General features: G+C 39.4%; 53 protein-coding genes, 2 pseudogenes and 1 other annotated feature (1 of these 56 running past the window's edge). Of the genes and pseudogenes, 9 read left to right on the forward strand and 46 right to left on the reverse strand.

Going from position 1 to position 57,671, the window contains the following annotated elements:
• Positions 1–320: 320 nt before the first annotated feature.
• The 9 genes from mglC to EO115_RS08385 all read right to left on the reverse strand — a co-directional run bounded on the left by mglC (position 321) and on the right by EO115_RS08385 (position 8,989).
• Positions 321–1,328: a galactose/methyl galactoside ABC transporter permease MglC gene (gene mglC, locus EO115_RS04010; protein WP_009353422.1), complete on the reverse strand. Its 1,008-nt coding sequence runs from the start codon at positions 1,326–1,328 to the stop codon at positions 321–323.
• Between the two features lie 10 nt (positions 1,329–1,338).
• A complete protein-coding gene (locus EO115_RS04015; protein ID WP_126937704.1) occupies positions 1,339–2,850 on the reverse strand; it encodes a sugar ABC transporter ATP-binding protein in 1,512 nt (503 codons plus the stop codon).
• A 60-nt stretch (positions 2,851–2,910) separates the two neighbouring features.
• A complete protein-coding gene (locus EO115_RS04020) occupies positions 2,911–3,945 on the reverse strand; it encodes a galactose ABC transporter substrate-binding protein (RefSeq protein WP_126937705.1) in 1,035 nt (344 codons plus the stop codon).
• Positions 3,946–4,008: 63 nt separating this feature from the next.
• Positions 4,009–5,172, reverse strand: coding sequence for an ROK family transcriptional regulator (locus EO115_RS04025; protein ID WP_240628936.1), 1,164 nt, complete (start codon positions 5,170–5,172; stop codon positions 4,009–4,011).
• Positions 5,173–5,185: 13 nt separating this feature from the next.
• Entirely contained in the window at positions 5,186–6,340 is a 1,155-nt protein-coding gene (locus tag EO115_RS04030) for a galactokinase (protein WP_126937706.1), read from the reverse strand.
• The gene (gene galT / locus EO115_RS04035; RefSeq protein ID WP_126937707.1) at positions 6,333–7,319 is read right to left on the reverse strand and encodes a galactose-1-phosphate uridylyltransferase; all 987 of its coding nucleotides are present in this window, start codon (positions 7,317–7,319) and stop codon (positions 6,333–6,335) included. Before galT ends, EO115_RS04030 begins: the two co-directional genes overlap by 8 nt.
• 412 nt (positions 7,320–7,731) lie before the next feature.
• On the reverse strand, positions 7,732–8,352 hold the full coding sequence (locus EO115_RS04040) for a 3'-5' exonuclease (RefSeq protein WP_126937708.1): 621 nt from the start codon (positions 8,350–8,352) through the stop codon (positions 7,732–7,734).
• A gap of 116 nt (positions 8,353–8,468) precedes the next feature.
• Positions 8,469–8,747, reverse strand: a complete 279-nt coding sequence (locus EO115_RS04045) for a glutaredoxin (protein WP_126937709.1) — start codon at positions 8,745–8,747, stop codon at positions 8,469–8,471.
• Positions 8,748–8,833: 86 nt separating this feature from the next.
• Positions 8,834–8,989 carry a hypothetical protein gene (locus tag EO115_RS08385; RefSeq protein WP_164724048.1) on the reverse strand — a complete coding sequence of 52 codons (156 nt, stop codon included), beginning with the start codon at positions 8,987–8,989 and terminating at the stop codon, positions 8,834–8,836.
• Positions 8,990–9,270: 281 nt separating this feature from the next.
• On the opposite strand from EO115_RS08385, the gene EO115_RS04050 reads away from it, so the two are divergent.
• Positions 9,271–9,852: a TetR/AcrR family transcriptional regulator gene (locus EO115_RS04050; protein WP_126937710.1), complete on the forward strand. Its 582-nt coding sequence runs from the start codon at positions 9,271–9,273 to the stop codon at positions 9,850–9,852.
• Between the two features lie 192 nt (positions 9,853–10,044).
• On the opposite strand, the gene EO115_RS04055 is transcribed toward EO115_RS04050, so the two are convergent.
• The 29 genes from EO115_RS04055 to EO115_RS04195 all read right to left on the reverse strand — a co-directional run bounded on the left by EO115_RS04055 (position 10,045) and on the right by EO115_RS04195 (position 43,506).
• A complete protein-coding gene (locus EO115_RS04055; RefSeq protein WP_126937711.1) occupies positions 10,045–11,367 on the reverse strand; it encodes an MATE family efflux transporter in 1,323 nt (440 codons plus the stop codon).
• Between the two features lie 184 nt (positions 11,368–11,551).
• On the reverse strand, positions 11,552–12,325 hold the full coding sequence (locus EO115_RS04060; protein ID WP_126937712.1) for an ABC transporter ATP-binding protein: 774 nt from the start codon (positions 12,323–12,325) through the stop codon (positions 11,552–11,554).
• The gene (locus EO115_RS04065; RefSeq protein WP_126937713.1) at positions 12,318–13,109 is read right to left on the reverse strand and encodes an ABC transporter ATP-binding protein; all 792 of its coding nucleotides are present in this window, start codon (positions 13,107–13,109) and stop codon (positions 12,318–12,320) included. The genes EO115_RS04060 and EO115_RS04065 overlap by 8 nt, the downstream gene beginning before the upstream one ends.
• Before the next feature lie 109 nt (positions 13,110–13,218).
• The gene (locus EO115_RS04070) at positions 13,219–14,802 is read right to left on the reverse strand and encodes an ABC transporter substrate-binding protein (RefSeq protein ID WP_206168429.1); all 1,584 of its coding nucleotides are present in this window, start codon (positions 14,800–14,802) and stop codon (positions 13,219–13,221) included.
• Between the two features lie 38 nt (positions 14,803–14,840).
• Complete coding sequence (gene nikC, locus EO115_RS04075) at positions 14,841–15,668, reverse strand: nickel transporter permease (RefSeq protein ID WP_126937714.1); 828 nt, start codon at positions 15,666–15,668, stop codon at positions 14,841–14,843.
• Between the two features lies 1 nt (position 15,669).
• Positions 15,670–16,602, reverse strand: coding sequence for a nickel ABC transporter permease (gene nikB / locus EO115_RS04080; protein WP_126937715.1), 933 nt, complete (start codon positions 16,600–16,602; stop codon positions 15,670–15,672).
• Between the two features lie 541 nt (positions 16,603–17,143).
• Entirely contained in the window at positions 17,144–18,097 is a 954-nt protein-coding gene (locus EO115_RS04085) for a magnesium transporter CorA family protein (protein WP_126937716.1), read from the reverse strand.
• Between the two features lie 245 nt (positions 18,098–18,342).
• Positions 18,343–20,436, reverse strand: a complete 2,094-nt coding sequence (locus EO115_RS04090) for a heavy metal translocating P-type ATPase (RefSeq protein WP_126937717.1) — start codon at positions 20,434–20,436, stop codon at positions 18,343–18,345.
• A 389-nt stretch (positions 20,437–20,825) separates the two neighbouring features.
• On the reverse strand, positions 20,826–22,919 hold the full coding sequence (locus EO115_RS04095; protein WP_126937718.1) for a heavy metal translocating P-type ATPase: 2,094 nt from the start codon (positions 22,917–22,919) through the stop codon (positions 20,826–20,828).
• Positions 22,920–23,367: 448 nt separating this feature from the next.
• Positions 23,368–23,784: a PepSY domain-containing protein gene (locus tag EO115_RS04100; protein WP_126937719.1), complete on the reverse strand. Its 417-nt coding sequence runs from the start codon at positions 23,782–23,784 to the stop codon at positions 23,368–23,370.
• A gap of 70 nt (positions 23,785–23,854) precedes the next feature.
• Positions 23,855–24,742: a prephenate dehydratase gene (gene pheA, locus EO115_RS04105; RefSeq protein WP_126937720.1), complete on the reverse strand. Its 888-nt coding sequence runs from the start codon at positions 24,740–24,742 to the stop codon at positions 23,855–23,857.
• 526 nt (positions 24,743–25,268) lie between these two features.
• Complete coding sequence (leuB, locus tag EO115_RS04110; RefSeq protein WP_126937802.1) at positions 25,269–26,342, reverse strand: 3-isopropylmalate dehydrogenase; 1,074 nt, start codon at positions 26,340–26,342, stop codon at positions 25,269–25,271.
• A 4-nt stretch (positions 26,343–26,346) separates the two neighbouring features.
• A complete protein-coding gene (locus tag EO115_RS04115) occupies positions 26,347–26,841 on the reverse strand; it encodes a 3-isopropylmalate dehydratase small subunit (protein ID WP_126937721.1) in 495 nt (164 codons plus the stop codon).
• 1 nt (position 26,842) lies between these two features.
• Entirely contained in the window at positions 26,843–28,108 is a 1,266-nt protein-coding gene (gene leuC / locus EO115_RS04120) for a 3-isopropylmalate dehydratase large subunit (RefSeq protein WP_126937722.1), read from the reverse strand.
• A 4-nt stretch (positions 28,109–28,112) separates the two neighbouring features.
• A complete protein-coding gene (locus EO115_RS04125) occupies positions 28,113–29,651 on the reverse strand; it encodes a 2-isopropylmalate synthase (protein ID WP_126937723.1) in 1,539 nt (512 codons plus the stop codon).
• A 468-nt stretch (positions 29,652–30,119) separates the two neighbouring features.
• Positions 30,120–30,320: a binding site (T-box leader), on the reverse strand.
• Positions 30,321–30,425: 105 nt separating this feature from the next.
• Complete coding sequence (gene fic / locus EO115_RS04130; protein ID WP_126937724.1) at positions 30,426–31,031, reverse strand: protein adenylyltransferase Fic; 606 nt, start codon at positions 31,029–31,031, stop codon at positions 30,426–30,428.
• Positions 31,032–31,248: 217 nt separating this feature from the next.
• On the reverse strand, positions 31,249–32,859 hold the full coding sequence (locus EO115_RS04135; RefSeq protein WP_126937725.1) for a CTP synthase: 1,611 nt from the start codon (positions 32,857–32,859) through the stop codon (positions 31,249–31,251).
• Positions 32,860–32,889: 30 nt separating this feature from the next.
• Positions 32,890–34,554 (reverse strand): arginine--tRNA ligase, encoded by a 1,665-nt coding sequence (argS, locus tag EO115_RS04140; RefSeq protein WP_126937726.1) that lies wholly within the window; start codon positions 34,552–34,554, stop codon positions 32,890–32,892.
• On the reverse strand, positions 34,520–34,978 hold the full coding sequence (locus EO115_RS04145; protein ID WP_126937727.1) for a DUF1934 domain-containing protein: 459 nt from the start codon (positions 34,976–34,978) through the stop codon (positions 34,520–34,522). Before EO115_RS04145 ends, argS begins: the two co-directional genes overlap by 35 nt.
• A 34-nt stretch (positions 34,979–35,012) precedes the next feature.
• Entirely contained in the window at positions 35,013–35,285 is a 273-nt protein-coding gene (locus tag EO115_RS04150; RefSeq protein ID WP_126937728.1) for a GIY-YIG nuclease family protein, read from the reverse strand.
• 1 nt (position 35,286) lies between these two features.
• Positions 35,287–35,913, reverse strand: a complete 627-nt coding sequence (locus EO115_RS04155; RefSeq protein ID WP_126937729.1) for a peptidylprolyl isomerase — start codon at positions 35,911–35,913, stop codon at positions 35,287–35,289.
• A gap of 106 nt (positions 35,914–36,019) precedes the next feature.
• Positions 36,020–36,514, reverse strand: a complete 495-nt coding sequence (locus tag EO115_RS04160; RefSeq protein WP_126937730.1) for a pyridoxamine 5'-phosphate oxidase family protein — start codon at positions 36,512–36,514, stop codon at positions 36,020–36,022.
• Between the two features lie 467 nt (positions 36,515–36,981).
• Complete coding sequence (locus tag EO115_RS04165; protein WP_126937731.1) at positions 36,982–37,647, reverse strand: energy-coupling factor transporter transmembrane protein EcfT; 666 nt, start codon at positions 37,645–37,647, stop codon at positions 36,982–36,984.
• Between the two features lie 10 nt (positions 37,648–37,657).
• On the reverse strand, positions 37,658–38,464 hold the full coding sequence (locus EO115_RS04170; protein WP_126937732.1) for an energy-coupling factor ABC transporter ATP-binding protein: 807 nt from the start codon (positions 38,462–38,464) through the stop codon (positions 37,658–37,660).
• 1 nt (position 38,465) lies between these two features.
• Positions 38,466–39,932, reverse strand: a complete 1,467-nt coding sequence (locus EO115_RS04175) for an energy-coupling factor ABC transporter ATP-binding protein (protein ID WP_126937733.1) — start codon at positions 39,930–39,932, stop codon at positions 38,466–38,468.
• A 257-nt stretch (positions 39,933–40,189) separates the two neighbouring features.
• Positions 40,190–40,936, reverse strand: a complete 747-nt coding sequence (locus EO115_RS04180; protein ID WP_164724051.1) for an ABC transporter ATP-binding protein — start codon at positions 40,934–40,936, stop codon at positions 40,190–40,192.
• Complete coding sequence (locus tag EO115_RS04185; protein ID WP_126937735.1) at positions 40,936–41,706, reverse strand: ABC transporter ATP-binding protein; 771 nt, start codon at positions 41,704–41,706, stop codon at positions 40,936–40,938. Before EO115_RS04185 ends, EO115_RS04180 begins: the two co-directional genes overlap by 1 nt.
• Before the next feature lie 55 nt (positions 41,707–41,761).
• Positions 41,762–42,571, reverse strand: coding sequence for an ABC transporter permease (locus EO115_RS04190; protein ID WP_126937736.1), 810 nt, complete (start codon positions 42,569–42,571; stop codon positions 41,762–41,764).
• Positions 42,568–43,506, reverse strand: coding sequence for an ABC transporter permease (locus EO115_RS04195; protein WP_126937737.1), 939 nt, complete (start codon positions 43,504–43,506; stop codon positions 42,568–42,570). Before EO115_RS04195 ends, EO115_RS04190 begins: the two co-directional genes overlap by 4 nt.
• 232 nt (positions 43,507–43,738) lie before the next feature.
• Here EO115_RS04195 and EO115_RS04200 point away from each other — a divergent pair, with 232 nt between their 5' ends.
• Positions 43,739–45,256, forward strand: a complete 1,518-nt coding sequence (locus EO115_RS04200) for an ABC transporter substrate-binding protein (RefSeq protein WP_126937738.1) — start codon at positions 43,739–43,741, stop codon at positions 45,254–45,256.
• 203 nt (positions 45,257–45,459) lie between these two features.
• Here EO115_RS04200 and EO115_RS04205 read toward each other — a convergent pair whose 3' ends face one another.
• From EO115_RS04205 to EO115_RS04215, 3 genes are all read right to left on the reverse strand, one after another.
• A complete protein-coding gene (locus EO115_RS04205) occupies positions 45,460–46,416 on the reverse strand; it encodes a 2-hydroxyacid dehydrogenase (protein WP_126937739.1) in 957 nt (318 codons plus the stop codon).
• A 65-nt stretch (positions 46,417–46,481) separates the two neighbouring features.
• Positions 46,482–47,840 carry a PFL family protein gene (locus tag EO115_RS04210; protein WP_126937740.1) on the reverse strand — a complete coding sequence of 453 codons (1,359 nt, stop codon included), beginning with the start codon at positions 47,838–47,840 and terminating at the stop codon, positions 46,482–46,484.
• A 12-nt stretch (positions 47,841–47,852) separates the two neighbouring features.
• On the reverse strand, positions 47,853–48,122 hold the full coding sequence (locus EO115_RS04215; protein WP_126937741.1) for an ACT domain-containing protein: 270 nt from the start codon (positions 48,120–48,122) through the stop codon (positions 47,853–47,855).
• A gap of 144 nt (positions 48,123–48,266) precedes the next feature.
• Between EO115_RS04215 and pyrF the strand changes: the two genes are divergently transcribed.
• Positions 48,267–48,986 (forward strand): orotidine-5'-phosphate decarboxylase, encoded by a 720-nt coding sequence (gene pyrF / locus EO115_RS04220; RefSeq protein WP_126937742.1) that lies wholly within the window; start codon positions 48,267–48,269, stop codon positions 48,984–48,986.
• On the forward strand, positions 48,983–49,570 hold the full coding sequence (gene pyrE / locus EO115_RS04225; RefSeq protein ID WP_126937743.1) for an orotate phosphoribosyltransferase: 588 nt from the start codon (positions 48,983–48,985) through the stop codon (positions 49,568–49,570). Before pyrF ends, pyrE begins: the two co-directional genes overlap by 4 nt.
• Before the next feature lie 27 nt (positions 49,571–49,597).
• On the opposite strand, the gene EO115_RS04230 is transcribed toward pyrE, so the two are convergent.
• Complete coding sequence (locus EO115_RS04230; RefSeq protein WP_126937744.1) at positions 49,598–50,830, reverse strand: ISL3 family transposase; 1,233 nt, start codon at positions 50,828–50,830, stop codon at positions 49,598–49,600.
• Between the two features lie 244 nt (positions 50,831–51,074).
• On the opposite strand from EO115_RS04230, the gene EO115_RS04235 reads away from it, so the two are divergent.
• From EO115_RS04235 to pyrR, 5 genes and pseudogenes are all read left to right on the forward strand, one after another.
• Complete coding sequence (locus tag EO115_RS04235) at positions 51,075–51,338, forward strand: SemiSWEET family transporter (protein ID WP_004696474.1); 264 nt, start codon at positions 51,075–51,077, stop codon at positions 51,336–51,338.
• Between the two features lie 490 nt (positions 51,339–51,828).
• Entirely contained in the window at positions 51,829–51,993 is a 165-nt protein-coding gene (locus tag EO115_RS04240) for a DUF362 domain-containing protein (RefSeq protein ID WP_005386021.1), read from the forward strand.
• A gap of 107 nt (positions 51,994–52,100) precedes the next feature.
• The gene (gene lspA / locus EO115_RS04245; protein WP_039969072.1) at positions 52,101–52,541 is read left to right on the forward strand and encodes a signal peptidase II; all 441 of its coding nucleotides are present in this window, start codon (positions 52,101–52,103) and stop codon (positions 52,539–52,541) included.
• A gap of 61 nt (positions 52,542–52,602) precedes the next feature.
• Positions 52,603–53,525: pseudogene (locus tag EO115_RS04250) on the forward strand (RluA family pseudouridine synthase).
• Positions 53,526–53,692: 167 nt separating this feature from the next.
• On the forward strand, positions 53,693–54,214 hold the full coding sequence (gene pyrR, locus EO115_RS04255; protein ID WP_126937745.1) for a bifunctional pyr operon transcriptional regulator/uracil phosphoribosyltransferase PyrR: 522 nt from the start codon (positions 53,693–53,695) through the stop codon (positions 54,212–54,214).
• Between the two features lie 57 nt (positions 54,215–54,271).
• On the opposite strand, the gene EO115_RS04260 is transcribed toward pyrR, so the two are convergent.
• The 4 genes and pseudogenes from EO115_RS04260 to EO115_RS04275 form a co-directional block, all read right to left on the reverse strand.
• Positions 54,272–55,504 (reverse strand): ISL3 family transposase, encoded by a 1,233-nt coding sequence (locus EO115_RS04260; protein ID WP_005380819.1) that lies wholly within the window; start codon positions 55,502–55,504, stop codon positions 54,272–54,274.
• Positions 55,505–55,667: 163 nt separating this feature from the next.
• Positions 55,668–56,024 carry a cupin domain-containing protein gene (locus EO115_RS04265; RefSeq protein WP_126937746.1) on the reverse strand — a complete coding sequence of 119 codons (357 nt, stop codon included), beginning with the start codon at positions 56,022–56,024 and terminating at the stop codon, positions 55,668–55,670.
• Positions 56,025–56,052: 28 nt separating this feature from the next.
• A pseudogene (locus EO115_RS04270) lies at positions 56,053–56,364 on the reverse strand (DUF4261 domain-containing protein); the annotation flags it as partial.
• Between the two features lie 173 nt (positions 56,365–56,537).
• A protein-coding gene (locus tag EO115_RS04275) for a Glu/Leu/Phe/Val dehydrogenase (protein ID WP_009353161.1) crosses the window boundary here: on the reverse strand, positions 56,538–57,671 show its 3' portion. The gene runs 123 nt beyond the window's last position; only the last 1,134 of its 1,257 coding nucleotides appear in the window; the start codon falls outside the window, past its right edge; the stop codon is at positions 56,538–56,540.

Genomic DNA, 57,671 nt, shown 5'->3' on the forward strand with positions numbered 1-57,671 from the left:
AAAAAATTATATTCTATTTTTCTATTCATAACATAAACAATTACACCAAACAAAGATATATTCATAATTTATAAAATTCACGAAATATATAATATACAATTCGAATAATTTTTCCAATTGGATAATAATCTACATTTATTTGATTATATACATTTTGTGGAATCTATTTAAAATATCTCCTACAATATTAAATATTACAAAAACTCATTACAAGATACTGTAATGAGTTTCAATCTAAGCTTCCAACATTTGAAGGTAACACAAAACCCCCGACTTTCACAATCCTGTGAAAGCCGAGGGCTAATGAATTCAGTATTCGATTATTTGCGTGCCATAGATTTACGTACGTCGAAGGCAACCGCTACGACAATGATTAAACCTTTTATAATCAATTGCCAGTATGGTCCCATACCAACGAATGTTAAACCGTAGTTAATAACTGTAAAGATTAACACACCTGCGATGATACCAGGTACAGTACCGATACCACCAGTGATAGATACACCACCTACAACAGATGCTGCGATAGCATCTAACTCGTACATATTACCATAGTTGTTAGTAGCACCACCAGTACGAGCTGCTTCCAAAATACCACCTACGCCATACAAAGCGCCAGCAATAACGTAGATAATCACTAGTGTTACTGCTACGTTGATACCGGATACGACAGCTGCTTGTGGGTTACCCCCAATGGCAAACATGTTTTTACCAAGAATTGTTTTGTTATATACCACATACATAATTAAAGAAATCACTGCAGCGATAATAACAATGTATGGAATTGTCATAAATCCTAGGTCTAAAGAACCTGTACCAATTTGCGTAAACTCTGGACGTAAACCACCGATTGGTTGGGAGTTATTTGGTTCCATATCAAAATACAAGGAACAAATACCGTAGGTAATAACCATAGTACCTAATGTGGAAATAAATGGTACGATTTTTAAATACGCTACGATCACACCAGAAACTAAACCGATGATAGCACCCACCACGATAGCAATCACGATTGGTAGAATTAAAGGCAATTCTGGTAAATGTTCAAAAAACGGGCGTGGATAATCTGGCAATTGTGTTAAAGATGCAGACACCACAGCAGTCAAACCAACCACACGACCTGCAGATAAGTCACATCCTGCGGTGATCAAAATCATAGCAGAACCTAATGCAATGATAATACGTGGGGAAGACTGAATTAAAATGTCACGAAAACTTGTGACGGATAAAAAGTTCGGGCTATACATAGAAATAGCCGCTACTAGTACTACTAGTACCAAATAGATAATATTCTGGGAAAGAAACTTTCCTAATTTACCTTGGCTCATACGATACCTCCTAGACTAAACCAGCTGTTGCTAGTTCCATTATTTTTTCTTCTGTCGCTTCATGGGCATCCAAGATGCCACTCATATATCCATTACTCATCACCATAATGCGATCACTCATACCCAATAACTCAGGCATTTCTGAGGAAATCATGATGATACTTTTACCAGCACTCGCTAGTTCATTAATAATGGAATAAATTTCATATTTCGCTCCTACATCGATGCCCCGTGTCGGTTCATCCAAGAGTAGGATTTCTGGATTCGTATTTAACCAACGGGCAATCAATACCTTTTGTTGGTTACCCCCAGAAAGACTTTGAATTTTCGTTTCTGTAGATGGTGTTTTCACTCGCAAGGAGGCAACACCCTCTTTTGTATCGTCTAGTCGTTTATTGTCGTTTAACAATTTAAACTTATTCTCGTATTTTGGCAACGCCGCCATTGTCGTATTATCTACAATGGTGAGCATCGGGAAGATGCCTGTTGTACGGCGCTCTTCTGTAAGCAATGCCATACCCAATTTTTTCGCATCTCGTGGATGGCGGATGTGCACTTCCTTATCGTGCAAGTAAATCTTACCCTCTTGAAGGCCTCTGAGTCCAAATAATGCTTCGATAACTTCTGTACGCTGCGCCCCTACAAGACCACCTATACCAAGCACTTCACCTTTACGAAGAGAAAAGCTTACATCTTTAAAAGAGTGTGGGTGTATAGATGTCAAATTCTCCACGCGAAGTACTTCTTCTGATGGAGTATTTGTTTTTTCAGGGAATAACTGCGTCATTTCACGACCTACCATTCGTTGAATAATCAGGTCTGTAGTCAGTTCATCAGCATGCCAAGTTCCTATATATTGACCATCACGCATAATCGTTACTTCATCAGATATGCGTAGGATTTCTTCCATTTTATGAGAAATATATATAATTGCAACCCCTTTTTTGCGCAAGGAGTTAATGATTTTGAAGAGATGTTCTACTTCATCACTCGTTAAGGAAGAGGTAGGTTCATCCATAACAATAATTCTAGATTGGTGAGAAACTGCTTTTGCAATCTCAATATTTTGTAGCTTAGAAACAGATAAATCACCAGCTAATTGTTCTGGATCGATATCTACATCGATTTCATTAAACAAGGCTAGTGTGTCTTCTTTCATTTTTTTATGGTCCACAAATGTAAAAGGACCAATTTTTTTGGTTGGGAATCGACCTAACCATAGATTTTCCATAACATTACGCTGTAATACAGGGTATAACTCTTGATGGATCATGGAAATTCCCATTCCAAGAGCTTTTCGGGAATCTGTCATTTCTACTACTTCGCCATCAATGACAACGTCCCCTTGATCAGGCTTATAAATACCGAACAGGCATTTCATAAGAGTAGACTTCCCTGCGCCATTCTCTCCCATTAGAGCATGTACGGTGCCTGGTCGGACTTTGAAAGTGACATTATCCAAGGCCTTTACGCCAGGAAATTCCTTCGTAATTTGGCGCATTTCTAATATGTACTCGCCCATACATTTTCCTCCTACTAATCAGATAATTAAGGGGGCAAAATGCCCCCTTACTGCATTTTCTTATTTGTCACCTAAAATCTTATCCGCATTTTCTTTCGTTACGATTTCGTAAGGTACCCAAATATATTTACCATCAACAATTTCAAAACCTACATTATCTTTATTAGGTGTTTCGCCTTTAGCTAACACATAGGAAAGATTGAATACAGCTTGACCTTGTTTTTTAGCATTGTTTAATACTGTACCCAATAATGTGCCGTCTTTCAACGCTTGTACTGCTGGAGTTGTAGCATCAACGCCTACTACTGGAATGTATTTGCCATTTGTGAAGTAACCTGCTGCTTTCAACGCTTCGATAGCGCCTAATGCCATGTCGTCATTGTTACAGATAACAGCATCGATTTTGTCGCCGTAACGGCTTAAGAACGCTGCCATTTTTTCTTGACCTTTAACGCGGTCCCACATACCTGTATCACTAGCTAACTCTTCAACTTTCATACCTTCTTTTTTAAGGGATTCTACAGAGTATTGTGTACGAAGCACCGCATCTTGGTGACCTGGTTCACCAGTGATCATTACATAGTGGATAACACCATCATTGCTATGGTATGCTTCTGGATGTTTTTTGAAGTAATCTGCTAAGATTTTACCTTGCATTTCACCACTTTGTTCAGCTTTTGCGCCTACATAGTATACTTTGTCCCATTTAGCCATATCTTCTTTTAATGGTTCACGGTTTAAGAATACCAATGGAATATTAGCTGCTTTAGCTTTATCAATAATAACGCCTGCTGCTGTACGGTCTACAACGTTAACGCCGATTGCTTTGTACTTCTTATTGATGAATAAGTCAATCTTTTCGTTTTGTGTTGGTTGAGAGTTTTGGCTATCTACGATATCCACTTTCGCTTTATCTTTAGCGGCTTTGTCAATTTCTGCACGAACGCCACTCATGAAAGTGTCATCAAATTTGTAAATAGCAACCCCAATTTGAGGTTTGTCACCGCTCGCTCCTTGATCGCTTCCGCAACCACCTAACACAAGTGCACCTACTGCTGCTGATGCTAGCAACGCTGCTTTCCAAGATCGTTTCATAATAATATCCTCCTTAATTAGATATCCTCTATACCTATAAGACTAGTTGTCTAGTCGTGGTACCTACCCTAACCAAGCTTCTTCAGCTCGTTTTGCACTCACGATATCAATCATTCCTAGCAATGTATAATAAGAACCATTGCCGGAATACTCAAGATTAATCGCGTGTGTCTTATACGAATTGCGTTCTAATACTCCTCTAAGTATAGGGTCCATCACACCTACTGCATTGCCCATAGCACTGCTTAAAATAATCCGTTCTGGATTAAATAAATTCGCAATATTCGCCAGTGCAATACCTAAGTAATGGCCTACCCGAGATAAAGCTTCCAAACACACTTCGTCCCCTTCTACTGCCGCTTCATAAATAGGCTCAACGCGAAAGGCTTTACTGGTCACTAATGGATTATCTTGTACCGATGTGTATCGGCCCTTTTCCATCTGTTCTAATACATAGGTATGAATGGAAGTTTCTGATGCAATGTCTTCTAAACGAACCTCATTGCCTTTTTCATCCAACCGTATCACACCATATCCTATTTCGCCAGCACTATCGTTCACTCCACGATACAGCTCACCGTGGTAAATCAAGGATACACCTAATCCATAACTAAATTTAAGGACAATTAAGTTATCCATCTCTTTACCACTGCCAAAATAATATTCACCCGTTGATAAACAACGAACATCGTTTTCTACATATACAGGCACGTGGAATCGTTCTTCTAAGATATACTTAAATGGAATATTATTCCACTTTCCATTTGGTGAGTAAATGGAAATTCCTTTACTAGAATCTACAGGTCCTCTCAAAACCAAGCCAATACTTTTGATTGCATAGTCTCCATTGAAAAGTTCCTGCATATCTTTATACATATGTTGCATAATTTCATCTGCCGTACATCCAATGATAGATGTCTCAGCCTGATATAAAATACGCTGACCCACCGTCGTCACATAATACACAATCGCATGGGTTCTAACATGTACAATCAAGATAGTTTCAATATCGGTATTAAAGCCCAACAACATCGATGGCCTTCCTAACGCAGACCGTTCTTGACGATCTTCATAGACCAATCCTTGACGAATCAAGTTCGCACAAATATTAGTCACTGTAGGAGGAGTGATCTTAGTCTGTCTAGCAATCAATGCCTTTGATACAGGGCCATGACGCCTGATGTAATTCAAAATTATTTCATCATTGCTAATCTGTGGCTTTACCATGATTCTATCTCCTTTACATCGAATACACCCCATCACCGATATCTGCAATGTATAGATTAGGGGTAACACCAATTTGTTTCTCGTACTCTTCTGGAAGAGCTCTCATAAACGCCTCTACGTGTTCATCTTTTACAAGAGCAATTGCACATCCACCAAATCCTGCACCTGTCATGCGAGACGCAATACAGCCCTCTTGTGCGCGTGCAATAGTAACAATCGTGTCTAATTCTTTTCCTGTTACTTCAAAATCTACTTGCAAGGATCTATGAGACTCATTCAAGCAATGAGCAATGCTGGTTAAATCAGCTGCTTCCAATGCTTTCATAAAGTCTAACACTCGTATATTTTCAGTGACTACGTGACGTGCTCTACGTTTCAAGACATCATCTGTAATAGACTCTAAATCTTCTAATGTAGCTAAGGATAATCCAGATACATCTTTATGCTTTTGAACGATTTCTAAAGCTGCATCACATTGGCCTTTGCGTTCGTTGAACTTAGAATCTACAAGTCCACGTTGTTTATTTGTATTCATGATAATCAATGTATAGCCATGCCAGTTTAAAGGAACTAATTTGCGTTCCATTTTTGTGCAATCTAATAATACACCATGGCCTTCCTTACCATGAGCAATAGCATACATATCCATGATGCCTACTTTTACACCTACGAAATGGTATTCAACATGCATGGCCATTTTTGCTAATTCTGTTCGATCAATCGGTGTCAATCCCAACTCTGAAAGCAACATATATCCAGTCAAATCTAGCATACATGCGGAGGAAGACAAACCTGCTCCTGCTGGTAAGTTACCATTAAAGTAAATATCCATGCCTGGTACAGTATGTCCTTTATCTTTTAAAAATTGGATAATTCCCAATGGATAGTTAGCCCAATCGTGTTCAATATTGTATTGGAACTGTTCGTTTACATCGACAATCACAGTTTTTTCCATGTTATCAGAGTGTAAACGTACTTTATTATCTTCGCGTAAACGAATAGCTCCGTGGATACCCACTTTTAATGCTGCTGGGAATACATGTCCACCGTTATAATCTTGATGTTCCCCAATTACATTCACTCGACCTGGAGCGAAATAACAGTGTACATCACCAGGACCCTCTCCAAAAAAGGAAAGAAATCGCTGTTGTAATTCTTCTTTAACCATTAGATTGTTCAACCTCACTATATAATTTGCGCAATTCTGGTGCTGTTTCTTCTACAGCACTTGTATTGGCTGCTGCCCATGCTCCCATTTCTGAAGATGCATAGTATTTGATTTTATTTGCTTCTCTGAATGGTGGGTAGAATTGAATATTAAAGTGATAATATTCTTCATGACCTTCATATTCAGAACTATTCACTGGATTTTGGTGATATACCATCATATATGGGAATGGCATATCGAACAAACGATCAAAGGCTTCCGTTAATGTTTTTAACATGTGTGCCAAGTCTTTCGTTTCTTTTTCATTACAGTCTGTAATGTAATTTATATGTCGTTTAGGAACTACGAACACACCATAGGGATAATCTGTAAAGAACGGAATATACGCCAAGAAGGAGTCATTTTCACCCACAATACGAGCATCCTTTTCCTTCTCTACTTGATTCATCTTACAGAATAAGCATTCTCCATGCTCATGATGATGATCTTTGGCACTCTCTAACTCTACTTGTAATTTTTGTGGTACAAAGGAGTAACCATATAATTGACCATGCGGATGAGGCATCGTTACGCCTACCGCTTCGCCTTTATTCTCAAAAGGATAAATATATTTAATCTTTTCATCTTTTACTAATTCGCTATGACGCTCTTTAATGAGGTTTAGCAATTTAACAATGTGTTCTTCCGATAGTTCGTAAAACTTAGCAGTGTGTTCTGGAGAATATAAGATAACTTCACATTTCCCATAGTTCTCTTGGCTTTTATAAAAGTCATTGCCATCTTCATAAGGTGCCTCTGGCGTTTGCGTCAAGGCAGGAAAATCATTATCATATTTCAACACATCATAATCTGCAGGGACTTTTTTGTTAATACCCGGACAGAATGGGCACCAATCCTTTGGCATCGTTGGGCGTGCTTTACGGTTTGAAGCGACCATTGTCCAAGTCCGCAATAAAGGATTCCAGCGTAATTCCGACATGGAATACCTCCTATCTATGGATTTATAATTTAATTACTATAAGGATAATTTTTTATATAGTTCTATTCTTTCATATTTTAACATTTTTTTCAATACTTAATTAAATAATAAGTTATGTAATTTACTCATAATCTGATGAGCAGCATGATTTTTATCACAATTTTTCCCTTATTAGACACAAAACCGGCGCCACATCCCCCTTCTCTCACTGCATTCTGAATGTTCGTTCAGGGGAATATGACACCGGTTTCTTGTTACTTCAGTATCAATTTATATAAAACTCTAAATACCCCATAGATTATGAGTAAATCATATGGGGCTTATTGGAAGAGGGCTAATATAGTATGACTAAATGTAATAGATATACAAGCTTTCCTTACCTATGAATAGTCTTAATAGGCACTATCCCACACTAAAAGAATGCGTCTTGTGTACCGCTTTGTTTGACTTCCATTTGAGCCCGTCGTTCATCTGTGATGAACGAATCGGTCTTCATGTTGAGCACATGTAGTAATCCTTTTAAGGAGTCCACATGTTTTTCTTTCGCTGCTGCGATAGCAACTTTGGCGCACACCTCAGAGTCATCGAGGGCATTATGATGATTAAAAGTAATACCTAAAAAGCCACCCAATGTATTGAGTCGATGGTTCACAAGATCTGGCCATACTTTGCGCGTAATACGTACGGTACAAGTATATTCTAAGTCCGGCCACTCTATATTGTAATGATCTAAGGTAGCTCGCAATACATCAATATCAAATTTGGCATTGTGAGCCACTAATAGTTTTCCTTTTAAATGATTGTTGTAAATAGCCGGCCATAATTGGTCAAATGTCGGTTTATTGAGCACCTCTTCTGGTTGAATACCATGGATGCCGATAAACTCTTGGTTAAACTGCATCACCGGCGGTTTTATCAAACTGTATCCGCGTTTTGTAATACGACCATCTTCTACGGTGACAACCGCCAAAGAGATAGCACTATTTTTACTTTCATTAGCCGTTTCAAAGTCTAAGGCTACAAAATTTAACATATATCCTCCTTCCACAGCCTGCTGGAGACTGCGGTCTATATCAGAAAAAAGCAGATGCACGTAACGGCATCTGCTCTTATTATATAGTATTTTTCAGCAAAGTGAAATCAACAGTTCTATTGAATTGCTTTCTCGAACACAGCTTTAATCAACGCTTTTGTTTGTTCGTAACTTTCACCTGGTTGTGCTTCATATTGTTTGTCCAAATCAAACCATAAATTTGGATAGTATTCATATGGATGTGTTTTGAACAATTCCACTGCGTCTTGGTCTTCTACCCAGTTAATTTTGATATCTTTGAAAGCAGGGTTTTCTGCTTGAAGTTCTTCAATAGCGCGGAATGCGTTAGCACAATATGGGCAATGATGTAAATGGAAACCTAAAATTTCTTTCATGTTATACTCCTTTCATCGAATCGATCTATTATATCGAATTTATTCAATTATAAGGTTAGTATACCACAAGAAAATGCATGTTACAACTATAGACCTGCTTGGTATGTCATCACCGTTATCCATGATGTGTGAATCCAACTAGGCACATCAAATGTGGTGTGCAAAACAATGGCTAAAAACATAGCTCCTGTAATCACTGTCGTTGCTCTGCTACTCAACATCTCATCAATTCGTTCTAACATAAGAACACATCCTCTCTCCTTAACAATCTATACCACTAATGAGTTCCATAACCGTCTATGATATAGTCATAGATTCTTTCAACTCATCATCTTATGATATATTCATATATACAAAGATATGAAACACTTTGTTACTTATGATATACTACTAGTATAAGGGAATTGAGAAAATTTACAAGAATCACTTTTTCTATTTTGTTATTTACAGAACATATATAAAAAAGTATCCAATATTGAACAAGTATCTCATTTTGTTTGATTCATATGTGTAAGGAGAAACGATGGATAAGCGACAAGTAAAAACTAGAAAAGCCATTTTTGATGCCTTTGTAAGACTCTTAGAACATAAAAGTTACAACTCTATCATTGTGCAAGACATTATTGATGAAGCCCTGATTGGGCGCAGCACATTTTATGCCCATTTTGAAACGAAAGAGGATTTATTAGAAGCTCTATGTCAAGAACTATTCTCGCATATTATCGATACTGCTTCAGACTTCTCTCATGCTCATGGTTTATACAAAAACAGCCATATCAAGGAGGCCATCTTCCTCCACATCTTGCAGCATTTAGAGGATAATGACAATAATATTTTAGGGCTTCTTTCCTGTGAAAGTAATGAACTCTTCCTTCGCCACTTCAAGAATAGTTTAAAAGAACTCATCCAAAGTCATTTTTTAAACAACCAAACATGTCCACATAATAATATCCCTCATGATTTCATTTCTAACCATATTGCAGGATCCTTCGTGGAAATGGTCCTATGGTGGTTAGAAACAAATCGCCAGTACTCTATCGAAGATATGTCACGGTACTTTTACCATATTACAGAGCCATTGATCTTAGAACATCAACACGAATAATTCCGTACATACAACAAGGCGCTACCTTGAGCAACCTCGCTCATCGGTAGCGCCTTGTTATTATAACATCAACTGTATACCTTTTTACTTATCATTATGATATTCTTCATAGTATGTGCCAACTAGAATATAAAGCATCCATCTACTATCGATTACGATACTTTGTAAAATAGCAACTTCATCAGAAATATACTACACCGACAAGGAAAACCGTTTTTTTGCTAACGGCAAGAACAACACTAAAATGATAGATTCTAATAGGTACGTGAGCACATAAGTCATCCATATGCCGTCATTACCAAATAGAGGGATAAGCAATTCTTGCATACCCACGAAGAAGATAACCGCAATAAACATCATATTCCGGACAGATGCAGTCTGACCGATACCATTGTACATACCATATAATAATAATCCTACTGCTGCACAGATAGGATAGAGCAATAGATAATGGGAATATTCCAAGGCCATCGTGTAAATCTCTGGTACTGAGGTCATAAGCATAATAGCATCGTTACGGAATAATCCTAACACCACTTCTACGATCACCACGTACACGGCTAAACAGACTAAGGAAATTTTCAAGGTATCTTTCCAAAGCACCAAGTCTCGTTTTCCAAAAGCTTTGCCTGTAAATACGCTAACCCCATTAGCCTGTCCATCTGTGAAGTATGCCATGATGAAGATAATCTCCAAGATGACTGCATTCGTGGCTAACACATCACTGCCCATAGCACTGCCTGCTTTAGCAAACAAATTGTTTATGGTCAATAAACAGAATGTACGAAGCATAAGGTCTGTGTTGACTTTCATGATAGATAGGAATGGTTTCACCTGTTTTAGAGTATTCCATATTTGGGACGTTAGGTCTAATCGGTCACGTACTAAGTACATAGCACCTAGCCCTACTAAGGATGCATAGACTTGGGAAATAAAGGACGCCCAAGCAACCCCTTTCACACCGAAACCAAAGCCAAATACAAAGAGAAATGATAGACCCATATTTAGCAAGTTCATAGAGATTTGCATAATCATTGTGGCACGAATCATCATCTGCCCCATGAGCCATCCTAATGTTACATAGTTGACCAGTACGAAAGGAGCTCCCCAGATTAAAATATCTGTATAGTCTGCCATCAGAGCAATCACCTCTGGGTCGGGATGCATAAAGCTTGCATAGTAATCAAATATCCAAGGATACCCAATAATAAAGGCCACGCTAATCAGCAAGGCAATGATGAGAGGGCGAAAAAAGCTTAAGGATGTACTTTCCTTCGATTGTTCTCCCAAAGCCTGTGCAGAAAATACAGTGGTTGCTACTCGCAAGAATCCAAAGAGCCAATACATATTGTTAAATAAGATAACTCCTAGGGCTACAGCTGCAATGTACATTGCATTGTCCATATGCCCCATAATCGCAGTATTCACGGCCCCTAATAAAGGTTGAGTCACCGTAGAAATCATAAATGGAATCGTCACTTTTAAATAGTCTTTATAGGTCAATCGTTCTTCCATAGTACCCTCATAAAAAAGAGGAGCCCCTTACGGCGCTCCCCTTGAAACATTCTATTTGCACACCTTTTGATACAATCATTATATCAAAAAGTATTCATGTTTAACAAATATCCATTATTCATAGATTTTGTACTACTTTGCAAAACAATCTATTCAGTTGTTGAATATTACTATCGCCAACTGATTACCGATCTAAGTTATAAACGGCACTCAATAATTGTTTTGTATATGGATGCTGCGCTTCTGCTAAAGCATCTCCACTGAGACGTTCCACTACTTCCCCTTTATACATAACCACAACATTATGGCAGAATAAATGGACTAATGCCAAATCATGACAGATAAATAAGTAGGTAATACCTTTTTCTTTTTGTAAGCGCACCAATAGTTCGATGATGGTATCTTGTACAGATACGTCAAGAGCACTTGTAGCTTCATCGCAGACAATAATTTCTGGCTCCAATGCCAAGGCTCTGGCAATGGCCACACGTTGCCGTTGTCCACCACTCATATTGTTCGGATAGCGACCAGCAAAGTCTTCTGGCAGGTCTACCATTTTTAACAATTCTTTAGCTTTTGCATCCACATCAGCTTTATTAATTAATCCAAAATTACGCAACGGTTCACAGATGATATCACGTACTTTCATCTTCGGATTAAAGGCAGCTGTTGGATCTTGGAATACCATTTGAATATGACGATAGTTTTGGCGCTTTTCTTCACCTTTTAATTTCGTAATATCCTTACCGCGAAACATAACCGATCCAGAAGTAGGTGCATGCATGTTCATGATTGTTTTTACCAACGTAGATTTACCACAACCAGATTCGCCTACGATAGCTAGGGTTTTCCCCTTTTCCACATCGATAGAAATACCATTACAAGCACGCAAAGTAGAACCGTCAGCTAAAGGGAATTCTTTCACAATATCTTGAATTTGCATTATAATCTCAGACATAGCGTTTCCCTCCAATTTCTGGCACTGCATTGAGTAATTGTTTCGTATACTCCGCTTGTGGGTTACGAATGATTTCCTCAGCTGTTCCATATTCTACGACAGCCCCTTGCTTCATAACCACAATTTTATCAGACATATGAGCCGCCACACCGATATTATGAGTCACAATAATCATAGATGTTTTATTTTCACGATTGATACGTAATAATTCTTCTACAATTTGCGCTTGTGTCGTCACATCTAATGCCGACGTAGGTTCATCTCCCAATAATAATTTAGGTGAGAACGTAATAGCCATCGCAATCCCTACACGTTGACGCATACCACCGCTGAGTTCAAACGGATAGGATTTCATAATCGCTTCAGGGTGTGGCAAGTTTGTACGGGCCAACATCTCAATCGCTTTTGTCTCAGCTTCTTGTTTCGACATTGTACTATGTAGTTGAATGAACTCTACAAATTGCTTTCCGATTGTTTGAATAGGATTCATCATATTGCCACTATCTTGGAAAATCATAGCAATATGATTGCCTCGTAGATCTAACCAATCTTTGGTTGAAAATGCCAATAGATCTTGTCCATCAAAGGTGATACTTCCTTCTGATACCCGACCTGTATTTGGCAATACGCCAAGCAGTGCACGGATAACTGTAGTTTTACCACTACCAGATTCCCCAACAATGGAAACAATCTCTCCCTCTTCCAAGGTCAAGTTCACCCCAGAAATTGTTGGCTTCGGATTATTTCCATAGGTAACTGCTAAATTTTTAATATCAAGTAACATATATATCCTTTCTACTTAGTTCTCAGAGATGCTAGTGAAAGTTACTATTTCATACATACAACAAGGGGAGGCAAAGTGCCTCCCGATTGTTGCGGACATCTGCAAAGGATTATTTTGCTGGTTTTACGTCTTTAGTCAACCAGTAGTAGTCTGTTGGGTACATCACTACATTTGTTAACCAAGTATTGTTGACGATGTTTGTTTTAGGGTAACCTAAGAACAATGCCGCACCATCATTCAATAAGATTTGTTGTGCTTCGATAATTAAGCTTTGACGTTTAGTTTTGTCGAATTCAACTGCTAATTGATCCATGATTTCATCAAATTTAGGGTTGCTGTAACCGGAACCATTTTGAGGATTTTCACCGTTCATGTTAGTTTTCCAGTACCATTTCAAGAAGATTTCAGGGTCACCAGTATTCGCTGTTACGATGTTGGAGATCAACAAGTCATAGTCCCCATCGATACCCATTTTATCGATTAAGTTATAGTCCACGGATTCGATGTTTACTTTGATACCGATTTTTTTCATGTCCGATTGAACAGCTTCTGCATAGATAGGAAGCTCTTGACGGCTGTTATATACTACGAAGCGCACTTCTAAGTTTTTGCCATCTTTATCTACGTAACCATCTCCATCAGTATCTTTCCAACCTGCTTCTGCCAATAATTGTTTAGAACGCTCAGGGTTGTACGCATTAGGGTCTTTCAAGCTATCAAATCCATAATCCAAGCTTGGTGGAATTGGAGCTTTACCAGGAATAAATGTATCTTTTAACAATACTTTGTTGTAGGATTCACGATCTGTACCACTGATGAAAGCAGCGCGAACTTTTTCGTCACCTAGTACACCTTTTTGGTTGATACGAGCTAATACAGTACGTAAGGAAGCAATTTCATCTACTTTAAATTTGCTGTCATTACGCATGGATTCAAGGTCGCCAGCACCGATATTAACTGCGAAGTCTACGTCACCATTTTGTAATGCCAACGCACGAGTTGTAGGGTCATCGATAGATGGGATTTCTACTGTTTTGAAAGGAACTTCACCATCCCAGTAGTTTTCGTTAGCTTCTACAACAGCTTTTTCTTTCGTGAAAGATTTCACTTTGTATGGGCCAGTACCGATAGGGCCTTCTTTTGCGAAGTCACGACCCGCTTTTTCAGCAGACACATCTACGATGATGAATAATGGGTCAGCTAAGAAACCAGGTACATTTGGATATGCTTTATCAGTAGTGATGATCAAGTTTTGACCTTCTGCTTTGATATCTGTGTATTTGAAGAATGTAGCAGCACGTTTATTTTTCTCGAAAGCACGCTCAATAGATTCTTTTACGGCTTCTGCTGTTACTTTGTTACCATTGGAGAATTTTGCTTTATCACTAATTTTGAAAGTCCAAGTCAATTTATCGTCAGATACAGACCAACTTTCAGCCAACCAAGGTTGCGTGTTCATTTTATCGTCAAATTTAGCCAAAGTTTCGCCAATACCATAGCGCATAACTACCCAACCGAAGTAGTTTTGTGTAGGTTCTAATGTGTCAGCGAAGTTTGTAACACCGAATTTTACTACACTTTTGTCTGCAGGTCCATTGTTATCGCTACCACAACCTGCAATCACACCTAATGCTGCTACGGCCATAACGCCAAATGTAGCATTACGAAGCCACTTTTTCCAACTTTGTTTCATCTTAAGTTCCTTTCTACAAAACTTGTTACTAACACATTTTAATGAGAGTCTGTACTACGAGGATCTAAAATATCTCGCAGTGAATCGCCCCACAAGTTAAAAATCGTTACGACAATAAAAATTGCCATACCTGGATATAACATTAACTCTGGTGACGATAAAATATATTGACGGTTCTCATTGAGCATTAAGCCCCATTCTGGTGTTGGTGGCTGTGCCCCAAATCCCAAAAAGGAAAGACCCGCAATTTCCATCATCATCGTACCGATGTCCATCGCCCCCGTAATCACGATTAAAGGCAATACATTCGGCAATACATGGCGCCATAAAATAGTAAATTGCTTCGTACCATTCACTCTAGCTGCCGCAATAAAGTCATTATGGCGAAGTTTGATGACTGCAGACCGTATAAGTCGTGCATATTTCGCCCAGCTCACCACTACGAGAGCCAAGATCGCATTGATGGCACTACCACCCATAATTCCGGCAATGGCGATAGCCAGTACCACTCCTGGGAAAGACAACATAATGTCTGTAAAGCGCATCAATACTAATTCTACTTTACCTCCAAAGAAACCCGACAAGATTCCTACTACTGTACCAACAACGGCTGTTAAGATAACAAGGATGATAGTCATGAACAAGGAAGTTTGTGTACCGTAAATAATACGGGAGAACGTGTCACGTCCCAATTTATCCGTCCCCATCAAATGCTGTGCAGAAGGTTTTAAAAATGCTTTCGACATATCTGCATTGAACGCATCATGCGGTGTAATATAAGGAGCAAATATAGCAATTCCCACTACAATAGCCACTAAGAGGGAATAGAAAGAGAATCGTTTATGCTGCAATATAAAGTCTTTCATCTTATCCCCTCGCTTTCAATCGTGGATCTAATATAGAGTACGAAATATCGACTAAGAAATTAATCACTGTGTACGCAAGAGCAATCCACAATACAAAGCCCTCAATGAGTGGATAGTCACGCATAGCGATGGCATAGACTGCCATTTTACCCATTCCTGGCCAAGAAAATACGATTTCAATCACCGCAGAACCAGCTAGTAACCAACCAATCCCCATACCCATAATTGTAATTAAAGGTAATAAAGCATTTGGCAACACGTGCTTCCACAGAATTTGAGACTCACTCATACCACGAGCTCTAGCACCCATCACATAATCTTGATGTAGCTCTTCAATGATCACAGTCCGTACTTGACGCGTAAACTTAGCAGCCATCACACCGGCAAGTGTAATTGCTGGTAAAATCAATGCTTTGAAACTAATCGTAGACGTCGCAATCGGCACCCAGTGCAATTTCAAACCAAAGATGTACAGTAAAATCATACCTAACCAGAAACTTGGCATCGATACATTCACAAAGGCAAAGAAGCGAATAATAAAGTCGGGCAGTTTATTCGCTTTCACCGCCGAATAAATCCCCATTGGTATGGAAATGAGCACATTCAATATAAAGGCTGATACTGCTAATAGTGCCGTCGCACCCAAACCTTCCGATAATTTTTCTGTAACTGCTTTTTTACCAGAATAGGAGGTTCCTAAATCACCTTGTACGGCACCTGCTACCCAGCGCACATACTGTTCCATGAATGGACGATCTAAGCCCATTTCTTTTCGTGTAGCATCAATCATTTCCTGTGACACAATGGTGTCCCCTGCTTCCAATACCATCAAAGCTGGATCCCCAGGAGCAATGTAGGTCAAGCAAAATGTCAAAAATGTAACCCCAATTAATGTGACTAGCAATTGTGACACCTTACTTAATATGGTTTTCAATCATCCACATCCTTTCCTTAATGTTAGTGAGCATACATTGATGTAATTAATACATACCAAAAAAAGAAAAACCACCCTTTGGGTGGATCTACATTAAGTTAGCAAGGGCTATAGTTTAGACAATCTTGCTCCATCTTGCCCATAACCCTATACAACTTTTAGCAATATCTTCCCCAAAATATTCTTCCCTTATTTAAGGCATTCATAGTCAATATCTACGCCCAACTATATTATAGATATTACATAAATATGTTAATTTCTTTTATCAAAATTGTCAAATGACTAATGTGAATATTGCAAGACATGGAATGCATGCTTGTTTGAAAGTGTACATTTATAGGCATTTATCTGTGATTTATATCATTTTCAATCATTGTTTTTACACAAATTGAAAAATATCTATATAGTAATTTTATTCACTTTGTATAATATTCATGATTTTCAAAGGTAGATATAAAAAACTTTCATAGTTAACCTGAATAACGACACAAAAAACACCTAAGAGGTTAGCCCCTTAGGTGTGTTATATTGTATTATGCAATTAAAAGAAATCATTTTTCCAAAGCCAATAGCCTGCCAGTGCCGCAAAACTAATACCAATGCCTATGACATACTCAAAACCATATGGAGTATCTGCAAATGGAACAGGCACATTGATGCCCCATAAACTAAATATCGCTGTCGGCACCGCTAACATAATCGTCATGGCTGCCAATAATTTCATAACTAGGTTTAAATTGTTAGAAATGATAGATGTAAAGGCATTCATCATGTTCATTAAAATATTGGAATACATTTCAACCATTTCCACGGCCTGCTTGTTTTCGATAATCACATCTTCTAATAGGTCTTCATCTTCTTCGTACATTTTTAGTAAGTATCGTACATCATCATGACGACGAATCCGCAAAATGCGTTCCATCACTGTTCCATTACCACGCAAAGCAGAGGTAAAGTACGTCATAGACTTTTGCAACTCTAAGAGTTGGAACAAATCTTTATTACGTGTTGTATGGCGCAGTTTCTTTTCAATATCATCGGTACGGCGATCAATTTGTTGCAAGTAACGTAAATATAATACGGCTGTGCGATACATGATTTGGAATAAAAACCGTGTCTTTTTATAAGTATAGAACGTCGGCATCTGATTGCTCAAGAATGGATAGAGCACTTCTGCTTCTTCTAAACATACAGTAATGAAAAAATCTTCTGTTACGAAAATACCTAATGGTACGGCATCATATACGTCAGATCCGCGCAGCACTGGAATATTAATAACGACAAAGATATATTCATCTTCAATTTCCACGTGAGACCGTTCTTCCGTATCTAAAGCGGCTTTCAATACATCCGTTGGAATCTGTGTCATCATATTGACGATAGCCAACTCATCGGGGTCTGGGTTCACCAAATTTATCCATGAACCTTTTGTAGCATCTTGTACAGTGGAATCTGTAAACAATTCCCCCTCTACGTGTTTGTGTACCGTTAACATGTGACACCTCCTTAACGTCTTAATAACCCTACCCTTTATCTTAATCAATCGAGGCCAATTCGTCAATTTTTTTATGATTTCTTGTGAAAGTTTCTAACAAAAAGGACCTAGCCTCATGACTAAGTCCTCTTTGCTGTATAGTTATTATGTAGTGATATGTACCTTGTATGACTACAAGGAGGGGGAAAATATCACAATGCCTCCTGCTTCATAGTAGGGCGTACATGCTAGCAGGAGGACTTATATTATTTACTGTAGAAAATACGAATAGAGTTCAAGATACAAAGAATGGATACCCCTGTATCTGCAAAGATAGCTACCCACATGTTGGCAAAACCAAATACGCCTGCTACCATAACGATGATTTTTACAGCAATAGCAAAGAATATATTTTGCCAAGCAATAGACAAAGTACGATCCGCAATACTTAAAGAACGCCATACAGACTCTAGGTTAGAATTCATGTATACTACGTCTGCTGCTTCGATGGCAGAATCTGCACCACTACCCATAGCACCACCTACATCAGCCCCTGTCAATACAGGCGCATCGTTGATGCCATCGCCTACGAACATGACAGAACCATGATCGTTGCGAAGAGATTGCACCACTTCTAATTTATCTTGTGGTAATAACTCAGCACGTACTCCTTGGATACCTACTTGTTGAGCAATATACTTCGCACTAGCTGCCACATCACCTGTGAGCATCACTGTTTGATATCCTTTTCCATTCATGCGACGAATGGCTTCCTTGGAATCAGCTTTTAAAGCGTCAGCGATGATGATACGGCCTACGTATTGACCATCAACAGCTACGAATACTTCGCTACCATACACATAATCAATCAATGGCGTTGCAATATTTTCTTTCGCCAACAAACGACCATTGCCGACTAATACAGTATGACCCTCTACGGTGCCTACCATGCCGTGACCGGAAATTTCTTTTACATCCTTGGCCGTAGTAAACTCTACCCCTCTACGTTGTACTTCTTCTACGATAGACATCGCAATTGGGTGTGTAGAAACAGCTTCTAAGGCTGCTGCATATTGCAATACTTCGTTTTCTGTATGCTTACCAGCTACTTCTACAGTTTGTACGTTGAAAGTACCTGTTGTGATGGTACCAGTTTTATCAAATGCAATCGCTTTCACACGGCTCATAGCCTCGATTGCTTTACCACCTTTGAACAAGATACCTTGTCGAGAACCAGCTCCAATGCCAGAGAAGAATGCCAATGGCACAGATAACACTAAAGCACATGGGCAAGATACTACTAAGAATGTTAAAGCTGTATAAATCCAATATTGCCATTCTCCTGTGAATAAAGGTGGTACCACGGCAACGATAATTGCCAATGCCACTACGATTGGCGTATATACACGAGAAAAACGAGTAATAAAACGATCAATCTTTGGTTTCGATGCTGCTGCATTTTCCACAGCATCTAGAATACGCATAACCATGGAATCTTTTAATTCATGCGTTACTTCTAAGACAATGCGACCATCTACATTGATGCAACCAGACATCACTTCAGTGCCTACCGTAGCACTCACAGGAACTGGTTCACCAGTTACCGCTGCTGTGTCGATACGTGTAGTCCCTTCTACAACACGACCATCCAATGGAATACGATCACCAGGACGAATTTCGATATGAGATCCGACTTGTACATCTTCTGGGTTCACCACCTGCACGCTGCCATCACAAGCGATTAAACGCACTTCTTCTGGGCGAAGATCCACTGCATCCATAACCGCATTACGACTGCGTTCTGTAGCACGTTCCTCAAAATAAATGCCCACTTGGAAGAACAACATAACCCCAACTGCCTCTGCATATTCACCAATGATTAACGCACCAATAGTAGCAATGGACATCAAGAAATTTTCATCGAACAGTTTACCTTTCATACCATTCTTAATTGCTGCCCATACAATGCGCCATCCTAGTATAACAAAAGTCACCACCATCAATGGAATCATATATTGCTCAGACACCCAATTGGTAAACTCTGCTACCACCATCACGATAGCGCCTATAATAATCCCCACTAAACTAGAATTATGCTCATGGTCATCCTCTGCTTGTTGTGCTTTTTTAGATGCACGCACAAATGGTACCACTACTACACCATCTTCCGTAGCATCACATACCGCTTGGATTTGTTCTTGCAAAGCATCCATATCTTCTACAGTAGATGTAATACGTAATTGCTGCGTACCAAGTGTAAATGTTGCTGCTGACACAGATTCTAGTTGATTTAATTTTGCTTCAATCACGCTAGCACAATTGGCACAATTCAAATTTTGTAGTTTAAAAATGCGTTCCATCGTATCTCCTTATAAATTATAATATGTAACCTTACTACTTGTTTTAAAGTTTGTTTTAACACTGCTTTAAAACTTGAGTGTTTGTTCATATGTTTATTATATCTATAATTTTCTATTTTGTCAACATATGATTGTATATTCATTTATATTTTTTATATTTTTTATCTTTTTTCATCTTGTATCGATAATAAAAAAGCAGGGTTATAGGACAAAATGAGTTCGTAGACTATGCCCCTACACGACAAAGAGGACTTAGCCTAATGACCAAGTCCTCTTCACTGTATAGTTATTATGTAGTGATATATGTCTTGCATAACTGCAAGGAGGGGAAGATATCACAATGCCTCCTGCTACATAGTTGGGCGTACATGCTAGCAGGAGGACTTATATTATTTACTGTAGAAAATACGGACAGAGTTAAAGATGCAAAGAATGGATACCCCTGTATCTGCAAAAACTGCCACCCACATATTTGCAAAGCCAAATACACCAGCCACCATAACGATAATTTTTACAGCAATAGCGAAGAAAATATTTTGCCATGCAATGGACAAGGTACGTTCTGCAATATTTAAGGAACGCCATACGGAATCTAGGTTGGAGTTTATGTATACTACGTCTGCTGCTTCGATGGCAGAATCTGCACCACTCCCCATAGCACCACCTACATCAGCACCAGTTAACACAGGCGCGTCATTGATACCATCACCTACGAACATGACAGAACCATGTTCGCTGCGAAGAGATTGCACCACTTCTAATTTATCTTGTGGTAATAACTCGGCACGCACACCTTGGATACCTACTTCTTGGGCAATATGGTTCGCACTGGATGCCACATCACCTGTGAGCATCACTGTATGATATCCTTTTCCATTCATACGACGGATGGCCTCTTTAGAATCCTCTTTCACAGCATCGGCAATGACGATACGACCTACATATTGACCATCAATAGCTACGAATACTTCACTACCATATACATGTTCAATGGTTGGTACCGTTACATGTTCTGTTTCTAATAAACGACCATTACCAACCAATACGGTATGGCCTTCTACAATGCCTACCATACCATGACCAGAGATTTCTTTTACATCTTTAGCCGTAGTAAACTCTACTCCTCTACGTTGTATTTCTTCTACAACGGACATAGCAATCGGGTGTGTAGAACCAGCTTCTAGAGCTGCTGCATATTGCAACACTTCGTTTTCTGTATAGTTACCAGTTACTTCTACTGTTTGTACGTTGAAAGTGCCTGTTGTGATAGTGCCTGTTTTATCGAAGGCAATGGCTTTCACACGGCTCATAGCCTCGATCGCCTTGCCACCTTTGAATAAGATACCTTGTTTAGAACCAGCACCAATACCAGAGAAGAATGCCAAAGGCACAGACAATACAAGAGCACATGGGCAAGATACTACTAAGAATGTTAACGCTGTATAAATCCAATATTGCCATTCTCCTGTGAATAGAGGAGGTACTACGGCAACGATAATCGCCAATGCCACTACGATTGGCGTATATACGCGAGAGAAACGAGTAATGAAACGATCAATCTTTGGTTTCGATGCCGCTGCATGTTCCACAGCATCAAGAATGCGCATAACCATGGAATCTTTTAATTCATGCGTTACTTCTAAGACAATGCGCCCATCCACATTGATACAACCAGACATGACTTCCGTACCTACGGTAGCGCTCACCGGAACTGGTTCACCAGTTACCGCTGCTGTATCGATACGCGTAGTACCTTCTACTATACGTCCATCCAATGGAATACGATCACCAGGACGAATTTCGATATGAGACCCTACTTGTACATCTTCTGGATTCACCACCTGCACGCTACCATCACAAACGATTAAACGCACTTCTTCTGGACGAAGATCCACTGCATCCATAACCGCATTACGACTGCGTTCTGTAGCACGTTCCTCAAAATAAATACCCATTTGGAAGAACAACATAACCCAAACAGCCTCTACATATTCACCGATGATTAACGCACCAATAGTAGCAACAGACATCAAGAAGTTTTCATCGAATAATTTACCTTTCATGAAATTTTTAATTGCTGCCCATACAATGCGCCATCCTAGTACAACAAAGGTTACAATTAATAATGGAGTCAGGTATTGCTCTGGCACCCAATTTGTAAACTCTGCTACCACTATCACGATAGCGCCTATAATAATCCCCACTAAACTAGAATTATGCTCATGGTCATCATCTACTTGTTGTGCTTTTTTAGGTGCACGCACAAATGGTACCACTACTACGCCATCTTCCGTAGCATCGCACACCGCTTGGATTTGATCTCGTAACATGTCTGTATCTTCTATACTAGAGGTAATGCGCAATTGCTGAGTGCCAAGCGTGAAAGTTGCTGCTGACACAGATTCTAGTTGATTTAATTTTGCTTCAATCACGCTAGCGCAATTGGCACAATTCAAATTTTGTAGTTTAAAAATGCGTTCCATCGTATCTCCTTATACTTTTACTTCGCCTTTATATGAATGTTTATTTATATATCTTGTGACGTTATTATATCGAATATTTTCTAATAGCCAATATATGATTACTTATTTATTATTGCATTTTTGCAAATGTTTTACAAGGATTTGAATTTAATTCTATCACCAACAGCCTATCATGTCACCACATACTACATATCTATTTTCATATAAATATGTAATATCTATAATTACAAACTATCTATATATGCTAAAAAATACCTAATGAAACATCCTTCAGGTATTTTTATATCAATACGCTCTTATTCTATTCCAAACGATGTGAGCATATTGATCATATCTTGTTGTGCAAGTACATTCAAAGCACTTGTCGGTTCATCGGCAATGAGCGCAAATATTTCATTCTTTTCTATGGAAAAGGACACAGAATCCATAACTTGTATGTATGACTAGATTAATGATCTTCTTTTACCGCGAAAATTTCACCTGTTACTGCATCAATTTTGATTTCTACGTCACGAGTCATTGTTTCGCCATCAATTTCATAATGAGCACGACCATGATCGGTATCAAATTTTACTTTTTCAATGCGATAGTCTGGATAGGCCGCTTTGAAAATTTCAATAGCCTTCTCCTGTGTGATTTGCACTTGTTGAGGCGCTTGTTGTGGCGCTACTTGTCCTGCTTGTTGTGGCACAGTTCCATTCGTTGTAGTACCTTGTGTACCATTAGCAACTTGTACTAGTTGAGGTGGTACACTTACAGCTGGAATTGTTCGCGTATACTGTTCTCTATCATGGTACCAAAAACCACCCATGATACCCGCAGTAACAACTACCCCTAAAACAAAAGAAAGTATTGCTTTTTTCATTAATTTGCTCCTTGCTCATTCTTTATTAACTATCTCGTCTATAACAATAGATAGCCCACAACGTACACACTTATAAAACGTCATAAATTTTATAATGCCCTAACACTTGTAAATAATCCGTCAAATTACGTACTTTCTCAAGCGCTTGCATCAATTCAACCTGTCGACCTTCTCCTTCAATATCCATGTAGAAAAAATATTCCCATGGTGTATGCATAGAAGGACGGGATTTAATATTCACCATATTTAGCTGATGGTCTTCAAAGACACGAAGGACTTTCACCAAAGCGCCTGGCGTATTCGGAGTTTGCACAATCATACTCAGTTTATGTGCATTATGAATCACCACATCCTTATGGGTAATGATGAAAAATCTTGTATAGTTTTCTTTAAAGTTTGCAATATCGGGAGCCAATAGTGTGAGGCCGTATAATTCTTGAGCGGATGCATTGGCTATGCATGCTTTTGTTACATCTCTAGTGTCACTGACAAACTTAGCACTCACTGCTGTATTACTCATAGGTCCCAACTGCCACGAACTATGGGTCGCCAAAAATTGAGAGCATTGCATGAGAGCTTGCTCGTGAGAATACACTTCCTCAATCGTATCTAATGTCGCCCCTGGTACACCTAGTAAGCTATGACTAATACGATGGCGCACTTCCCCTACAATGTGGATGTTCTTATCTTTAATTAGGTCCGTACTATCCCGTACCTCCCCAACAATAGAATTTTCAATAGGCAATATGGCATAATCGATACGCCCTTCATGAACAGCCTGTACCAACTCACGGTGACTTTGACATCGCTCAATTCGTTGCCCCTCTATAGACCCACCTTTTTCTTTATACTTTGAAAGTAAATTCTGTAACACTTCATAGGCATAGGCACCTGGCACACCCGTATAGCCTAGTACAGCATGATCCAGCTGTAAATCCGTTACTCGTTCATCTGCCATAGTAACTCCTTCCGTTCCCTATTTTTCAACATTGATATATGTAATCTATTATACATAAAAGTACACAATAAATTAAATGCAAAGTATAGCTTCTATATAGATACACCTATGCTAGAATATGGTTAATCGATTAGTAAATAGGTCTTCATCATAATTGACATGCCTATATTTCTGTGATAGGATGAACTTGTAAATGTATATCTAAAAGTGCGGAACTTTATCGTTGGTGCTCCCCACCATAGAATGCTCTATCATTCTAAAAACGAGGAACTTTACCGTTGGCGCGCCCCGCCATAAAATGAAGTATCATTTTTAAAGAGAGAACCTATAAGTATGGTGCCCCCCACCGTGGATATACTTTATTTGCAATGTAAGCCGGGATGTACCTCGGCTTTTCTTTTTTTGATAAAAGAGCATACATAATATTGTTGCAAAAAAACGCGGCATACTCCGGAGCAAACCTAACGATAGTAACAGTTTGTGAAGGAGTGTGTCGCGATTTTTACACCTTATATACTGCGAAAGCTTACCCTAAGTGCGCTATAACAGCATCAGTCATGCCTTGGGTATTCACTTTTGTGAATCCTTCGCGGTACATATCACCTGTGCGATAGCCCGCATCAAGGACGGCTGTTACTGCTTGTTCGATGGAGTCTGCTACCTCTGGTAAGTCCAAAGAGTAACGACACATCATGGCAGCAGACAAAATCGTTCCTAGTGGATTGGCAATGCCTTGTCCAGCAATGTCTGGTGCCGATCCATGGATTGGTTCATACAAGGAAGTACCTGTACCAATGGAGGCGGATGGCAATAAGCCAAGAGAGCCAGAGATAACAGCTCCTTCATCGCTCAAAATATCTCCAAATAAATTTGTTGTCACTAGTACATCAAATTGACCCGGATTCGTCACGAGTTGCATGGCTGTATTATCTACATAATAGTGATCCATGTTGATATCTGGGTTCGCTTCTGCTTTTTCTTTCGCAATTTTACGCCATAAACGAGAAGACGCCAATACATTAGCTTTATCTACGCTCACCACTTTGCCAGAACGTTTACGTGCTGTTTCCACAGCTACGTCCATGATGCGTTCCACTTCATAACGAACGTATGTCTCTTTGTCCCAAGCAAACTCTTCAGGACCTTCTCCTTGCGCTTCTTCCCGTTCCCCAAAGTAGATACCGCCCGTTAATTCACGAACGATGACGAAGTCAACGTTTTCTACCAATTCTGGTTTCAACGGAGAGAACTCCCGCAATGCTGGATAGATTTTCACTGGGCGCAAATTACAGAACAAGCCCAATGCTTTACGCAAACCAAGGATGGCTTTTTCAGGACGGATGGACGGATCTACATCATCCCATTTAGGGCCGCCTACAGCACCTAATAATACAGCATCTGCTGCTTGGCATGCATCGATAGTATCTTGTGGCAATGGTTCACCGAAGGAATCGATGGCTGCGCCACCAGCTTTTTTCTCAATCCAGTTGGCTGTTACACCTGCTTTGGCAAAGGCTGCGTCCACCACAGTACGCGCCGAATTTGTTATTTCTTCCCCAATGCCATCACCAGCAATTAGGACAATTTGTTTCTCACTCATCATATTACTCCTGTCTTGTTTTCGCAAAGTTTACAAGTCCACCTGCTTTGGCAATATTTTGCACAAATTGTGGTAAGGCGGTACCTTGATATGTTTCACCAGTCGTCATATTATGGACAACACCTGTGGCCATTTCCACAGCGATTTCGTGACCTTCTTGAATACGGTCCACCGCCTCACCAATTTCGATCACAGGCAAACCGATATTGATAGCATTACGGAAAAAAATGCGAGCAAAGCTATCTGCTACGATGCAAGAAATGCCTTTTTCTTTAATCACTGCTGGCGCATGTTCACGAGAGGAACCACAACCAAAGTTTTTGCCAGCCACCATAATTTCACCAGCTTTCACATTCGGTGCAAATGTAGTATCAATGTCTTCCATAGCATGTCCTGCTAGTTCCGCCATATCCGCTATGGCCAAGTAGCGTGCTGGGATGATTACATCTGTATCTACATTGTCGCCGTAACGCCAAATCGTTCCTTGAAAGTCTGCCATATTATACCTCCTCAGGGCTTGCTAAATACCCTGCTACTGCACTTGCTGCTGCCACATATGGGCTTGCTAAATATACTTCGCTGTCCACGTGTCCCATACGACCACGGAAATTACGGTTTGTGGTGGAAACCGTGCGTTCTCCTTCTGCCATAATTCCCATGTAACCACCTAAGCAAGGACCACATGTTGGCGTACTTACAGCACAGCCTGCTTCGATGAAGATATCCATTAAGCCTGCTTTCACAGCTTGGTTATATACATCTTGGGACCCTGGGATCACGATACAACGCACGAAGTCCGCTACCTTGCGACCTTTAAAAATTTCTGCACACATTTCTAAATCTTCAAAGCGTCCATTCGTACAAGAACCGATGATAACTTGGTCGATTTGAATGCGGTCTTCTTTCACAATATCTTTCATGTAATGCGTATTGGAAGGAAGATGTGGATACGCCACTACTGGTGTTAATTCGTCTAATTGGATGGTCACTACTTGGCAATATTCTGCATCTTCGTCTGCTGCAATCGGTTCAATAGGACGTGTAATGCGACCTTGGATATACTCCTCTGTCACTGCATCGTATGGGAATACACCACATTTACCGCCCGCTTCGATAGCCATGTTACAGATGGTCAAACGGTCTGCCATTGTCATATATTGCACACCAGAACCATGGAACTCAAGAGCTTTGTAACGAGCGCCATCCACACCAATTTTACCGATTAAGTCCAACACAATATCTTTACCAGAAATCCATTTCGCTGGTTTTCCTTCTAACACAACTTTGATCGTTTCTGGCACTTTGAACCAAGTTTTACCTTCTGCCATAGCAACCCCAGCATCTGTAGAACCAACTCCTGTAGCAAAGGCATTCAACGCACCATAGGTACAAGTGTGAGAGTCCGCGCCAATGATCATTTCCCCTGGTCCAATCAAACCTTGTTCTGGCAACAATACGTGCTCAATGCCCATACGGCCTACTTCAAAATAGTGCGTAATCTTATGTTGTCGTACGAAATCGCGCATCACTTTGGCTTGCGTAGCAGATTTAATATCCTTATTCGGTGTGAAATGATCCGGTACTAAGTAGATGCGGTCTGCATCGAATACAGGTTTACCGATTTTTTCAAACTCTTTTTTCGCTGGCGGAAATGTAATATCGTTCATCAAAATGAAATCTAATTGACACTCGATCATTTGACCTGCTTTTACTTCTGCTAGCCCTGCGTGACGAGCCATATTTTTTTCTGTTATGGTCATACCCATGACATTAACCCTCCTGGTTTCCAAACTCTTGTTCTAACTCTTTTGCTAAATAAATAGCGTTTACTGCATTAATATAAGCATTTACACTAGATTTTACAATATCTGTGCTCACCCCACGGCCTTGGAATCTGCGGCCATTATAATTGACTTTTACAACCGCCTCACCAAGGGCATCCTTACCCACTGTTACGGACCGAATTTGGAAATCTTCCAACACAAATGGTGTATTCACTAATCGTTCGATGGCTCTGAAAGAAGCATCTACTGGGCCATCACCGACAGCGGCGTCCATGCGTTCCCCACTCGGTGTTAATACACGAATGCTAGCAAGAACGTATCCATTTTGATCGGAATGGTAATCGTGTTGTACTACGTGGAATGCCTGCTCGTGATGCATAGTATCCATCACCAAGGCATAAATATCTTCATCGTAAACTTGTTTTTTCTTATCTGCTAAGGCTTTAAATTGCACGAACAACTCATTCACTCGTTCTTCTTCTAACTGAAAGCCTAGATTCACTAGATGATCTTCAAAGGCATGACGTCCAGAATGTTTACCCAGTACGATGGACGTTTTTTCTGCCCCTACACTAGCCGGTGTCATAATTTCATAGGTAGTTGGATTGTTCAACATACCATGTTGATGAATGCCAGACTCATGCGCGAAGGCATTAGCACCTACGATGGCTTTATTAGGAGATACGGCAACACCACAAAGTTTGCTCACCAATTTGCTAGTACGTGTAAACAAAGGTGTATCGATATGAACATCGAATGGATAGTGGTCATGACGAGTTTTGATGGTCATCACGACTTCTTCAATCGCCACATTACCAGCTCGTTCGCCTAAACCATTCATAGTACATTCCACTTGACGAGCCCCAGCTTCAATAGCTGCCAACGTGTTCGCATTCGCAAGACCTAAGTCATTGTGACAATGTACACTGATGATTGCCTTTTCAATGCCTTTCGTATGCTCTTTGATGTAGCGAATACGATTGCCAAATTCTTCTGGCGTCATGTACCCTACTGTATCTGGTACATTCAAGATAGAAGCTCCACCTTCGATAGCCACTTCAAAGACACGGCATAGATAATCTAGATCTGTACGAGATGCATCTTCTGCGGAGAACTCGATTTCATCGAATTTACCTTTCGCAAACTCAAGGATATGTTTCACAATCTCTAACACTTCTTCACGAGTTTTTTTCAATTTATATTCTAGATGAATATCGCTAGTAGCGATAAACACATGTAGACGACTGCGCTCTGCTCCTGCAAGTGCTTCTGCCGCTTTTGTCACATCATTCTCATTGGATCGAGCAAGGGCTGCGATAGTACATCCACGCACTTCTCTAGCAATCGTAGCTACTGCTTCAAAGTCACCTTCCGATGCAGCTGGGAACCCAGCTTCGATGACATCTAATCCAAGGCGCACAAGAGCTTGTGCAATTTCTACTTTTTCTGGTGTTTGAAGGGAAACACCTGGAGTTTGCTCCCCATCGCGAAGTGTAGTATCAAAAAAATAAATTCTGTTGTCCATGATTGTTCCTCTTTCTGATTAATCTATATCTGTTCATGTTTCTATTCTAACGAATGATTCTAAGAAAACTGAATATGTGGCCTCCATATCTCACCTTTGATAAAATCATTCCTATGGTGGTTTTGAGTACGTGACGCTGAAATTGCTTTCAGAGAATAGAAAAACGCCCCCAGAGATGACAATGCATCCCTAGGGGCGTTATATGTAACGTATTGGTTTCATAGAGGTTTTTACATTTTACATACTATAGTTCTAGTAGTACTACATCACAGATTTTTCTCTATCTTTTGTAGCGGTTCGTTCACAACCAACTGCATATTCTCCTGCTAGTAAACTATGCTTACAACTATCAGAACATTCTAATAGAGTCTACTTGTACTGTATACCTAATACAGATCTCATCGTAAAATGTAAGAACTTCACTGATTAACCTATGATACAAAAAAGCCCCTCAATGTGCCATGCACATCAAGGGGCATTATCATTTCAATAACACGGTCCCACCCTAGTTGGTTCTCACAGTTATAACGGAACTACCGTCGATGACTACTTGGTTTCACCATCGCTGCTCACAGGGGAGTTTCAATATAACCGTTCTACTACTTCGCACCAACCAGTAGCTCTCTGAAAGCAACTAACTATATCTTTATACCTGTTCATCGCATTTACTTTATATAACTGAAGACTATTCTATAGTATTTCGAGTCGCTTGTCAATAGACTCATGTGTTTTTTATTTTTATATATACACAATACAAATAGATTCTACTATATCTTACAATTCTTCCGCTTTATACTCAGTATATCCTTCATAGTAATAACTATGGTCAATGCCCTTCATATATACCGTTCTATCATCTATCCGATCCGTTAAGGCACTTTTTAAGAGATACTTGATTTCAATATCTTTAATAGGGCTTCGTTCCATAGCTAGTAAATAATCGTCTTTATCTACTAAACTCCAATCTACAACGAGATGTAGTTCTTGTTTCAGTATTAGGTCTAGCCAGATTCTCGCACTTCTTCCATTGCCTTCTCTGAAAGGATGTGCTACGTTCATCTCCACATATTTTTCAATAATTTCATCAAATGTAGACTGTGGCATGTTCTCTATACTTTCAAGAGCAGCCTGTAAATACATAACAGGCGCAAATCTGAAATTACCTTTTGCTATATTTACAGACCTAACTTTTCCTGCAAAGTCATAGATACCTTCAAATAAATATCTGTGTATCGCAGCTAATTGCGCAAAAGAACCTATAGGATACTTCTCTAATACAGTAGTATCAAACAGATCTAAAGCTTTCTTCTTACTAATCCGCTCTTCCTCTCTAGCAAGTTCTACAGAGTTAGTGATTCCCAACTTATTTTGCAATACCATACCATCACCACCTTCTAGCACAAAATATACAGACGCCTCTAATATTCATCATTTTTATAAAAATCTTCTAAGATATATATTGTCACTAGTTCTATAATCAAGTTATATACATCGTATATTTCAACAAGATCATCGTCATCTATTCATACAAAAGGACTGCACCCAGAATCTATTATATTCTGTTGCAGTCCTTTCTATGTTACATACCCACTATATCTTATTTTTTATTTTCAATGGCCGCTTTCACGAATCCTTTGAACAATGGATGTGCATTGTTTGGACGGGATTTCAATTCTGGATGGAATTGTACCCCCACGAACCAAGGGTGATCAGCTACTTCAACGCATTCTACTAGACGATTATCAGGGGATGTGCCAGAGATAATCAAACCTGCATCTGTCAATTGTTGACGATAGGCATTGTTGAACTCCCAACGATGACGATGGCGTTCGTAAATCAAGTCTTCGCCATATGCTTCATGTACTTTTGTACCAGGTACTGTTTTACATGGGTATACGCCAAGACGCATTGTACCGCCTTTTTCGTCCACATCTACTTGATCATCCATTAAGTCGATCACAGGGAACTGGCAGCTTTCATCAAATTCTGTAGAAGTAGCGCCATTCATATCCAATACGGAACGAGCAAATTCCATCACAGATGTTTGCATGCCCAAGCAAATGCCAAGGAACGGCACTTTGTGCTCACGAGCATATTGGATCGTAGAAATTTTACCTTCTACACCACGGCAACCGAAACCACCTGGTACCAAGATACCGTCCACATCTTTATATACTTCCGCTAGGTCTGTACCTTCTGCTTCTACTGCTTCAGAGTCAACCCATTTAATGTTCACTTTTGTATCTTCTACGATACCTGCATGGCCCAATGCTTCTGCTACAGAAATATACGCATCATGTAATGCTACGTATTTACCAACGAGAGCGATAGTAATTTCTTGTTTAGGATGTAAGATTTTATGGACCATTTCTTTCCATTCTGTCATGTCTACAGGACGGTCTTCTAGGTTCAATTTACGCACCACAATGCTATCCAATCCTTCATCTTGCATCATCAAAGGCACTTCATAGATAGTACTGCAAGTACGGTTTTCCACGATAGCATCTGGATCCACGTCACAGAATAATGCCAACTTATCTTTCATGTCACGAGAAATTTCTTTTTCCGTACGGCATACGATAATATCTGGTTGAATGCCAATACCACGAAGTTCTTTTACACTGTGTTGTGTTGGTTTTGTTTTCAACTCACCAGCTGCACTGATATATGGTACTAAAGTAACGTGGATATATAGCACATCATCACGGTTCACTTCTTTTTTCACTTGGCGGATAGCTTCCAAAAATGGCAAGCTTTCAATATCCCCAACAGTACCACCGATTTCTGTGATCACCACGTCTGCATTATCTTCTTTACCTACGCGGAATACAGCATTTTTGATTTCATTCGTAATGTGAGGGATAACTTGCACAGTAGATCCAAGATATTCACCTTTACGTTCTTTATTGATGACAGACCAATACACTTTACCAGCAGTAATATTGGATGTTTTACCTAAGTTAATGTCGATGAAACGTTCATAGTGGCCTAAATCTAAGTCAGTTTCTGCACCGTCGTCAGTAACGAACACTTCACCATGTTGATAGGGACTCATTGTACCTGGGTCAATATTGATATATGGGTCAAATTTTTGAATTGTCACCTTATATCCACGGTTTTTCAACAAACGTCCCAAGGATGCTGCAGTAATGCCTTTACCTAATGATGATACGACGCCACCTGTTACGAAAATATACTTTGTTGACATGATGCCTCCCTAATAATTATATGCTTCTGATTACATTTTTTCAGGAGCGGAAATACCTAAGATACCAAGACCATGTTGTAATACATGTGCCGTTGCTGTAATCAAGCCTAAGCGCGCTTGTTGCAATTCTGAATCAACGCCCATGATACGACCTTGTTTATAGAAAGAATGGAATAGACTTGCTAGATCGTACAAGTACTTCGCTATACGATGTGGAGCTTTATTATTAGCAGATAACTGAATTTCTTCTGGATAGGCTGCTAATTTTTTAATCAATTCCACTTCTTGTTCGCTTTGTAATGCTGTGAAAGATGTATTTGCCCAGTCACCATAGGCAATACCCGCTTCTTTTACTTGCCCAAAAATACTATGAATACGAGCATGTGCATACTGGATGTAGTACACTGGATTGTCGTTAGATTTAGAAGATGCCAAGTTGATATCGAAGTCCAATTGGCTATCTAAGGAACGCATCAAGAAGAAGTATCTTGCTGCATCTACCCCTACGTCTTCAATCAATTCATCCAACGTAATCGTTTCACCAGTACGTTTAGACATTTTTACAAGTTCTCCATCACGGTATAAGAATACCATTTGTAACAACAGAACTTCTAATTTATCTGGATTGAAGCCAAGTGCTTCCATAGCTGCTTTTACACGGGCAATATAACCATGATGATCAGCACCCCAAATGTTGATTAATTGTTTATAACCACGTTCGTATTTATCTTTGTGGTACGCAATATCTGCCGCTAAGTATGTAGGCTCTCCATTGTCACGGATAACCACACGGTCTTTGTCATCGCCATATTGCATAGATGCCAACCAGTAAGCGCCATCTTTTTCATACATTCCACCAGATTCTAATAACTGATTCACTAATGTGCGAATTTCACCGCTTTTATGCAAGCTGCGTTCGCTAAACCAACGATCAAAGCCTACTCGGAAATTACGCAATGTTTTACGTAAACCATTTAATTTTTCTGTTAAGGCAAATTCTTTAAAGAATGGAACACGCTCTTCTTCTGGCAATGCAGCGAAGAAGTCACCTCTCCAATTGATCAATTCTTGCGCTGTATCAATGATATCTTGTCCACGATAGCCAGACTCTGGGAACTCGTGTTTCATATCTAATAACTCTAAATAACGAGCATTTACAGAGGCCGCTAAATTATCGATTTGTTTACCTGCATCATTGATATAGTACTCAGCAAATACATTATATCCTGCGGCACGCATCAAATTCACCAAAGCACTACCGTAAGCAGCACCACGGCCATGACCTACGTGCAACAAACCTGTTGGGTTCGCACTGACATACTCAATTTGCACTGTATCTTCTTCACGAAGTGGCGCATTACCATACGATTCACCAGTCGTTAAGATATTTTTTAAAGTATCATAAATCACATCAGAAGCTAAGAAGAAATTGATAAATCCCGCTCCTGCCACTTCTGCACGTTCTAACCAATCATACTTCATATGAGAAATGATGATGTCAGCAATCGCACGTGGATTGGATTTTGCCACTCTAGCAGATTGCATCGCAATATTCGTAGAAAAATCACCGAACTCTTTTTGTGGTGGTACTTCTAATTGTGCCTCTGGATAGATTCCTTCAGGTAATTCGCCTTGTTCCAATGCTATCTGTAAAGCATCCTTAATGGCTGCTTTCAAAACTTCTTTCATGTCCATAATGTATATCCTCCCGAATCTCTACATACAATTGGTTATAGAATTGCCACTCCCCACCAACTGATATATCATATCCTAACAGAACATGGCCCTCGCCATCTTCTAAGTCTATTTCTAATTCATGTGTTAACATCGCTAACTCAACGGCACCATATGGTGTTTCTAGACTCGCCACATTCGTCTTGCCTAATTGGTATTCATGGCGCATAGAAAACTCTCCGGTCCGTAAAAGAACTACAGAATCTTTATACACCTTAATCGTCGTTTTCGTATTACCTAACCCAGTCACTTCACTTTCATCATAGATAATATGCTTGGCTAGCACCGTTTCATAATACTTACCAGAGGATACTAATTCCACCACCGTATCTTCTCCATCCGCATCACGTTGCGTACTCTTCACAGACACAATCACTCGTTTCATTAGCATACCTCCTCTCGTATACACATTATTTGTATCATTTAATTATATCACAATTTGCTGCAATGAGGGCGTCTTTTTGAGACCGTTCCATGCGTTTCACATGCTGCTCCATAGACTGGGCATCTTGCTTTCTTGTAAAAGCCGTACTCCACACTAGTGTCACTGGTCGTCGGCCTCTCGTATATTTCGCACCGCCTTTAATTTCGCCATTATGAGCTCGTATCCGCTTCTCTAAATCCGTCGTCCATCCTGTATAAAGAGAGCCATCTGCACACCGAACCATATAGGTGTAAAATTTTTCATCCATCTTACTCACCAGCTGGAATAGGGGCTAGTTCAACAGATTGGATCACCACAGGTTCTTTCGGAGCATCACGTTTATCTCTTGGCACTCGGCTAATCGCCTCTACTACATCCATCCCTTGTACTACAGTACCGAAGATCGTATGCTTATTATCCAACCACGGTGTAGGAGCTACGGTAATAAAAAACTGTGCATTTCCCGTATTAGGACCAGCATTTGCCATGGCTAGCACGCCCATTTTATTAAAGTGCAAATCATTACTCACTTCATCCGGTATGTTGTACCCTGGTCCCCCTTTTTTATTGTCTCCCCCTTGGATCATAAATCCATCGATGACACGGTGAAAGGTTAAGTTATTATAATACCCTTGTTCAATTAAGCTTTTAAAATTTTTCACTGTAATAGGAGCTTTGCTACCAAATAGGCGTACTTTGATATCACCTTTATTCGTATGCAAAACAGCATACTCATCAGCAATTGGTGTAGCATCAAACTTTGGCATCTTAGCTTCTACCTTTACATCTTTCGTCACATCTGATTTTGCTTGCTCAGCTGCATCAGTCCCACAAGCAGCGGTCACCACTAACGTGGCCCCTAAGACAGCACTTAGCAAGATACGTTGTATATTCATTAGTTGTCTCCATTTCTAAAATAAAAACCACCGTTAGATGAAACCTCTAACGGCGGTCTTTACTTATTGTATCATACTTGGAGCAGATGTGCAAAACGAATCTACCTTATCTCGCTAAGACTTGGCGAATAAAATAGCCACGTTCTCGCAAAGAACCATTCAAGTAAACAATCGTATTCGATTTTACACGGATCAAGTACAATGCATCATTACGTTCTAATAATTTTTCCATACCAATCTCGTGTAGCACTTTCGCATAGTCTTCATCATCAGGACCTAGCACAGTTGCCACACCTTGAATCTGAACACTTTTTGCCGTACCTGGACCCTCATAAGGATCAAACACAGTAAGTGATACATTTTTATCCTCTTCTAAGTGAAAGAACTTCTCACCACCTTCAGAAAAAATATCAATGTATCCACCATGTACAGTATACGATAAAGGAGTGCAACGTACACCTGTTTCACTATGTGTCGCTAACGCACAAGTATGATGTGCTTTCAAAAAGTCAACAATCTCAACATGCAATTCACGTGGGTCCATCTTTCTTGCAGTTGTATCCTTCTCTGTCCAAAAAGAAGCTGCCACTTTATAATCCATGAGTTCTCCTTTCAACCCCTGCACGAACTTACCTCATTCTATTATAGCACTAACAGGTATATCCATTTCAAGTACCTCAGAATAAATTTTGAAAATTATTCTTAATAAGCTGTACTCCACCAAAGTAAATTCGATACTTTCGAAGCAAACTAAGCAAAGTGCAAGTTTGCAAACGATACCACCACCCCATCCTGAGGAACGCAGTTACGAGTAGTAGCCTTGTGGTGTTCCGTAACTACCTAAATTACGCAAACGCAAAAGACCGCAACATGCTCCTGAACAAACCTACCATAGGATCAGTTTGAGAAGGAGTATGTTGCGGTCTTCCCTTGCTCTATTTAGTTACAAACGCTACAGGCTACATAACATAATAAGTAACGACCCTACCGTAGGATCAGTTTGTGGAGGAATATGTCGTTCTCTTCCCTTTGCTTGATTTAATTAAGAATGCCACAGGCTACATAGCATTACAAGTGACGAATTACGAGATACGTCACTCCCAACATAACAAAGAACGCCAAATAATCTATTTCACGAAGGCTCACTTTGCGCATAAATGTATGTTGTTGATTTCCAAATCCTCTAAGCTCCAAGGACAACGCCATTGTTTCAGATCTTCCTAAAGATTTCAGCATCAATGGCTGGATAACTGTCATATAGGATTTAATTTTAGTAATCCAGTTGCCCTCCAAAGACATACCTCGACACGCTTGTGCTTCTTGCACGGCTTTACTTTCACGTAAAAAGTCTGGAACAAAGCGTAGGGCCGCTGTAAACATAAACGCATAGGCATACGGGATGCGGCATTGTTGTACAAGAGCCACTGTCAAATCCTGTGTTTTTGTAGTTACAATGAGCATCATAAAAATCGTAGTCATCGTCAACATGCGCAATGCTGTCACAATCGCAGAATCCATAGACCAGCTACCCAAATACTGTACGATACCTAAAAAGGCAGAAAATCCGATCAAAGCAAATAAAGCTTTCCATTGACGGAATAGAATGCCACCGATAAGCATCAATAGCAACTCTACACCGAATAATGCTAAGAGTAATTCTGGAGTTTTCATAGCAATCGCTAAGATGGACACGAAGATAGTAGCCCAAATTTTTGTTAATGGTACAAATGTCATCGGTCTCCTCCTAACCTTTCACATACTCTGCATAACGCAATTCAAATTCTTTCATCGATTTACAATACCCTAGGCCTGGTACTGTTTCACTAAGCACCACGCTCGGTGGTTTCGTCAATCCCAGTTCCAATAAATCTTCACGGGTTGTAAATAGCTCTTCTGGTGAACCATCAAAGGCTTTTGTTCCATACCCCATAATGATCACGCGGGTGGAATATTCTGCCATAATTTCCATGTCATGTGTAATTAATAGTATGGTCAATCCTTGTTGTTGCAACTCTTGTAACAATGCCAACAATCCTTTTGTTTCTGTTCCATCTTGACCGCTCGTAGGCTCATCAAGAATCAACAATTTCGATTGCATCGCCAAGGCGGAAGCGATAGCTACCCGTTGCTTTTCTCCGCGGCGTAAGCCTAATGGATAGGATTCTGCTAAATGGGAAATGCCTACTCGGTCTAACGCATCTTTTACAATACTTCGTACAGTTTCTTTATCATATCCTAATTGTTCTGGTCCAAATGCTACTTCTTCTGCCACAGTTTGACGGAACATTTGACGATCTGGTTGTTGGAATACATAGCCGATAAAACGTCCTCTTTCAGAGGTAGGCATATTCGTAATATCTTTCCCATCATAGGAAATCTTACCTTCTGCAGGTGTTTCCAATCCAACTAATAAACGAGTCACTGTGGTTTTACCACAACCATTACGGCCACCTAATGTGATGAACTCTCCATCTCCTATGGTGAAAGTCACATCTTTCATAATGTCTTGTCCTGGTACATAGGAAAAGCGCAAATTTTCAACTGTTAACATATTAGCGTTCTCCTTTCATAAGACTAGACTGAGTAGATGTTAAGGATAACCAAGGTGTGTCTAAGGCAATTTCTTTCGCTGCTAAAGATTTATAGGTCACAAATAAAGATGGTAATGCATCTACGTATGTATTTGTATCATACATATATGACAATACGTCTTCTACAGAACTATCAATTTTCAATGTTCCACCATCGACTAATACCATACGATTTGCATATGGTAATACGGCATGTAAATCGTGGTCGATAACCACCACTGTAATACCATGGTCACGATTCAAGGACCCCACTAAGCGATACAACTCTTCTGTGCCTTCTGGATCTAAAGAGCTAGTAGGTTCATCTAAGACCAAAATAGATGGGTTGACAGCTAACACTGAAGCAATCGCTAACCGTTGACGTTGTCCGCCAGACAAGCTATATACATTACGATCTTCTAAACCTGTTAATCCCACTTGATCCAATACGATAGCCGTACGTTCTTGGATAGCTTCCGCTGTATAGCCACGATTTTCGAGGGCAAAGGCTACTTCTTCTGCCACCGTCATGGTCACTAATTGTGTATCATAGTCAGCCAAGACAATGCCAATATCATCTGCCACATCTGGAATCTCTAATTGTGTCACCGCTTTACCATTGATGAATACCATCCCTTCCATGGTGCCACCATAGAATTTAGGCACTGCCCCCGCCATAGCCATACAGATAGTAGATTTACCACATCCGGCTGGTCCTGTCACAACTAGGAAATCACCTTCATGTACCACTAAGTTAATATCTTTCACAGCATATTCGCTTTGATTGCCATAGCGAAAACTCATATGCTCAATGACGATAGGCGCTTTTACAGAAGGTACAATGCGCAAATCACTATGGTCACTGCTATCTGTCAATTGCTGCCCCTTTGCTGTTTGACGAGCTAACAATTTTTGCGCTGGAATGTACAAGAACGGCGCTACAACAGCATTACAAAGGGCTACCATCAATACCAATGGCCACATCGCATTCCAGTATACATTGCTAGGCAAACCTAAGATTAAATATAAGCATGTGATGAAAGCCCCACCAGAGGCAACGGTACTAACAAAAGCACTTAGAATTGGCATCAAATTGAGCTTACCAATTTTTAAATTGCACATATAATGCACCAATACAGCACATGTGAAAGCTCCCAATGGTTCACTCACAAGGTTGCCATATGGCAATGCCGATTTTGACGTGAATACATTAATCAAGGCTGCTACCAAACCAATGCCTAAACTTTGTCGAAGGGTTGGGCGCGTTAAGTTAATCGCCACGCAATACGTAGCAATGGTCCAGTTTGGCGTGACCCCTGCCACACTTGGCGATACTGCATGCAAAATCGTTCCCAACGCTAGCATGATAGTACTCACCGTTATCCAACGAAACTGACCACCCTGTACATGGGTATAACTCAGTTTCGACACATCTTTGATTTCTTTCATTCGTTCCTCCCTATCATCTTCTATATCACTTGTATCGTATATTCTAAAATACAATTATACTATTTTTTTATAATTCATGCTATTACTAACCCCAACATTTACATTCACTTCCTGTAAGGATTCTTACGATTCACCCTATCACTAAGGCAAATTTTATGTAGATGCAATTGGGTTAAAGCCATACAACACAAAAAAACCGCAACACTTTCTCCACTGAGAAACTATTGCGGTCTTTTTTATGTCATGGTCACAGCCATTTACCCACGGCTAGCTGCCAATAATTGTTTTGTATACGGATGCGTTGCCAATCCCAAGTCTTTTGATGCCAAGGTCTCGACGATAGCACCGTCTTTCATCACAATAATCCGATCGGTAAGCGCTTGTAAAACGCCTAGGTCATGGCTGACGAACACATAGGTAAACGGTTGCTCTTCGTAAACGTTTTGAATCAGTTCGATAACCCGCGCTTGATTGCACACATCGAGGGCACTCGTCGGCTCATCAAATAAGACAAGCTCAGCGCCGACTGCCATCATGCGGGCTAAAGCCAATCGCTGTAACTGGCCTCCGCTCAATTCATGGCGGTATTTCTTCCACACCGATGTATCTAATCCTACCTTTGAAAGCCACCATTCACAGCGCTCTTTCGCCTCTTGTTTTGTGCCTATCCCAAAATTCACGCAAGGCTCTAGCATAAATTCTCCTAATGCCATACGAGGGCTAATGCTGTAAAAGGAGTTTTGGAACATCACTTGCAAGGAACGATAAAGTTCTCTTTCATTTCCTTTCCATTGAGTGGTAGATTTTCCAAACAAAGAAAGGTTCCCCGAAGTTGGCTCTTCTTGCAAGGACAGCAATCGCAATAAGGTACTTTTACCAGATCCACTGCCACCGGCAATACCGATGCGCTCTCGTTCTTGCACGGACAAACTCACATCTTGCAGTGCTGTCACCGTTTCACCTTTGCGGGTATATAGTTTACTGACGCCTTGAACTTCTAGTATCATACTTTCACCTCCTGCAAGGACTGTAAAAGTAATTTCGTATATTCATGTTGCGGATTCGATAAGACCTCCTCTGTCTTGCCGATTTCCACTAACACACCTTCATGCATAATGCCCACCCGATCCGCCAATCTACGGGCTATCTGAATATTGTGTGTGATAAACAGCAACGTATTCTGCAACCGCTGTTGCACCTCTTCTAGGACTTTCACAATATCCTGTTGCACCAATACATCAAGAGCGCTAGTCGGTTCATCTGCAATCAGTAGTTGTGGATGTATGAGTAAACTCATAACGATGGCCACACGTTGTTGCATGCCCCCACTCAATTGAAATGGATAGGACTCAAGTAATGCCTTTCCTCGTGGTAAGGAAACAGCCTCTAGGAGGTTCAAAATATCGCCTTCATCGTAGGCCTTTCCATGGGAGGCTAAGATTACTTTCATCTGCTCTCCAATGCGTTTGAATGGGTTTAAATAATTACCTGGATTTTGATAAATCATGGCTATATGTACACCACGTACATCTTGCCATTCCTTAGGTCCATAAGTGAGCAAGTTATCTCCCCCATAGTGGATGGCTCCCGTTAGGTCTGCTTGTTCTAACAAACCTAAAAAAGCTTTCGCTACAGTAGATTTTCCGGACCCACTTTCACCAATGATGGCAAAGATTTCATTCTGTTTTAACGTGAAAGATACCTCTTTCACGACCTCTACTCCATCGTAAAAGACGGATAAATTATCTACGCTTACTAAATCTGTATTAGTCAATGGTACTATCCTTTGTCATTACATAAGAATCAAATTGGGGCTATTATTTCGCCCTTTACACATGCCTACCATCTTGTAAGGCATCACTAATGTAATTTAATAACACAACAGTGATAAAAATTGCTAACCCTGGATAGATCAACAGCCAAGGCGCTGTTTGCAAGAAATCTCGAGCATTCAGCAAGATAGCACCCCATTCTGGTGTAGGCGGTTGTACGCCAATGCCGATCAAGGAAAAGCTTGCCACCGTAATAATCGTGTCCCCCATATGTTGAATGATGACCAACAATAGAGTTCCTCGAAGATTGGGAATCATGTAGCGACGGATAATGCGCCACAAGGACGCCCCAGACATACGTGCTACAACCACATATTGTGCTTGTTTTTCCAAATTCACCAAATTCCGCGTAATCTTTGCGTATTCTGCCCAATGAGTTAGACACAGTGAAATAATAATATTTTCCACAGACGGCCCCAATATACCGATGCAGGCAATGGCCACGATCATGCTAGGGAACCCTAGTACCATATCGATGCAACGTGATCCCAATTCATCAATATACCAAGGGCTCATACTTAGCAAACCACCGATACAAATGCCAATGATACTGCTAATGGCAATGATGGATATGGCTATGAACAACGAATCTTGTCCGCCCCATAATATCCGTGAAAGTACATCACGCCCCAATTGGTCCGTGCCTAATAAATGCGTTGCACTTATATCTTGTAATCTAGCCCCTAAATTTGTCTCATTAGGGTCAAAGGGAGCTAAGTGAGAACCAAATAGAAAGAGTCCTATCCAAAGTATAGTCAGTAAAATAGCCCCTAAGAGCACCTTATCTTGTTTCCATATACGAATCATGGGCGCCCTCCATATCTTCTTTCAGGATGAAGTAAGTACATCCATATATCCACCGATGTATTGACCACCACATAGACTAGAGAAATCCATACGATATAACTTTGAATCACAACATAATCACGACTAATAATACCATGCACCATGAGTTGGCCCATCCCTTTGACAGAAAATACCGTTTCAATCACTGCAGAACCGCCCAACATAGCCCCGGTCGTAATCCCTAACATGGATAACAGCACAAGGCGCACTTGAGGAATAATGTAATCACGATAGATATATACGGTACGTATACCCATCGTTTTTGCTCCTATCACCGGCAACGATGCATACGCTTGCACCACTGCATTGCGAACACGACGAATATATAAGCCACAAAACCAAATCGCCAAGGTAATACTCGGCAACACGTAAGCACTTAACCCCTTCGTATTTGTCACAGAGAAAATAGGAATCTTCACAGCTAGCGCATATAATAACAACAATCCTACCCAAAATGCTGGTACTGCCAATGCTAGAAAGGATACTATACGCACCACATAATCGATCCAAGTATCTTTATAATGCGCTGCCAGTCCTCCTAAACCTATCGATAGGATACTGCCTAAACCAATGGAAACCGCCACCAAGGATAAGGTCCTTGGTAAAGCACTTTGCAACAAATCTACAACGGGTACATTCAGGAAGATAGACTGCCCAAAATCTCCATGTAACATTTGCCACAACCAACGACCATATTGTATATACCATGGATCATTAAGGCCTAACTCTTGTCGAATTTGTTCCACTAAAGCGGGATCTGGCGTCATACCTTGCAGATAAAACCGTGCCGACACTGGATCTACAGAAGACATTTGCATTAAGAGAAACGTTCCCAATGTGACCGCCAATAATACACCTACCATAGATGCCAATTTATATAATAATACCCGTACCATATCAATCCACCTTTCTTATACACATTCTCTCTTAAAGTATATAGGATAGGGGCTCTCTTTGTAAATATAACAATTTAATTTTATTCCTTATGTATGATTAAATATATAATTACAAAAGCATTTAGCAACTTATACACTTCCAATATATATCCATTTTTATGAGAATCATTGTCTTTTATCTAGGAATACAGTATACTATAGTTAGTCTTTAGTTTTTTTATAAGGAGGATATATGAAAAAATGGGTTGCACTAGCAATGACGCTGTTTGTTGCTATCGGTTTAATTGCTGGCTGTGGTTCTGATGAATCAAGCAAAAATGGCAAGCATTTGAATCTTGGTTTATATTGGTTTGGTGAAACATTGAACCCTACACATGAATGGGATGCGTGGACATTAACACGAATCGGTGCCGGTGAAACGTTGGCAACAGTAAGTTCAGATATGAAATTTGAACCTCAGTTAGCCGATTCCTGGGAAGTGGTGGATCCTTTAACATGGAAATTCCATATTCGAGAAAATGTAAAATTCCATAATGGTTCTATGATGACACCTGAGGCGGTAAAAGCATCTATTGAACGTACAATCGCTGAGAGCAAGCGTTCCAAAGAAGCTGTAAAGATAGACTCTATTACAGTGGATGGTCAAAATCTAATTATTAAAACAACAGAACCAAATGTTGATTTACTAGCTAGTTTAACTGAGCCTGCTTTTGTCATTGTAGATGTACAAGATACAACAGATATGGATAATGCGCCAATTTTGACTGGCCCTTACAAAATTGTAAAACATACAAAAAAAGAAGAAATTCAGTTGGATCAGTTCAAAGAATACTGGGGTGGAACACCTGCTTTAGATTCTTTAACAGTTAAAGATCTAGAAGATAATAATAAACGTGCTATGGCTCTACAGTCTAAAGATGTAGATATGATCCAAAAAGTAGATAGTGCTAATCGAAGTTTATTTGAAAAGGGTGATTATAACATCATTGAGACCGCAGGGGTTCGCACATATATGCTACAGTTGAATGTCCGTGAAGGCAATGTATTATCAAATCCAACCGTACGAGCAGCTGTCGCAAATATGATCGATTATGATGCATTAGCAAAAGTAATCGGTAATGGTGCCGTTACTGGAGGTGCGCCATTCCCTCCAACAGCCAACCTAGGCTTTGACGAACTAAAAAATAAACAACATAAAGATTTAGCTAAAGCAGATGAATTACTAAAACAAGCTGGTTACACAAAACAAGGTGCTACCTACATGAAAGATGGCAAACCATTACACTTAGTGTTAGCTCTTTTTGGTAAAGATAGTAGCGTTTACGAAAAACTTCAAGACGATTTAAAACAAGCTGGTGTTGAAGTCGAATTAAAACGTGTACAGGGTCCTGATGAATTACTAACTTTAGCTCCTAATGGTTTTGATATGGGAGAAACAAACTGGGTAACAATGTCCACAAATGATCCATATTGGTTCCTTAGCCTAGCTTTCAAAACTGGTGCCAAATCCAATCGTGGCGACTATTCGAATCCGAAGGTTGATGAGTTAATTAGTAAAATGACAACCACATTTAACGAAGAAGAACGCACAGCGATTGTCAAAGATATTCAAAATGTGTTGCTAGAAGATAGCGCTGGTTATTTCTTATACTATCCAAGTGCCAATGTAGTAACAACAAAACGAGTAAAAAATGTAAAAGTATTCCCTATTGACTACTATGTGATTACAAAAGACACCACCGTAGAATAAAGGTATGCTATATTCAGTTTCTTTCCTATAAGAACTGTATAAAATGTAACTATAAAAATAAAAAGAAACATAAGTGAGATACATGATATATAACTGATTTCAGGTATAACAAAGTAGCCTCACTTATGTTTCTTTTTTTATAGTTTTACTTTTCTCATCAAAATATCATATCTTTATGACGTAACAATGGTGTTAGATCAAAGTTAACACACTCGATTGATAGGTTTCCCTTGTAAAAATGCCACGATATTATCCATCACCATATGAGCTCGTGTGACAAACGCTTCTTGGCTCGCAAAGGCAATGTGCGGTGTTAATACTGTACGAGGTGCATCACATAATGGATGGTCTGTCGAAATTGGTGGTTCTACTTCAAATACATCGATACCAGCGCCTCTCAATTTGCCAGCTTTCAACGTTTTAGCCAATGCCTCATTATCTACTACAGGACCACGTGCCGTGTTGATCAATACCGCCGTATCTTTCATCATATCAATACGTTTCGCATCAATTAAATGGTGTGTCGCATCCGTCAATGGTACATGTAAGGATAGAATATCTGCTTCTCGTACTACTGTATCTAAATCAGCAAAGGTAACACCTTCCGCTACCAATCCTGGTTTGTCTGAACGATTGTAGGCAAGCACCTTACAACCAAAGGCTTTTGCAATACGAGCCACAGCACTACCAATGGCACCCGTTCCTACGACACCAAACGTTTTACCATATAGTTCGAATCCAGGGAACCCCTCCTTTGTGCCTCCTGTCCGTGTACGGCTATCGCAAGGTAATACATGGCGAAGTACAGAGATAGCTAACCCAAACACCAATTCTGTAACGGCTTTCGTCGAATAGCCTGCTGCATTGCTCACTACAATTCCTTTTTCACGGCATGCATCCAAATCCACATGGTCCACCCCTGTGAAAGCCACAGAAATAAACTCTAAGTTTGGACATTGGCGAATGATGTCACCAGACAAAGGTTGGTTCGCTAAGATAATAATAGATGCTTCATGGACACGGTCCAATAATTTAACTTTGTCTGTTTCTTTCGTAGTATGTACAACTAGTTCATAGCCTTGTGTCTTGAAAGGTTCTGCTAAGGATTGTAATAATTCTTCGGATACGCCTAATGGTTCCATCACAACAATTTGTTTCATAATGTTACCTCACTATATTCTATAATATGCAACTACTATGGAAGATTCCCTATGGTTCAAACTCATTAATTTGTCAAGCTGCGTACTGGCGCCGGAATGCGTCCGCCACGGCGAATGAACTCTTCCGAACTAAATGGATGTACTTTTATAATCGGTGCATATCCTAAGAGGCCACCAAATTCTACGATATCCCCTACCGTCTTATTCGGTACTGGAATAAGTCGTACCGCTGTCGTTTTATTATTAATCATACCAATAGCAGCTTCGTCCGCAATAATAGCTGAAATGGTCGCTGCTGAGGTATCTCCCGGTACAGCAATCATATCTAATCCAACGGAACAAACGCAAGTCATAGCTTCTAATTTATCTAAGGACAAACTGCCTAATGTAACCGCATCAATCATACCCTTATCTTCGCTGACAGGAATGAAAGCACCACTTAATCCACCTACGTGAGAGGATGCCATAAGGCCACCTTTTTTCACAGCATCGTTCAACAAGGCCAAAGCTGCCGTAGTACCATGGGTACCGCACGCTTCTAACCCCATTTCTTCTAGCACATGTGCTACAGAGTCCCCTACGGCAGGTGTGGGTGCTAAAGAAATATCGATAATACCAAATTGTTTATTCAATCTACGTGATGCTTCTTGTGCCACTAACTGGCCTACACGAGTAATTTTGAAAGCCGTCCGTTTAATCGTTTCTGCCACTACATCAAATGGTTCGCCTTTTACAGATTCCAAAGCATGTTTCACAACCCCTGGACCGCTAACACCCACGCTAATAGTGGTCTGACCTTCTGTGACACCGTGGAACGCACCTGCCATAAACGGATTATCTTCTACAGGATTGCAGAAAATGACAAGCTTCGCACAACCCAAAGCATCTCTATCTGCTGTAAGACGAGCCGTTTCTTTCACAATATGCCCCATTTCAGCCACTGCATCCATATTGATGCCTGCCTTCGTAGAGCCGATACCCACCGAGCTGCATACGATATCTGTCGTCGCTAGAGCCTCTGGGATGGACGCAATCAGTTTGCGATCCCCTTCCGTATACCCTTTGGATACTAAGGCGGAGAAACCACCGATGAAATTTACACCAACCGCTTTTGCTGCTTTATCTAAGGCACGAGCAATAGGTACATAGTTAGGTAAGTTGGAGGCCCCACCAATTAAAGATATGGGTGTCACAGAAATACGTTTATTGATGATAGGCACACCTAATTCACGTTCTAAATCTTCCCCTGTTTTCACAAGGTATTCTGCTTCTTTTGTAATATGGTCATAGATACGAGTGCACATACGATCTCCATCTTCTGAGATACAACCAAGTAAACTAATCCCCATAGTGATCGTACGCACATCTAATTTATTATTTTGAATCATCCGATTCGTTTCTAAAATATTTTCAATACTTAACATAGGTACCCTCGCTTATCCCACACGATGCATGCTTAAAAAGATGGCTGCATTTTGCGCTAAAATTTGAACTCCTAACTGTTCACCTTCTGCTGCTAATGCTTGTTGAATATTGCTAAGGTCGGCAGAATCACTGACTTCACACATCATAATCATGTTAAAGATACCATCCAAAATCGTTTGGTTAATGGATACCACATTCACTTCATTGTCCGCTAACACACGGGTCACTCCCGCAATAATACCTACTCTGTCTTGTCCTACTACTGTCACAACTAATTTCATACGTTCATCTCCTATATACTATGTATTAAATTTTAGTTTCATTATAAATTATAGTCATTCAAATTTCAACGAATAATTAAAAAGTCTTGACTTTCAGTATAAACTATGAAATAATAATACGATTTGTGAAACAAGGAGGTTCCTATGGCAGATAATCGTTTAATTGTAGCCTTAGATGTGTCCTCAATGGAGGCGATGCAGTCCATCGTAACATCCCTAGGCGATTCCGTCAGCTATTATAAAGTTGGCATGGAACTATTCTATGCAGCAGGTGAGCAAACTGTAGCCTATTTGCGAGACCACAATAAATCGGTATTTCTTGATTTGAAACTACACGATATTCCGAACACAGTGGCTCATGGCATTAAATCCTTAACACGGTTAGGGGCAAAGCTCATCACCATTCATAGCCAAGGTGGCAAGGTGATGATGGAAGCCGCTATGAAAGCAGCCAAAGAACAAGCTGCTGAACTGGGCATTGAACGGCCTAAACTATTAGCGATTACAGCCTTAACAAGCTTTGATGATGAAAATTGGTCCGCTATTGGTGGCTCTTTACCGATTTCAGACCATGTTGTGAAATTAGCAAAACTAGCCAAAGAGGCTGGTGTTGATGGTGTTGTGGCTTCCCCATTAGAAGCGAAACTAATTCGTGAAGCCTGCGGAGAAGATTTCTTAATCGTCACACCAGGTATCCGTCCATCGTTTGCCGCTACTAACGACCAAAAACGTATTGCTACCCCTAGTAGCGCTTTACAAGATGGGGCGTCTCGCATTGTGGTAGGACGACCAATTACACAAGCAGAAAATCCACAAGAAGCAGTTCGTTTAATTGTTGAGGAAATGGAGACAGTTCAAAAATGATGACAGAAGAGAATGTAAAACAATTATTAATCGACACACAAGCTATTTTAGAAGGACATTTCTTGTTAACATCTGGCCTTCACAGCCCAATGTATGTAGAAAAGTTTAATGTCTTATCCCATCCAAAATATACTGAACAATTATGCCAAGAATTAGCTCGTCGTTTTGAAGACCAAAATGTAGAGCTTGTGATTGGACCTATGACTGGCGGTATCTTATTGGCTCACGAAGTAGGTAAAGCCTTAGGCACTCGTGCTATCTTTACAGAACGAGAAAAAGGTAAAATGACATTACGTCGTGGTTTCCGCATTGAAAAAGGACAACGTGTTCTTATCGTAGAAGATATCGTAACCACAGGCGGATCCGTTCGTGAAGTAGTAGATGTTGTAAACGAAGCTGGCGGTGAAATCGTTGGCGTAGGCCTTCTTGTAAACCGCAGTGGTGGTAAAGCAGACTTTGGCGTACCAAACGAAAAAGTACAAGCCTTGTTGAACTTAACAGTACCAACATTTGAAGCTGATGCATGCCCACTTTGCCAAAATGGCACACCGATGACAGAACGTGGTAGTAAACATATTAAATAAAAGGCTCTCTGTCAAATGTTGGGGTATTCACCCTACGAGTCTTCTTTGGCACCAATCATATGTATGGTTGGTGCCATTCTTTTTGCTCAAAAGTAGAATACGTACTCTAAATCTACCAAAGTGGCGAAGTCCATAGCTTATCCGTTTTAATACTTTAATTTTGTTGTTAGTTCCTTCTGTGTATCCATTAGAATATGGAAGTAAGAATGCATTAGTTAATTGCGTCATCCATGCAGGAAATGATGTAAAGAAGTTATTAAATTCATCTAAGCCAGATGCTTTTACTAATTCCAACCAATGCGTTAAATGTGCAGCCATTCTTTGTTTACCATAGATTGAAAAGATTTTTCTAAAAGAAAGTTTTAAAGCATATGCTTTTCGTAAATCATCAGATATTCTGAGTATTTCACATAGTTTAATATGTTCGGCTTCCGTTAAATGGTCTGGATGCTTCATTAGTACACGTCGATTCTGTTTTAACATACGTGAATAAGCAGCCAGTTTATGTTGCTCACGCTTTCTAACTCGCTCTACCGCCCAATCTACAAGTCGACATACATGGTATCGATCACAGATAATATGCGCATGTGGAAATAGCGCCTCCATGATGCGCTTAAATTGTATGGACATATCCATTACAATAAACTTAACTTGTAGGCGATCCTTATGTTTAAATGATGCAAAATAGTGGATTAATGCTTGCGTATCACGTTTCGGTAAAATATCTAATATTTCATGTGTATCTGGATTAGTTAAATTAACTTGGTATTGGTAGCCTTCTGCATTTCCTTTAAACTCATCAATACCAATCACAGTGGGTAAGGTCTTGGGCTTAGGTATAGTGATCATAGAGCAATAACGTAATACTGTAGTAATAGATGTATCACACTCGTTAGCAATAGCTGTATAGGTTACACTTTCAGTAAGTTTATCAAATAGCATTCTAATATTAGTTACACTTAGTTGCATATGTTTTCGTACAAATGGATTGCTTTCAGCAAAAGAATGACCACAATGCGGACAAATATACCGACGCTGTCTGTATTTTCCAATTAGTGGGCCTCGTTGTACTTTTCCAAACTTTACAGTACGTATGCGGTAATCCTTAATATGCTTTGTGGTTTCTCCACACTTTGGGCAAATATGTGATGTTGCTGGTAATTCTATGTCAAAAATAAATATTCCGTCTAATTCATAGCTATTTGTAATATATTCTTGTTTTACATTATGTAAAAATTCAGTATAATCAGTAGTAGGCATATAAGCTCACATCCTTTCTTTAGGACTTTGACACTTTTATTGTAAAGCATGTGAGCCTTATATGCTTATTTTTTTGCAAAAAAATAATGTTGGAAGTGACACCGTAGTGGTGTCACCCCAACATTTATTATAGAGCCTAAACTAATTTGCATGATTAATTTTACACAATTGACTACATCGAAAAAATATGATATAGTATATTGTGTAAGCTATAATAATGTAATGTTTAATAAGGAGGTCATCTATGACAAAAGAAAGATTTAACATGTTAGTTGGTTCTATTGGTGCATTTATTGGTGTATTTGTATTTTTAGCCTATATCCCACAAATAATTGCTAATCTTCATGGTCAACCTAGTCAACCATGGCAACCATTATTTGCAGCAGTATCCTGTTTGATCTGGGTATTATATGGTTGGACAAAATCACCTAAACGTGATTATATTTTAATCGTACCAAACCTTGCAGGCGTTATTTTAGGTACACTAACATTCTTAACATCTTTCTAAGTGCTATAAGAAAAAAATAGTATTATTGTTATATAGTGAATAATAGTAAAGATATTACTTTACTTTATAAATATAAATGAGGTCGAATCGTATGATTCGGCCTTTTTTAGAGTGAAGTTTATATGTTAGATTAAAATATAGATAAGCGTTAAATCTGTTGTAATAAAAAAATAGTTTTTATGATAATAAATATTGATAATTAAATTCCTATTATAATGATTAGGATTTTATAAAATTGATAATTACAACATTCTCATTTGTTGAATATCATATTCAATTAATTAAATGAAAAGTAATATCAAAATACCTATAAACATAGGCTTTGTATACTAAAAATGAAAAAGTAATATGCAAAAATATATACAGTTTTTTATCATTTTCATTTGACTTTCAAAAAGAACTGTGTGATAATGAGAACATAAGTTGAGGCAAGTGCCTTTCTAAATGATAATAAAAAGTTCTGATCTATATTTTTATGGAGGTCCTAATTATGAGAGTTATTGCTGATGGTTGCATTAAATGTGGTTCTTGCGCATCTGTTTGCCCAGTTTCTGCTATTTCTGAAGGCGAAACTAAATATGAAATCAACGATACTTGCATCGATTGCGGTTCTTGCGAATCCGTTTGCCCAGTATCTGTAATTTCCGCTGAGTAATCACAAATTAAACGGCCCCTCATTGAGGGGCTTTTTATTTTGCCTAAATTTGCTTAACTTAGTATAATAGGACTATTAAGATATATATTATTATAAGGGAGTACAGCTTGTTTTATATTATACTAATTCTTTGGTTACTCTTAGATCAATGGACTAAATATTACATTATGAATCATTTTATGTTAGGTGAGTCTTTAGTGGTTATACCCAATGTATTTCATTTAACATATATTATTAATCGCGGTGCAGCATTTGGTATGCTTGCTAATCAGCGATGGTTTTTCTTACTGGTAGCGGTTATTTTGCTAGGCGCATGTGCATATTATTGGAAGCGCTTATCAAAAGGTCCGTGGACTTTACAGATTGGATCTGCTTTATTAGTGTCTGGTGCTATTGGTAATGGCATTGATCGTTACATGATTCATGGTGTGGTAGATTTTTTTGATTTCCGTATATGGCCTATTTTTAATGTTGCTGATATTGGTATCTGTGTAGGCGTAGCTTTAGTAGTCTACTATTTATTTACATTAAAAGATGATGATAAATAATTCATATATTATGACATATAATTAATTAATATATGATACTTAACTCATAGAGAGGTAGAGGATGAACGAATATATTGTAAATGCTGAGCAAGACGGTATGAGACTGGATGTATTCTTAACAGAACATATGGAAGGGTCTCGTAGTTATATTCAAAGTTTAATTAAAGGTGGTCACGTTACAGTAGGTGCTAGGTAGGGAAAGCAAATCTTAGACTTACACCAAATGCTGTTGTACGTGTAGAGATACCGGAGCCTGAATCTGTAGAGGTAAAACCAGAGGATATTCCTTTAGATGTATTGTATGAAGATCATGATATTATCATTGTAAATAAACAACGTGGTATGGTTGTTCACCCTGCGGTGGGCAATTATTCGGGTACACTTGTTAATGCATTGCTATATCATTGTAAGGATTTGTCCGGTATTAATGGTGAGATTAGACCTGGTATTGTTCACCGTTTAGATAAGGATACATCTGGTGTTATGATGGCGGCTAAGAATGATGCAGCTCATATAGGTTTAGCGGAGCAGGTAAAGGAGCATTCTGCTAAACGGACATATTTAGCATTAGTACAAGGTAATATTGTAGAAGAAAAGGGTACAATTAAGGCTCCTATTGGAAGACATCCTAAGGATCGTATGAAAATGGCGGTTGTCTTTGAAAATAGTAAGGATGCAGTTACTCATTTTAATGTGGTTGAACGATTTGGACATCAAACATTGGTTGAATGTAATTTAGAAACTGGTCGCACACATCAAATTCGTGTACATTTTGCTCATATAGGTCATCCTGTTGTTAATGATCCGTTCTATGGTTACTGTCGTATGGATTTTCCTATTGAAGGACAGGCATTGCACTCTAAATCTTTAGATGTAAAACATCCAATTACAGGTGAAAGTATGCATTTTGAGGCGCCTCTTCCAGATGACTTCAAAGCATGTATAGAGTTTGCTAAAACATATCGAGAAGATAAGCGTAAATAAGCGAAAAAATGAAAAGAAATCAACGAAATGTAAAGAAACGTAGACAACCGTAGACAAACGTAAATACATGCAAATGAAATAACTGTCTTATATTGTGGTTTACTAAATAATCTTCTAACTATATTTGTAAAGGGGCATAGAGAACTCTGTGCTATAAGGGCGTATATATGGAAAAGAAACGCTTATTGATGGATCAAGATGCTATTATGCGCGCGATTCGTCGTATTAGTCACGAAATCCTAGAACGTAATAAAGGCTTATCTAATGCTCTTATTGTAGGCATTGAACGACGTGGTGTTATTTTGGCAAAACGTTTGCAGGCCGAAATCGAACGCATTGAAGGTATTCGTATTGAATGTGAACCACTCAATGTTGCTATGTATCGTGATGATCGTGATGCTCGTCAAAAAGAGGGGGAACCCTGTACGATTGATACAACAGAGAAAACAATTATCCTCGTTGATGATGTACTTTACACAGGGCGCACCATTCGTGCAGCATTAAATGCATTGATGACATCTGGTAGACCTAAATCTATTCAGTTGGCAGTTCTCGTAGATCGTGGTCATCGAGAATTACCAATACGAGCAGATTATGTAGGTAAAAATATTCCTACTTCACATCTTGAAAGTGTACGGGTTGCTGTAACTGATTTAGATGGCGAAGAAGGGGTTACAATACAGGAATAACCTGTATTGTAACCCCTTTTTATTTAAATTAAGGCTCTCTGTCAAATGTTGGGGTATTCACCCTACGAGTCTTCTTTGGCACCAATCATAGTTATGGTTGGTGCCATTCTTTTTGCTCAAAAGTAGAATACGTACTCTAAATCTACCAAAGTGGCGAAGTCCATAGCTTATCCGTTTTAATACTTTAATTTTGTTGTTAGTTCCTTCTGTGTATCCATTAGAATATGGAAGTAAGAATGCATTAGTTAATTGCGTCATCCATGCAGGAAATGATGTAAAGAAGTTATTAAATTCATTTAAGCCAGATGCTTTTACTAATTCCAACCAATGCGTTAAATGTGCAGCTATTCTTTGTTTACCATAGATTGAAAAGATTTTTCTAAAAGAAAGTTTTAAAGCATATGCTTTTCGTAAATCATCAGATATTCTGAGTATTTCACATAGTTTAATATGTTCGGCTTCCGTTAAATGGTCTGGATGCTTCATTAGTACACGTCGATTCTGTTTTAACATACGTGAATAAGCAGCCAGTTTATGTTGCTCACGCTTTCTAACTCGCTCTACCGCCCAATCTACAAGTCGACATACATGGTATCGATCACAGATAATATGCGCATGTGGAAATAGCGCCTCCATGATGCGCTTAAATTGTATGGACATATCCATTACAATAAACTTAACTTGTAGGCGATCCTTATGTTTAAATGATGCAAAATAGTGGATTAATGCTTGCGTATCACGTTTCGGTAAAATATCTAATATTTCATGTGTATCTGGATTAGTTAAATTAACTTGGTATTGGTAGCCTTCTGCATTTCCTTTAAACTCATCAATACCAATCACAGTGGGTAAGGTCTTGGGCTTAGGTATAGTGATCATAGAGCAATAACGTAATACTGTAGTAATAGATGTATCACACTCGTTAGCAATAGCTGTATAGGTTACACTTTCAGTAAGTTTATCAAATAGCATTCTAATATTAGTTACACTTAGTTGCATATGTTTTCGTACAAATGGATTGCTTTCGGCAAAAGAATGACCACAATGCGGACAAATATACCGACGCTGTCTGTATTTTCCAATTAGTGGACCTCGTTGTACTTTTCCAAACTTTACAGTACGTATACGATAATCCTTAATATGCTTTGTAGTTTCTCCACACTTTGGGCAAATATGTGATGTTGCTGGTAATTCTATGTCAAAAATAAATATTCCGTCTAATTCATAGCTATTTGTAATATATTCTTGTTTTACATTATGTAAAAATTCAGTATAATCAGTAGTAGGCATATAAGCTCACATCCTTTCTTTAGGACTTTGACACTTTTATTGTAAAGCATGTGAGCCTTATATGCTTATTTTTTTGCAAAAAAATAATGTTGGAAGTGACACCGTAGTGGTGTCACCCCAACATTTATTATAGAGCCAGAAAATACTATAAAGTGCTTTCATATTAATTAGTATAAACAGGATCATAATCAGCAGGCACCGGAGCAACGATACTCACAAAGACAATATCTTCCGTTCCAGTATTTTTTGCACCATGACATTCACCCTTTTTAGATACTATAACTTGCCCCTTTGTAAAAGGCACCTCAGTATCCGGCGTTGGATAAAATACCCCTGTTCCTTGCAATACAACCCATATATCATCAGAATTATGATGATAATGCTTTGGTAAGGTTTGACCAGGTTTAATAACCCAAACTGAACCACCTGTGGAATCAGTTTGATAAAATGGCGTCCTAACAGCCTTCTCCAAACTTTCAACTTTCACAAGTTCCATATCAAAAATACGTTGATTACTCATAACACTCTCACCTTTCATCGATTAACAACTAACGAGTTCCAGAAGTATATTCACCCATATTTACATCAAGCACTGCTCTCACCGGTTGAACTAGGGAATCCTCATACTGCAATGTCCATTGCACATTTGAATCCAATTCCCCATTCTCTAGGCCGCTAATAGTATCACCATCACCAACAGGATTGTCATTTTCTAAAATAAAATACAACATATTATATGCATGAATCACTACATCATCAGGATTCATACCGTGAAAGTGATACTGCACATCAGGCAAGAATAAGGTGCTCATCCCCACCGAGTCAACCATCATATCGTCTGTACCTTGAATGTTAATGAATTATATCCTGCTTCGGATTTAATTCGGTCGAATTCGACTGAATTAAAATTTAGATTATAAACCTCCTCTCACCTTATACAAAATAAATAATATATTATTACCTAAATTATACAATAAATCTGGCTCTCTAGTAAATATTACATCATCTAAGATGAGCAGATAGGGCAGATATATTAACCGTTATATCCTTTAATTTTTAATGCTTCTACTAAACGACGCAATGCCACCATGTACGCAGCCAATCTTGGGTATACTTTAAACTCTTCTTGCATAGCCCATACTTCTTCAAAGCTTTTTTTCATGTTCTTCGCTAATTTTTCGTTTACTTCTTCTTCAGACCAGTAGAAGCCAGCTTTGTTTTGTACCCATTCATAATAGGATACCACCACGCCTCCGCCATTCGCTAATACGTCTGGCAATACAGGAATACCTTTTTCAAAGAAGTATAAGTCTGCATCTTTGGTTAATGGTCCGTTAGCACCTTCCAAGATTAATTTTGCTTTTACTTCTTTCATATTGGCTTCGTTCACTTGGTTTTCTAAGGCCGCTAAGTATAGCACGTCTACATCCAATAACAATAAATCTGGATTAGGGATTCTTGTCATACCTGGCTCTTCGTAGCCTTCTAAAGAACGGCCATGAGAGTTTGCATATTCGTAAGCTTTTTCTACATCGATGCCGTTTGCATTGTACAGAGATCCATGTACATCACCGATGGCAACGATTTTAGCACCTTCACGATGCATCAATAAAGCACCAACAGATCCTACATTACCAAAACCTTGTACAGCAATCGTCAAATCTTTAATAGATTTACCTTGTTTTTCCAAGTAGGAAAGTAATGTAAACATACAGCCACGGCCTGTTGCTTCATTACGACCTAAAGAACCACCAATTGCTAATGGTTTACCTGTTACGATCCCTGGTGTCCATTGACCAGTTAACGCACTGTACTCATCGACAATCCAAGACATGATTTGCGGATTTGTGTTCACATCAGGAGCTGGCACATCTCGTTCTACTCCAATGATAGGAGCAATTTTACGAACGAAACCACGTGTTAAACGTTCCAACTCTCTTTCACTTAGTTTTTTCGGATCTACCTTGATACCGCCTTTGCCACCACCATATGGTAAATGAGCAATGGCATTTTTGATGGTCATCCAAGCACCTAATGCACGCACTTCATTTTCATCTGCATCTGGGTGAAAGCGCAATCCACCTTTAGATGCGCCAAGAACGGAGCTATGTTGGCATCGGTAGCCAGTAAATACTTCCACATGTCCATCATCCATTTGTACTGGAAT

It is taken from the genome of Veillonella sp. CHU740, from assembly GCF_003992055.1.
In the GTDB taxonomy this organism is placed as follows: Bacteria; Bacillota; Negativicutes; order Veillonellales; family Veillonellaceae; genus F0422.

Bases quoted from the DNA above. Each gene is read 5' to 3' on its own strand.
- EO115_RS04025 (WP_240628936.1), bottom strand. From the start codon at position 5,172: ATGGTAAAGCCACAGATTAGCAATGATGAAATAATTTTGAATTACATC.
- argS (WP_126937726.1), bottom strand. From the start codon at position 34,554: ATGGACATGAAAGAAGTTTTGAAAGCAGCCATTAAGGATGCTTTACAG.
- EO115_RS04045 (WP_126937709.1), bottom strand. From the start codon at position 8,747: ATGAAAGAAATTTTAGGTTTCCATTTACATCATTGCCCATATTGTGCT.
- EO115_RS04115 (WP_126937721.1), bottom strand. From the start codon at position 26,841: ATGGCAGACTTTCAAGGAACGATTTGGCGTTACGGCGACAATGTAGAT.
- EO115_RS04230 (WP_126937744.1), bottom strand. From the start codon at position 50,830: ATGCCTACTACTGATTATACTGAATTTTTACATAATGTAAAACAAGAA.
- EO115_RS04265 (WP_126937746.1), bottom strand. From the start codon at position 56,024: ATGAGTAATCAACGTATTTTTGATATGGAACTTGTGAAAGTTGAAAGT.
- EO115_RS04060 (WP_126937712.1), bottom strand. From the start codon at position 12,325: ATGTCTGAGATTATAATGCAAATTCAAGATATTGTGAAAGAATTCCCT.
- EO115_RS04055 (WP_126937711.1), bottom strand. From the start codon at position 11,367: ATGGAAGAACGATTGACCTATAAAGACTATTTAAAAGTGACGATTCCA.
- pheA (WP_126937720.1), bottom strand. From the start codon at position 24,742: ATGGCAGATGAACGAGTAACGGATTTACAGCTGGATCATGCTGTACTA.
- EO115_RS04095 (WP_126937718.1), bottom strand. From the start codon at position 22,919: ATGGAACGCATTTTTAAACTACAAAATTTGAATTGTGCCAATTGCGCT.
- EO115_RS04160 (WP_126937730.1), bottom strand. From the start codon at position 36,514: ATGGATTATAAAGTGGCAGCTTCTTTTTGGACAGAGAAGGATACAACT.
- EO115_RS04085 (WP_126937716.1), bottom strand. From the start codon at position 18,097: ATGTTAACGGTACACAAACACGTAGAGGGGGAATTGTTTACAGATTCC.
- leuB (WP_126937802.1), bottom strand. From the start codon at position 26,342: ATGAGTGAGAAACAAATTGTCCTAATTGCTGGTGATGGCATTGGGGAA.
- EO115_RS04050 (WP_126937710.1), top strand. From the start codon at position 9,271: ATGGATAAGCGACAAGTAAAAACTAGAAAAGCCATTTTTGATGCCTTT.
- EO115_RS04015 (WP_126937704.1), bottom strand. From the start codon at position 2,850: ATGGGCGAGTACATATTAGAAATGCGCCAAATTACGAAGGAATTTCCT.
- EO115_RS04200 (WP_126937738.1), top strand. From the start codon at position 43,739: ATGAAAAAATGGGTTGCACTAGCAATGACGCTGTTTGTTGCTATCGGT.
- nikC (WP_126937714.1), bottom strand. From the start codon at position 15,668: ATGAAAGACTTTATATTGCAGCATAAACGATTCTCTTTCTATTCCCTC.
- EO115_RS04170 (WP_126937732.1), bottom strand. From the start codon at position 38,464: ATGTTAACAGTTGAAAATTTGCGCTTTTCCTATGTACCAGGACAAGAC.
- EO115_RS04090 (WP_126937717.1), bottom strand. From the start codon at position 20,436: ATGGAACGCATTTTTAAACTACAAAATTTGAATTGTGCCAATTGTGCT.
- EO115_RS04235 (WP_004696474.1), top strand. From the start codon at position 51,075: ATGACAAAAGAAAGATTTAACATGTTAGTTGGTTCTATTGGTGCATTT.
- EO115_RS04190 (WP_126937736.1), bottom strand. From the start codon at position 42,571: ATGATTCGTATATGGAAACAAGATAAGGTGCTCTTAGGGGCTATTTTA.
- leuC (WP_126937722.1), bottom strand. From the start codon at position 28,108: ATGGGTATGACCATAACAGAAAAAAATATGGCTCGTCACGCAGGGCTA.
- EO115_RS04135 (WP_126937725.1), bottom strand. From the start codon at position 32,859: ATGTCAACAAAGTATATTTTCGTAACAGGTGGCGTCGTATCATCATTA.
- EO115_RS04210 (WP_126937740.1), bottom strand. From the start codon at position 47,840: ATGTTAAGTATTGAAAATATTTTAGAAACGAATCGGATGATTCAAAAT.
- EO115_RS04150 (WP_126937728.1), bottom strand. From the start codon at position 35,285: ATGGATGAAAAATTTTACACCTATATGGTTCGGTGTGCAGATGGCTCT.
- EO115_RS04175 (WP_126937733.1), bottom strand. From the start codon at position 39,932: ATGAAAGAAATCAAAGATGTGTCGAAACTGAGTTATACCCATGTACAG.
- EO115_RS04125 (WP_126937723.1), bottom strand. From the start codon at position 29,651: ATGGACAACAGAATTTATTTTTTTGATACTACACTTCGCGATGGGGAG.
- EO115_RS04195 (WP_126937737.1), bottom strand. From the start codon at position 43,506: ATGGTACGGGTATTATTATATAAATTGGCATCTATGGTAGGTGTATTA.
- EO115_RS04240 (WP_005386021.1), top strand. From the start codon at position 51,829: ATGAGAGTTATTGCTGATGGTTGCATTAAATGTGGTTCTTGCGCATCT.
- galT (WP_126937707.1), bottom strand. From the start codon at position 7,319: ATGTCGGAATTACGCTGGAATCCTTTATTGCGGACTTGGACAATGGTC.
- EO115_RS04020 (WP_126937705.1), bottom strand. From the start codon at position 3,945: ATGAAACGATCTTGGAAAGCAGCGTTGCTAGCATCAGCAGCAGTAGGT.
- EO115_RS04215 (WP_126937741.1), bottom strand. From the start codon at position 48,122: ATGAAATTAGTTGTGACAGTAGTAGGACAAGACAGAGTAGGTATTATT.
- EO115_RS04070 (WP_206168429.1), bottom strand. From the start codon at position 14,802: ATGAAACAAAGTTGGAAAAAGTGGCTTCGTAATGCTACATTTGGCGTT.
- pyrE (WP_126937743.1), top strand. From the start codon at position 48,983: ATGATGACAGAAGAGAATGTAAAACAATTATTAATCGACACACAAGCT.
- EO115_RS04205 (WP_126937739.1), bottom strand. From the start codon at position 46,416: ATGAAACAAATTGTTGTGATGGAACCATTAGGCGTATCCGAAGAATTA.
- EO115_RS08385 (WP_164724048.1), bottom strand. From the start codon at position 8,989: ATGTTAGAACGAATTGATGAGATGTTGAGTAGCAGAGCAACGACAGTG.
- mglC (WP_009353422.1), bottom strand. From the start codon at position 1,328: ATGAGCCAAGGTAAATTAGGAAAGTTTCTTTCCCAGAATATTATCTAT.
- EO115_RS04030 (WP_126937706.1), bottom strand. From the start codon at position 6,340: ATGGTTAAAGAAGAATTACAACAGCGATTTCTTTCCTTTTTTGGAGAG.
- EO115_RS04040 (WP_126937708.1), bottom strand. From the start codon at position 8,352: ATGTTAAATTTTGTAGCCTTAGACTTTGAAACGGCTAATGAAAGTAAA.
- EO115_RS04145 (WP_126937727.1), bottom strand. From the start codon at position 34,978: ATGAAACGAGTGATTGTGTCTGTGAAGAGTACGCAACGTGATGCGGAT.
- fic (WP_126937724.1), bottom strand. From the start codon at position 31,031: ATGGTATTGCAAAATAAGTTGGGAATCACTAACTCTGTAGAACTTGCT.
- pyrF (WP_126937742.1), top strand. From the start codon at position 48,267: ATGGCAGATAATCGTTTAATTGTAGCCTTAGATGTGTCCTCAATGGAG.
- EO115_RS04260 (WP_005380819.1), bottom strand. From the start codon at position 55,504: ATGCCTACTACTGATTATACTGAATTTTTACATAATGTAAAACAAGAA.
- pyrR (WP_126937745.1), top strand. From the start codon at position 53,693: ATGGAAAAGAAACGCTTATTGATGGATCAAGATGCTATTATGCGCGCG.
- EO115_RS04100 (WP_126937719.1), bottom strand. From the start codon at position 23,784: ATGAAAAAAGCAATACTTTCTTTTGTTTTAGGGGTAGTTGTTACTGCG.
- EO115_RS04065 (WP_126937713.1), bottom strand. From the start codon at position 13,109: ATGTTACTTGATATTAAAAATTTAGCAGTTACCTATGGAAATAATCCG.
- EO115_RS04155 (WP_126937729.1), bottom strand. From the start codon at position 35,913: ATGAATATACAACGTATCTTGCTAAGTGCTGTCTTAGGGGCCACGTTA.
- EO115_RS04165 (WP_126937731.1), bottom strand. From the start codon at position 37,647: ATGACATTTGTACCATTAACAAAAATTTGGGCTACTATCTTCGTGTCC.